Origin of the sequence: Methylomarinum sp. Ch1-1 (assembly GCF_030717995.2) — a bacterium.
Lineage (GTDB): Bacteria > Pseudomonadota > Gammaproteobacteria > Methylococcales > Methylomonadaceae > Methylomarinum > Methylomarinum roseum.
This window is the reverse complement of the sequence record NZ_CP157743.1, coordinates 3,860,318-3,917,988: the sequence shown is the minus strand read 5'-3', so window position 1 is coordinate 3,917,988 and position 57,671 is coordinate 3,860,318. Positions and strand designations below refer to the sequence as shown.

The following is a 57,671-nucleotide window of genomic DNA, read 5'->3' as shown; positions in this document are numbered from 1 at the left end:
ATTGCAGACCGCCGTCTGTGCCATCTGGGTAATCAGCGCCTGGGAATAGCGCAGCAACAAATTATTCAATGCGCCGGTACGGCGTCCCCCGGAGCGGTCGAACTCCTTCAGCAGCAAATGCTTCCGCAGTCGGTAGCTGTGGCCTGCGCTTTGCACGACGGCCCGATTAGGCATGGTTTCGCCACCCATGAAGAGGGCGACGCCGAGCATGCCATCGTTACCGACCACGGCGATTTCGGCTGACGCGCCATTTTCCAAGACATAAAGCAACGATACGATGTTGGTTGTCGGGAAATAGGCGTGACTCAAAATGTCGCTGGACTCGTAAATGACTTCTCCGAGCGGTAGCGCGACCTCTTCTAGATGAGGGGCAAGGCGTTCGTAAACGGCTGCGGGCAGTAAGTTGAGAAGGAGGTTTTGTCTGTTAGCATCCTGACTCGTCATCGGCAATCTCAGAATTTGTAGGTTAAGTTCGAACGGTTCAATCGTTGCGATCAACGAAAAATTCCTGGTTAAACGTATGGGATACAGTCAATAAATTGTAGCACATGATGTTTGGTTCAGGGGAAGTCCGTGCGTTACCCCGGCAAGCCGGTCTTAGAAAACTGTGAGGGACGGCGCCTTGCAGCTTACCAATCCCTATAGGGCAGCGACTGCGGTTTTATGTGCGTTACCGTACCGACGATGCTAAATATTGCTGTTAAATTATTTTCCAGATAGCGAAGAGATGAGCGGGGTGCTTAACCACAAAACGGGTTTCTTGCCAGATGATATCGGCTTAATCGAACTGTAATTATTCAGCGTAGTTTTATAAGAGGGAGTAGGTTATTGATTTATCGGGCTGTCTGCAACAGGACGTTGCAGTCAGAGCTTACAGGGAAGTATTCACGCGTCCCGAGAAATCAATGACCTACTGCCTAAAACCCGAAAGATACTGAATAGTTACATCGAACTTAAACCGGCGCCAGCCCGACAGTCCCTATCAATAACAACGGGAATTCCATGAAAACCAAAGGCTTGGGCGGCGGTCAACCAAACCGCGGATAAGGTTTGGGATGACCTCAGGTCCGGCATAGCCAATGCGGCTTCCAAATTCAAGTGAGCCAATGACGAGGGAGTGTCCGGGAGCCGGGCTCGGGGTGACGCCGGCATCGGTGTATTTGATCCTCGTCGGATCCTGGGCTCATGCACCAGAATCTTACGTGAGGCGCTATCCAAGAATCTTTATCCTAACAGGAGTCTGTCATGTCAATCGGTACAATCTTACTCGTCATTCTTATCCTGATCCTCGTTGGCGTTATTCCTGTCTGGCCGTATAGCCGGGGATGGGGGTATGGGCCCAGCGGCGGACTCGGGGCAATACTGATCATCTTACTGATCCTGGTCTTATTGGGCGTAATCTAGCCGCGAAGGGCTTTTCCGCTATGCGGGTCAACTACCGGGCGCTGAGAGACCAGGGCTACCTCATTAAATGAATGAGTGGCAAAAAATACGCCTAAAGTAAGTTAAACGTTTAGGGCGGGTTAAATACCCCACCCCGCGTGCACGGCCAATTTTGCCCCGGTGGCGGTTTTTGGCGGCTTGCTTCGCGAAGCCGCCCTACGATGCGGTAGGGTGTGCTGACGATAGGAAGCGCACCGGTTTTTGATGCGCTTCACGCTGTTCAACATCCGAAGGCAAGACGGTGCTTTGCGTAGGAGCGCCGCCCTCGGCGCGAAAAGAGCCATTCGGCCCGAGGACGGGCCTCCTACGGGCAGACTTTGGCGGAGCCGCGGCGCAAGTAGTCCGCATATCGCTATGCGAAATGCGGGTCAACGAGGTCCTGAACGATTCAGCCGTGACTAGCGTAAGTTAAACGTTTGGGGCGGGTTAAATAACCCGCCCCGCCCAGCCCCTAAAGCAATATGAGGTTATCGCTTTAGTGAGTCGATCAATCACAAAGTAGGCGCTCGCGTATTTTTATTTGAGCTTGGAGAAGTAAACCATGGCTAGGCGACGAGATCAAAGGCGACGTGTTAGGCTCGATCATCCGGGAGGTGACGAAGCGCCCATCCGTTTCGAGTTGTTTAGCACCGAACGACTGGAACAGCATGCGGTGAGTTTGGCGAAAGCGCAAAAAATCAGTGACCGTAATAAAGGGAAGCAACTGATCCCTAGGGTGCGCGAGAATTCCTGGGTGTTGCTGGAAGCTTACCAAGCCGTCGCCAAGGAGGTCCGTGGGCAACACTCCATCACGCCGGCGGCCGAATGGCTCCTGGATAATTTTCATGTGATCGAAGAGCAGGTCGCTGACATTCAAATCGATTTGCCGGAATCCTATTATCGGGAACTGCCCAAGTTGGCAGAGGGCGTACTGGCTGGTTATCCTCGCATCTACGGCATCGCCTGGGCCTTGGTGGCCCATACTGACAGTCGCTTCGACCCGGGGTTGCTGACGCATTTCGTACGGGCCTATCAAAACGTTCAACCTCTGACGCTGGGCGAATTATGGGCGATACCGATTACGCTGCGGGTATTGCTGGTCGAGAATCTGCGCCGTTTGGCGGTTCGCATCATGCGCTCCCAAAACGGCCGTCGGTTGGCGGATGAGTATGTCGATCAGGTCGAGCAGCACGCCGCTCAAAGCGATAAGGCGGAATTGCCGCTTCCTGTGCCGGAATTGCCCGCCGCCGAATTGCGTCAAGCCTACGCGGTTCAAATTCTGCAGCGTTCGCACGATCCTCATTCGGGCACCGCGTTGTCCCTCGATTTCCTGAATGACTGGTTGGACGAGCAAGGCGTCAGTCTCGATGAAATCGTGCACCGGGAACACGCCGGCCAGATCGCAGATAACTGGACGGTCCGTAACATCATCATCAGCATGCGCGCCATCACCGCGTTCGAATGGCCTCGGTTCGTCGAGGAGGCGAGCCTGGTGGATGCCTGTCTGCGCACTCACGAAGGTTACGCGGCAATGGATTTTCTGACCCGCGATCGTTACCGCCACGCCATTGAAGATCTCGCCAAGCGCTCGCCGTATTCGGAGGTGGAGATCGCCCGCAGGGTGATCGCCAAGGTTCAGGGCGCCAAAGAACAATTCCCCAGCGACGAACGCTTGCAGGAACCGGGCTACTACTTGATCAGTGCCGGCCGTTACGCGTTCGAACCGGAAGTCGGCTTTCGACCTTCGTTCAAGCAATGGCTGCTGCGCGCCTATATCGCTCACACTGAATTCGCTTATGTGGGCAGTCTCGGCCTGGCGACACTGTTGCTGATGACACTGCTTTCGAGTGTCTGTATCGCCGCCGGGCTCAGCGGCTTTCAGCTGTTCCTGCTGATGCTGCTCGGCGCGTTTCCGGCATCGGATATCGCCGTCGGCCTGCTGAACCGGCTCATCATTGCCGGCTTTCCGCCATTCCATCTGCCAAGGCTCGACCTGAAGGATGGTGGTGTGCCACAGAGTTTGAGCACCTATGTCGTCGTCCCGACGCTATTCACCAGTGAGTCCGGGGTTAAGGAACAGGTCGAGCAGATGGAAATACGCTATCTGTCCAATCCGGATGGTGAGGTGCGCTTTGCCTTGTTGTCCGACTGGCGAGATGCGGAGCAGGAAACCCTGCCCAACGATGAGCAGTTATTGAATATAGCGACTAGCGCAGTCGCCGCACTCAATGCCAAGTATGGCGAACAGCGCTTTTTTGTGTTCCACCGTAAACGCTTGTGGAATCCCGGCGAAGGCAAGTGGATGGGGTGGGAACGCAAGCGCGGCAAGCTGCATGAGTTCAATCGCCTATTGCGGGGCGCTGTCGATACATCTTTCCTGCCGATTGACGGCAAGCCTGCCGTGGCTCCCCCCGGCGTTTGTTATGTCATTACCCTCGATGCCGACACCAAGTTGCCGATGGGTATCGTCGCTCAATTGGTAGGGGTGGCCGCCCATCCATTGAATCGGCCGGTGTTCGACTCCAAATCCCAGCGTGTCGTGAATGGCTACGGTATTCTCCAGCCACGCGTGACGTCCACTCTGCCGCAGCGACAGGAGCGTTCGCTATTTCACCGGATGTTTGCCGGCGCTTCCGGCACCGACGCCTACGCCAGCTCGGTATCCGAACTTTATCAGGATCTGTTCGCACTCGGCACTTACAGCGGCAAAGGTCTGTATCACGTCGACAGCTTCGAAGCTGCGCTGGCCGGACGAGTGCCGGACAATACTCAGCTCAGTCATGATTTATTCGAGAGCGTCTACGTGCGTTGCGCGTTGGTAAACGATCTCGAGTTTTTCGAGGAATTCCCATCCCACACCGAGGTCGCCGCATCACGGGAGCACCGTTGGGCACGGGGTGATTGGCAACTGTTACCTTGGATATTCGGAACCCGCGGCAAGGATCTCCCGATGATCGGGCGCTGGAAGATGCTCGACAATTTGCGCCGATCCCTATCGGCTCCGGCTGCCTTTTTTATGTTGGTCGCATCTTGGACTATCCCGCATGCACCGCAGGCTTTTCTAGTCGGATTTGTGTTGGCGGCAATAGGCTTACCCGCGATTATGGCGAGCATGGGTATCTTCATCTGGCCCCGGCCGGGCATCTCGCTGGGCACCCATCTGCGAGCGGCGGTTGAAAATGTGCTTTGGGCGCTAGGCAACAGTCTGGTGGCGCTGACTTTACTCGCCCAACATGCCTGGATGATGCTGGACGCCATCGGCAGTACATTAGTGAGGCTGTTTATTACTCGGCGCCAATTGTTGAGGTGGGTCACCGCCCTGCAGGCAAAGGAAACGGCCGGTCATGCGCTAACGAGCCTGATCCGACCCTTAAGCCACTCGTCAATAGTGGTGATTGGCGCCGGCGGCATAGTTTTGTTTCTCAATCCGGCCGGAATCATGTTCGCGGCACCGTTTCTGCTGTTATGGTGGTTGGCGCCGGTTATTGCTCGCGGGCTGAGTCTCCCGCCCGGACTCGATCGGGCCGAGTCCCTGCAGCCCGAGGATACCGTGCAATTGCGCTTGACCGGTCGGCGTATTTGGCGTTTTTTCACCACTTTCGTAACGGCGGAGGAAAACCATCTGCCGCCGGATAATTTTCAGGAAACCCCTGATCCCGTCATTGCTCATCGCAGCTCGCCGACCAATTTCGGCCTCTACTTGCTGTCCGTGGCGGCCGCCCGGGATTTCGGCTGGCTCGGACTGATCGACACCGTCGACCGGCTCGAAGCCACGCTGACGACACTCAACGCGCTGCCGCGTCTACACGGCCATTTTTATAATTGGTACGATACCCGCGATCTGCACATGCTGGAACCCCGGTATGTATCGACCGTGGACAGCGGCAATCTGGCGGCGCATCTATTGGCGCTGGCCGAGGTCTGTCGGGAAACGCTGAGACGGCCGCTTGCGTTGGCCACCGCGCAGACCGGTCTGACGGATACGTGTCGACTGTTCATGGCGGCTCTCGCCGAAATCACTGATGACCGGCGTACGCATACGGTTACTCTGAAAGAGCTGCGTCAGCAAGGAACCGTGCTCGAAGAACTGCTGGCAAGCCATCCAGCCGATCTGGCCGGTTGGAGTCACCTGTGGCGGCAGTTGACACTGGTCGCCGATACTCAGCTAGACCTGGCGCGCGCCTATGCCGACGAACGCGGCGATGCGGACGACAGTGAAGTGCTGGCATGGGCGACCTTGTTGCGCGATGATATTCGTTCTCACGCACGCGATGTGGAAAGTCTGGTTCCCTGGATCAATTTCGCGGGCCCTCTTCCTGCGGGGCTTAGGAAACAGCTGACCCTGGATCTCCGCCTGAGTGACTTCTCCGGCTGTTACGCTTTGGCTTTGGCTGAGTTCGAGGTAATGCCGGAGGGAATCCTGGCGCTCGATGAGAAAAATGCGCTGGCGGTGCTGCTGCGGCGCGCCGGAGAGCAAGCGGATCAACTCACGAAACGGCTGGAGGGCATGACGGCCCAGTTGGAAACTTTGTTCCAAGAGATGGATTTTCGTTTTCTCTATGACCCGGATTGTCACATGTTCTCGCTCGGTTACCGTGTGACGGAGGGAGCCCTCGATACCAGCTATTACGATCTGCTGGCTTCCGAGGCGCGCCTTTCCAGCTTCATCGCGATCGCCAAGCGCGATGTGCCGAGCGCCCATTGGCTTCATCTTGGCCGCCGGGTGACACGCGCCGCGCATGGCGCCGTGTTGCTGTCATGGTCGGGATCGATGTTCGAATATCTGATGCCTTCCCTGGTGACCTTTACCCCACGTTACAGTCTGCTGGATCAGACCTGCCGCTTGGTGGTGCAGCGGCAGATCGAATATGGCCAGGAACGGGGCGTGCCGTGGGGCATTTCGGAGTCGGCTTTCAATGGCCGCGACCTGTTCCTCACCTATCAGTATGCCGCTTTCGGCGTGCCCGGCCTCGGGATGAAGCGGGGACTCGGCGAAGAATTGGTGGTTGCCCCCTATGCAACGGCCTTAGCGGCGATGTACCTGCCGCATGCCGCAGTGGAAAATTTCGCGCGTTTGCAAAAGGAAGGGGCTCTGGGTCGCTTTGGCTTCTACGAGGCGCTCGATTATACTCCGATCCGGCTTGCGGAAGGCCAGCGGGTGGCGGTGGTGCGTTGCTATATGGCCCACCACCAGGGTATGTCGCTGGTGGCTTTCACTAATGCGGTGCATGACGGTGCGATGCGGCATCGCTTCCATCGCGCGCCGTTGATCCAGGCGGCCGATTTGTTGCTGCAGGAACGCATCCCACGCGGTGCGGAGTCCAGCACCCTACCGTTGCTGCAGGCCCTCGCCGAAGTCAAGGAAACCGTGCAACCACCGGTTCGGCGCGTGCCTTCGCCGATGTCGTCGGCGCCTTCCACGCACCTATTGTCCAACGGCCGTTACTCGGTAATGATCACCGCCGCCGGATCGGGTTACAGTCTTTGGCGTAATTTGGCGGTAACCCGTTGGCGCGAAGACGTGACAAAGGATGCTTGGGGCAGTTATCTTTATCTGCGCGATGTCGCAAGCAACCAGGTGTGGTCTGCTGGCTACCAGCCGACGGCGAAGCCTCCCGACGGCTATGAAGTGCTCTTTGTCGAAGACCGTGCGCGCATCACTCGTACCGACGGTGACTTGGTCAGTACGTTGGAGATTGTCGTCTCTCCCGAGGATGATGCGGAAATCCGCCGCCTGAGTTTGACCAATAATGGCATGCGCACACGCGAAATCGAAATCACCTCCTATGCGGAGGTGGTACTTGCAGCTATGCCTGCAGACATCTCGCATCCGGCCTTTTCCAATCTATTCGTCCACACCGAGTTTCTGTCCCATAGCCATGCACTGATTGCGCAGCGACGCCAGCGTGCGGCCAGCGGCCCTAACCTTTGGGCGGTTCATGTGCTGGCCGAACGCCAGACCGGCGACGGGCTCCAATACGAAACCGATCGGGCCCGCTTTGTCGGGCGCGGACAAACCCTGCGGGAACCGATTGCGGTGATGGATGGCCGCCCGCTGACCAATACGGTGGGCGCGGTTCTCGATCCGATATTCAGTCTCCGCACGCGAGTGAGCATCGCCGCGGGTGCAACCGTACACGTGACTTTCACCACGCTGGTCGCCGCCTCGCGTCAAGCGGCGGAGGAACTGGCCGACAAATACCACAACGTGTCTGTATGGGACCGCGTGTCCGCCTTGGCCTGGACTCACGCCCATGTGCAGTTGCATTATTTGCGCACCAAACCGGATGAGGCTCAGCTATTTCAGGATCTGGCTAACCATTTGATCTATGCCGATTCCTCGCTGCGGCCACCCAATAAGTTAATGCGGATGAATACCTTGAACGTCACCGAGCTGTGGCGGTTTGGTATCTCGGGCGATCGACCCATTGTCTTGTTGAGGGTCACCGAGCCCGAAGACCGCGCCATCGTTGAACAGTTGCTTCGCGCCCACGAATATTGGTGCATCAAGGGGCTTGCCGTCGACTTGGTGATCTTGAACGAAAAGGAGTTGTCTTACGCCGACGATCTGCAGACTCTGCTGGAGGGTATGGTGCGGGAAAATCAGGCGCATTCTGGCCATCATGAGCATAATGGCCAGGCCGGGATTTTTGTGCTGCGGATCGACCAGATTTCGTCGGAACAACGAAGGTTGCTGCAAACGGCCGCGCGCGCGGAGCTGGTCAGCAGTCGGGGTACCTTGGCCGAACAACTGTTGCGCCGCCGCCGACCGGGGGGGGATTTCATCGCGCCTAAAGCGTTGTCCGCTCCCGACGCCGATTCACCCGCATTGGCGCTACCTTCGCTAGAATGCTTCAACGGACTCGGCGGTTTTGCCGAAAACGGAAGCGAATACGTGATCGTGCTCGATCAGGGCCAGTGGACTCCGGCCCCCTGGGTCAATGTGATCGCCAATGCCGAGTTCGGCTTTATGGTTTCGGAGTTGGGCAGCGGTTGCACCTGGTCCGGTAACAGCCGCGAAAATCAGTTGACGCCCTGGTCGAACGACCCGGTCAGCGATCCACCTGGAGAAGTGTTCTATTTGCGTGACGATGAGACGAACGAATTATGGAGCCCGACCGTTCTGCCGATCCGGGTCGACAATGCCAGTTACCTGATTCGCCACGGGCAAGGCTATAGCCGTTTCGAGCATGCGTCCCACGGGATTCATAGTGAGCTGCTGCAATTCGTCAGTCCGGACGATCCGGTCAAGATCTCGGTTTTGACGCTGACGAACGTTTCCGGGCGAGCCCGTAAGCTGACAGTCGCGGCTTACGTAGAATGGGTGCTAGGCGCTTCGCGGTCAGTGACCGCTGCGCATGTCATCACCGAACATGACCCGGAAACGGGAGCCCTGTTTGCTTATAATTCATGGGATGCGGAATTCGGCCAGCGTATCGCCTTCGCCGATCTCGGCGGGCTGCAGAGCGGATGGACTGCCGATCGGGTCGAATTCATCGGCCGCAACGGCTGCCTAGATGCACCTGCGGGCTTGCTGGCTGTCAAGGCGCTGAAAAATCGGGCAGGTGCCGGACTGGATCCTTGCGCGGCAATGGAGTCGGAGATCGAACTCGAGTCTAACGGGCGCGCCGAGATCGTCTTTCTGCTGGGGCAGGGCAATGACCGCGGCCATGCTCGTGAGTTGGTCCGGCGCTATCGAGCGACCGATATGGCGTCAATCTTTATCCAAGTGAAGCAGTCGTGGGAACAAGTGCTAGGCAAGGTTCAGGTGAAAACGCCGGACCAGGAACTCGATCTACTGTTAAACCGTTGGTTGCTGTATCAATCCCTGAGTTGCCGCTTATGGGCCAGAGCCGCTTTTTATCAGGTGGGCGGGGCATTTGGTTTTCGCGATCAACTGCAGGATTGCATGGCCTTGGCGGTCGCCCGGCCCGACCTGACCCGCGCTCATCTTCTGCGCGCTGCTGCGCGCCAGTTCAACGAGGGCGATGTGCAACATTGGTGGCATCCACCGACCGGGCGCGGCGTGCGGACCCGTTTTTCCGACGATCGAATCTGGCTGCCTTATGCCGTATCTCATTATATCAAGGTGAGCGGCGATTTCGAGGTACTGGACGAGAGGGTTCCGTTTCTGGAAGGGCCCATGCTGGAGCCGGAGCAGGATGACGCTTATTACCAGCCGACCGAGTCACTGCAACAAGCCAGCCTGTTCGAGCACTGCGCACGGACGCTCGATTTGAGCCTGGCAACAGGTTCGCACGGGTTGCCGCTGATGGGTAGCGGCGACTGGAATGACGGCATGAATCGGGTCGGCAACCAGGGTAAGGGCGAGAGCGTTTGGCTGGCGTGGTTTCTGATTGCTACGCTGTCCGAATTCGCCAGCGTGGCGGAGAGGAGGGGGGCGTGGGAACGGGCCAGCCGCTGGCGCGCACACGCCAGCCAACTGAAGGCTGCGGTGGAAGCTGAAGGATGGGACGGAGCGTGGTATCGGCGCGCTTATTATGATGACGGTACGCCTCTCGGCTCCGCCGTCAATTCCGAGTGCCGCATCGATTCGATCGCGCAGAGCTGGGGTGTTATGTCCGGCGCCGCCGAGACCGAAAGAGCGCGGCGAGCGATGGCTTCGGTCCGTGAATACCTGGTTCGCTATGGCGATGACCTGATATTGCTGTTTACCCCGCCCTTCGACAACACCGAGCGGGATCCGGGATATATCAAAAGCTATCCGCCTGGCATAAGGGAAAACGGTGGGCAATATACCCACGCAGCCATCTGGTCAGTCATTGCCTTTGCCATGCTCGGTGAAGGTGATCAGGCGGCGGAATTGCTGCGCATACTGAATCCGGTCAAGCGCACGAGCACCCGGACCGGCGTTTATGCCTATAAAGTCGAACCGTATGTGCTGGCGGCGGACATCTATGCCGAGCCACCCCACGTCCGACGAGGCGGTTGGACCTGGTATACGGGAGCCGCGGGGTGGTTTTATCGTGCTGGCATGGAATGGATATTAGGATTAAACGTCCGCGCCGACAAGTTGGTTTTTGATCCCTGTATTCCCAAGAGTTGGAGCGGTTACAGCATTGTTTATCAGCACGAAACGACCCGCTATGAAATCTCGGTTGAAAATCCGAATGGGGTGGCGCGTGGTATCGCCATGATAGAGCTGGACGGAGTACGCCAGACAAACGGTAATAGCATTACTTTACAGGAGGACAAGCAGTTGCATCAGGTGCGGGTGGTGCTGGGTTAATCATTTGGCATGATTTCTTGTTCCGTGCGCCGCCGCGATTCAATCTTGGGTATGGAAATATACATCAATCATTTTTTTGGAGAAAACTATGGATTTAATTTCACTTGTGGTAGTACTTATCGTCGTCGGTTTGCTGTTGTGGCTGGTCAACAGCTATATCCCCATGGATGCGCGCATCAAGCAGATTCTGAACGTCGTAGTGATTATCGTGGTGGTTTTGTGGCTTCTGAGTGCTTTTGGCGTGTTGAGTGGAATTCCGAGGTTTAATATCGGAAATCCGTAGCCTTGATCTCAGTCGGAGGGCTTTCATAAGGTTTCATTTCGGAAGCCCTCTTTGGCCAGTGTTTGGTCGGCGGCAGCGCTGCCGGCTATGAAATGCAAATGCCGTCAATGGACGGCCCCTTACGGAGAAGCAATCATGCTTGAAACGCTAGCAATCCTCTTGATTATCCTTTGGCTGCTTGGTTTGGTCTCGTCGTACACGCTGGGAGGATTCATTCACATTCTGTTGGTCATTGCCGTCATCGTGATTGTGCTTCGCATCATTCGAGGTCGAAGGCCCATGTAGTAGAAGTCATAGAATGACAAGAGGCAGCAAAGTATTTGGATCGAGTAAGTGAATGCGATTTCACAATCCCGCTATTATCAATTGCATAGAACCTTGATGATGCCGGAATTTCCTCATGGTGGATTGGTTTTCGCCGTTAGCTGACGAAAAGTGGTCATAGGAAGGTCTCTATGGCTTCCTTCAATTCTGGGCGGGGCGGGTTATTCATCCCGCCCAGAACGTATTGGTTTTTTAGTTTGGCATAGGATTGAAAGATTCAGGCCGGGGATTTAGCAACGGCGAGTTGCCAGCAATTCCCAATTTAGATAACAAAGAGGGCTTGGGGGGTGTTTGGCGAGGATGTCGGCAGCAAGGATGCTGCCGTCAAGCCCCCAGGGATGGGTTTACCCAGCACCTAAATTTCCATGGCTACTGGACTATATTTTACATTCCAGCATAATTTAGGTGCTGGGTGAACGGCGTTCCTCGATAGACACCCCCCATGCCCTAAACACCGCTAAAACGTTCAAACTGATGGGAATTGCTGGCGAGTTGCGCTTAGCTTGATGCGTATGGGTAATAAACCCCTGTTCTGCCTGGGGCTCTTCAAGAGGCTACCGAGGACGTTCTAAAACCACCCTAAATGCTTCTATACTGTGGCTGAGAAAACCATAGGCCGAACCCCAGAGATAGAGTCGGAAACGACGGTAGAGCGTTTCGCCCCATCGGCGGATGATTTCATCTCGGGAGAGTTCCAGTTTCTCGGCCCAGGCCTTGCAGGTGAGGAAGTAGCTGTGGCGATCGTTGTGGACTGTCAGCACCTCGAGCGGCGTTTTTGCCACCGCCGTCAGAAAATCATGCAGGCAAAAATAGGCATGATCCGCCGGAAACACATACTGGGCAATGAAAGAAGGCTTGGCATACTTTTCCCGGAAAGCGCTGGCATCGAGATACCCCCGCCCCCCGGGTTTCAACAGTCTCTGGAACTGCCGCAGTACGGCGGGATAATCGGGAAGGTGTTCCATCACCCCCAGAATGACAATTGCATCGTAGGGTTCGGGCGAGACGTAATCGAAATAGTCCTGGTTCAACACTCGACAGGGCAGTTGGCGTCGATGAATCAAATCCGTCAGAAATCTCTCCGATTCGTGAGAAATGGTCAGGGAGGTGACCTGAATGCCGCGCTGCCCGGCGTGTTCCATGAAGCTGCCCCAGCCGCCACCGACATCCAAAACGCGATCTCCCGGCTTCAATCGACAGGACTCGATGGCGAAATCCAGTTTGCGGCGCTGCGCCGTTTCCAGAGTTTCGTCGTCGCTTTCGAACACAGCCTGGGAATAACAGCGGGTCGGGTCCAGAAACTTGAGATAAAACTCGCTGGGAAAATCATAGTGGGCCGCGATGGCCTGGCGGTCGGTCGGAACCCGCCCCATGAACCACGGCTCGATCCGCCGCCACAGCGTATGGAGCGGATGACTGTCGCGCAACGCTCGTCGGAGGCTGACAAATCCCAGCATATCGCCCACAACATCTAAGCTGCCGTTCATATACGCCTCACAGATTCTCAATTCATCGAGTTGGTGCAACGCTTTTAAGCCGTTGCGATCGTTCACTAAAACTTTGACCGCCGGTTCGTCATTTCCAAAGCGATAAGTTTGACCTCCCCATAAGCGTATTTCTAATGGGATTTTGAGCTGATAGTCGGATATTTTCTTCTGAATCAGCCGATAGAAGCCGTCGTGGGTCGGCGCCCCGAATTTTTCCACAGGTTGGTTCATCAATTATTACCTCCTAAGCGCCTAACAGAAAGTTCGATGGTAAATAGCTGCTTTCATTCCGGCAGGGAGTGCCGAAATCTAGTGCTCATATGAGTACGGCTGGGTCACCCGTTGAACGATTCATCGGTTTAGCCGCTAGCTCTTCTTGCTGGCAAAAAGCAGGAGTCCGCCGCCTGCCGCTATCGCCATCACACCTGCCCAGACGGGCACATTGACCGTCTGTTTGTCTTTAATGGATAACTCGAATGGACCTATCTTGGTTTCCTGGGTTTCCCGGGTATAGCTGAAACCGCCATACACCAGTCCTAAGATCCCGGCTATGATCAGCACGATTGCCATGATTTTGACTGTGCTCATTTTACTAGAGTCATAAAATGAAACTAACGCTCAATCAAGCGAGTCCTCAAATTCTTTGACACGCTTTTCGGCCTCGTCTTGCGCGATCCCGTATTTTTCTTGGATTTTGCCAAGGAGTATATCGCGCTTGCCGGCGATTTGATCGAGTTCATCATCGGTCAAGTCGCCCCATGTCTCCTTAGCCTTACCTTTGAATTGCTTCCAATTACCTTCTATTTGATTCCAGCTCATCTCTGTTGTCCTCTTGTTTAAGGTTTATTGCCGCGCTGTTTCAATCAGCGCTATTGACTTGTATATTCCCTGTCAGGATTAACGTTATAAAGCTGATTCAGCTCTTCGCGTTGTTGGTCCCATTTATTAGAACTATCCGGCCAGTGGTTTTTATCAAATCCCCGAGCCCCTTTTGTTGGAATGATTTAGAAACCGTGGGCTAATTTTAACCATAACAACAGATGACGTCCGTACGCTATCGAACATAAGATCGCAATCAGTGATACACAATAGGGTAATGCAGCAGCTCACCGAGGGGTATATATACTTCGCACGGCCACATTTGCGGTTTTCTAACTTGCTCTGTTGTCCGATAGCTGCGTTGCGAAAACAGTTACATAGCTTGCTATGCGCCTGTTTTCGCGCCTTGCTCTCGAACAAAATAGCCTCGTCATAAAATCCGCAAACATGACCGCGCAAAAGTATATCTGCCTTAACCTGAACCGTTGAGGTATTAACGCCGCTATCGGATAAAAGGGTTGACCGGAAAATCTCACAGTGGCCGCTCTATGTCTATGTGCGCTGCCGCACCGACCGAATTCAATGTTGAGTGTATTGTTTTTTATTGAGCGATGGGAAACATCATTCACTGCTTCATTTATGGCTATCCGGTCATGGCTCAATAATTGTCAGGAGGCAATCATGAATAAAGATCAAATCAAAGGCCGAGTCGAAGAGGCTAAAGGTAAAGTCAAGGAAGCTGCCGGCGTGATACTGGACGGCAAAGGTATGGAGTTAGAAGGGAAAGTTCAAAAAAACGTCGGCAAGGCGCAAGGAGGATTGAGTGATCTCAAGGAAGATATCAAGGGAGACGACTAAAACAAGCACTAACACTACTGAGCTGTGTAGCCGAGTCTGCATTGGCTGGCCTGCTACACAATTGCAATGAGATACCCTCAAACTCTTAATTACAGGAAATGAATATGAAACTTACCAACATCAATCCCACCGGTTTATGGGCAGGTATCGTTTTGAGCGTCTGTTCGTTTGGCGCTTACGCTGCGGAAAGCCACATGGAGCAAGCGCTCAAGCACGCTGAGGCCGCTGTTAAAGCCGCCGATGGCAAGGCTATCGCCGAACATGCGGAGGTGGCGAAAACCCATGCGAAAGCCGCCGATGAACATCTGGATGCAGGAATCACAAGCCTGGAAGGGGCCATCGAGCACGGCAAGATGGGGCATGCCGACTTAGCCAAGAAAGCCGCAGAAGAAGCCGTAACGCATCTGAAAGCTGCACAATAGCAGACCCTAGGGTTCGATATTGCATAGAGTGGCGGGTGAATAACCCGCCGCTTTTATGCCTGCTAACTGCGGCAGAGTCGTCGGCCATTAAGAATACTCCGCAATGAGCTGACAGCATCTTTCGACAACGGCAGCAGCGTATTAGCCGGTCACAAAACTTTCCGGTTCCTAAGACGCTCAATGGCGGCGTTTGGACGACAGACAACGATGATATTGTCCCGGCTTTGCCACTGCCGTCGATCAGCCCTAATAGACGCCCAGATCGCGGCGACACTTTCATTCCCGCAGGAGCTCGGAATTCCATTCGAGACAGAATTAAAGGAGAAACCATGAGCAAACAAACTCGTGCCAGTCACCCGCTCTACAATCTGTTACCCACGGAAATCGAAGGATTCGATGCCCTGGCGGAACTGGCCCTGGATGTGTTCTGGTCGTGGAACCATGCCACCGACCAGATATGGCGGCAGCTTGATCCTACGCTGTGGAAACTTACGCAGAACCCTTGGGTGGTCCTGCAGACGGTCGCGCGCGACCGGATCGAGCGCGTGTTGGCTGATCCCGTTTTTCGTAAGAACGTTGATGAGCTGGTGCAGAATAGGCGGCAATCTATCGAGACGCCCGCGTGGTTTCAGCGCAATCATTCGCAGGGTTCCCTGACCTGTGTCGCTTATTTCAGCATGGAGTTTATGTTGAGCGAGGCTTTGCCCATTTATTCGGGCGGGCTCGGCAATGTCGCCGGTGATCAACTCAAAGCCGCCAGTGACCTGGGTGTGCCGGTGGTTGGTGTGGGCTTGCTCTACCAGCAAGGTTATTTCCGCCAAGTGCTTGATACGAATGGCAGGCAACAGGCTCTATATCCGTATAACGACCCTGGACAATTGCCGATCACGCCATTGCGCCAAGCGAATGGCGAGTGGTTGCGCTTGGAGATAGACTTGCCGGGTTATTCGGTCTGGTTGCGCGCCTGGCAAGTCCAGGTTGGCAGAGTGAAGCTTTATCTGCTGGACAGCAATGACGCAGCAAACTTTCCGGCGCATCGCGGCATTACCAGCGAGCTGTATGGCGGTGGGCCGGAGTTGCGCCTCAAGCAGGAGCTACTGCTTGGGATAGGTGGATGGAGACTGCTTGCCGCACTTGGCATACAGCCGGAAGTCTGTCACCTGAATGAAGGACATGCGGCCTTCGCCGTGTTGGAACGCGCTCGCAGTTACATGCAGGAGACCGCGCAATCCTTCGAAGTCGCACTTGCCGTAACCCGTGCTGGGAACCTTTTCACTACGCACACGGCAGTGGCCGCCGGTTTTGACCGTTTCGATCCGGCCCTCATCAAGCAATACCTCGGTGCTTATGCCGAGCAAAATCTTGGCATGACAGTCCATGATTTGCTAGCCCTGGGGCGTCAGAATCCGAACGACTCATCGGAACTTTTCAATATGGCCTATCTGGCAATCCGAGGCAGCGGGGCGGTCAATGGCGTGAGTCGCTTGCATGGAAAAGTCAGTCGGCAGCTGTTTGAACCGCTGTTTCCAAACTGGCCGGCGGATGAATTTCCGGTCGGCTACGTAACCAACGGGGTGCATATGCCATCCTGGGATTCGGCAGAGGCCGACGATCTTTGGACGGAAGTCTGTGGCAAGAATCGTTGGTTGGGTGCAACAGAAACCCTGGAACAAGACATTCGCAAAGTCTCCCACGCCAAGCTATGGCGATTTCGCACCGCCGCCAGCCGGTCGTTCGTCGACTACGTCCGTGAACGATTTTCCGGGCAACTGGCCATTGCCGGCGCGCCACCCGAGAGGGTTGAGGGAGCGAAGCATCTGTTTGATTGCAATACCTTGACGCTGGGTTTTGCACGCCGCTTCGCGACCTACAAAAGACCGAATCTGCTGCTCCACGATCCGGAACGGCTACTGCGCCTATTGACCAATCCGCAACGCCCTGTACAACTCGTCATGGCGGGTAAAGCCCATCCGGAGGACCAGGCCGGCCAAGCCCTAATCCAACAATGGATGCATTTCATCCGGCGCCCCGAGGTATATCCGCATGTAATATTCCTCAGCGACTACGACATGCATTTGACCGAGCAGTTGGTGCAGGGCGTGGATGTTTGGCTCAACACGCCGCGCCGTCCCTGGGAAGCGTGTGGAACCAGCGGCATGAAGGTGCTGGTCAATGGCGGCATCAATCTATCGGAATTGGACGGTTGGTGGGCGGAAGCCTACACACCGGAAGTGGGGTGGGCATTGGGGGATGGCCAGGAGCACGGTGACGATCCGGCTCGGGATGCGCAAGATGCCGAAGCCCTTTATGACCTGCTGGAATATGAGGTGATTCCCGAATTCTATACGCGCGACGAACAAGGCATTCCCACGGCCTGGGTGGCGCGCATGCGGGAAAGTATGGCGCGGTTGACACCCCACTTCTCCACCAATCGGGCGGTCAGCGAATACACGGAGCAATACTACCTCCCGGTGGCCTCGGCTTACCTTGCGCGGGCTGCCGATAAAGGCGCAATCGGCACAGAGATGGTTAATTGGCAGCGAGATCTGGCGCAAAAGTGGAGCGCTCTTCACTTTGGCGAAGTGAAGCTTGAAACTGATGGTGAGCAGCATGTATTTGAGGTTCAAGTGTATTTCGACGACCTAGACCCGGCTTCACTGCGAGTCGAGCTTTATGCCAACGGCGTTGACGGTACGCCGCCTGAACGCGTGGAGATGGCGCAGGTGCGGCAGCTGGTGGGGGCCATCAATGGCTACGCCTATCGGGCACACGTGCCCGCGGGCCGCCCGGCGACGGACTATACCGCTCGCGTGATTCCACAGCGCAACGACGTGGCGGTTCCGCTGGAAGCGGCTCATATTTTATGGCAGCGATGATTCGAGTGGGAAAAGTTCGGAACACTGCATTCCTGTCGTTGCCGGATAGTCACTAAATTGTTTATTTGAGGAGTACTGTTATGTTGGTGACTTTTTCGAATAACTTCCAGGCTCTGCACTATCGTTCCCGCGCTCTGCGTGGGAATGAAGACTGAACCGCTCTGCGGTTCGGGACGCTGGAGCGTCCCTGACAGGGTTCCCACGCAGAGCATGGGAACCATATCGGGAAGTTATTCTTAGCTTAATCCTAAGTGGCGGGATGTGGCTTTGGCTTTGGCCTGTGACCGGCGTGTTGCTGGTAATTTTGCTGGTCGTCGCTATTCTCAAACTGACCGAAAAATAAGTCGGGGCTCGGAGTCATTTCGACGCGAACTGTAAATCATTAAAGGAGAACACCTATGCTGATTAAATGTGCTACGCAAAAAACTGTCAGTGACACTGCGACTGCCTTGCAGGCCGCCGTCCAGGCGAATCACTTCGGTGTCATGCAAGTTCACAACCTGAAAGAGACCATGAATAAGAAAGGCGTGGAGTTTGCCCACGAATGCCTGATCTTTGAGGTGTGCCAACCGCAACAAGCGAAGAAAGTGCTGAATGAAAACATGAGTGTCTCCACCGCACTGCCTTGCCGCATTTCTGTTTATGAGGAGGACGGTAAGACCATGTTGGCGACATTGAAACCCAGCACGCTGCTGGCGATGTTCAACACGCCGCAACTGGCAGAAGTGGCGCAGGAAGTGGAAGACACCATCGTTAAAATCATGAACGAGACGGCATCGGCTTGATCGGCTGAGCCCTGAACGTTCTGCGGGATTGGTTCCAAGTCTCCACTATTGCCGGCAGAAAGCTATGTCGAAGCCCGCTCAAAGTATTGTGGAGGGCGGTTAATCAGGGCTTGGAAGCAATCATAAACAATGCCAGGAGACCGTTATGAAGCATCATGAACACGCGACTGAAAATAATCCTGAAACCAAAATGTCGCATGCAGGAGGCGATCATCACGATCACCATGCGCACATGGCGGCCGATTTTCAGAAACGCTTCTGGATCTCGCTGGTCCTGACCCTGCCGATTTTGCTGCTCTCGCCGATGCTGCAAAAGCTGGTGGGACTGCGGGAAGTCATTGGTTTTTCCGGCGACCTTTATGTGTTGTTTGGCTTTGCCTCGGCGGTGTTTTGGTATGGCGGATGGCCGTTTCTGAAGGGATTGCTCAAGGAACTGAAATCCCGCCAGCCCGGCATGATGACGCTGGTCGCCGTCGCCATTACCACCGCCTATCTATATAGCAGCGCGGTGGTGTTTGGCCTGACCGGCAAGATGTTCTTCTGGGAGCTGGCCACCCTGGTCGACATTATGCTGGTGGGGCACTGGATCGAGATGAAGTCGGTGATGGGCGCATCAAAGGCGCTGGAGGCACTGGCTAAATTGATGCCCTCCGACGCCCACAAGCTCCTGCCGGATGGCAGTGTAAAAGACGTGCCTCTGGGCGAGTTAGTGGTAAATGACAAGGTGCTGATCAAACCGGGCGAGAAAGTTCCCGCGGACGGTGTCATTGTCGAGGGTGAGAGTTCGGTCAATGAAGCCATGCTCACCGGGGAATCAAATCCCGTCAGCAAAAAAACCAGCGATAAGGTCATCGGCGGCGCCATCAACGGCGAAGGTTCATTGACCATAGAAGTCAAGGGCACCGGTAAGGATTCGTTTCTATCGCAGGTCATCGACCTGGTCAAACAGGCGCAAGAAAGCAAATCCAAAACCCAAAACCTGGCCGATACTGCCGCGATGTGGCTGACCCTGATTGCGCTCGGCAGCGGCGGCATTACCTTTTTCATCTGGCTGGTTCTGATGAGTACGGAATTTGCCTTTGCCATTGAGCGTGCCGTCACGGTGATGGTGATTACCTGTCCGCACGCGCTCGGCCTGGCCGTGCCATTGGTCGTGGCCGTTTCTACCGCGCTGGCCGCAAGCAACGGCCTGCTGATTCGCAATCGCAGCGCTTTCGAAGCTGCCCGGAAGTTGCAAGCCATTATTTTTGACAAGACCGGCACGTTGACCGAAGGCCGATTCGGCGTGACCGACACCCTGGTGTTTGCGCAGGGCATCGATGCACAAACGCTGCGCAAGTATGCGGCTTCCGTGGACGCAAATTCAGAACATCCTATCGCCAAGGCTATTGCCGAATCTTCAGAGCAAAAGTCGCCGGTCGAAAACTTTAAAAGCATCCCAGGCAAAGGTGCGGAAGGCCGAGTCGAGGGCAAAGACATCAAAGTGGTCAGCCCCGGCTACCTTCAAGAACAAGCTATCAGCATGAACGACGAGCGGGTCGAGCCATTGCAGGCCCAGGGCAAGACGGTCGTGTTTGTTCTGGTTGACGGGCAGTTGCAAGGCGCGATGGCTCTGGCAGACATCATCCGCCCCGAGGCCAAGCAAGCCATAGCTGCACTCAAGGCTTTGGGCATCCGCTGCATGATGCTCACCGGCGATAACAAAGCAACGGCCAAGTGGGTGTCGGACCAGATCGGACTAGATGAATACTTTGCCGAAGTTCTGCCCCAGGACAAAGCCGCCAAAGTGAAACAGGTCCAATCCCGAGGCATTTTGGTTGCCATGACTGGCGACGGCGTGAACGATGCTCCGGCGCTGGCCCAGGCTGATGTGGGCATCGCCATCGGCGCCGGTTCGGATGTAGCGGTGGAAACCGCCGACGTGATTCTGGTGCGCAGCAATCCGCTGGATGTCGTGGCCATCGTGCAGCTTTCCCGCGCCACCTATGGCAAGATGATTCAAAACCTGGTCTGGGCCACGGGCTACAACGTCGTGGCCATTCCGCTGGCGGCCGGCGCGCTTTACGCATGGGGCGTGTTGCTCTCGCCCGCGCTGGGTGCAGTGCTGATGGCGGCGAGCACGGTAATCGTAGCCATCAACGCGCGATTGTTGAAAATAAACCAGTAACCCTGAACACAATATTAAGTTTCGGAAAACGAGTCACAGAGAAAACAAAGGGGCTACACAACATGTTAAAAAAATGTGCTTTTACAGCCTGCCCGTTCGGAGACCTGTCACATAGCAATGGAGAAATTGTCAATGAAAGCTAATGCGTGTGCAAAAGATTTTCCTGTCGTTTGCGTGGGTGGTTCGGCCGGCGGCCTCGACGCCTATAGACAATTACTACAGAGTCTGCCGCCCGATTTGGGTATTGCGATTGTCATTGTCAATCACCTGAGAACCGTATCCACCCTGCTGCACGAAATTCTCCCGCGGTACACCCAGATGCCGGTTGAACTGATCAAGGAGAAATTAGATATCGTACCCAACCATGTGTTCATCATTCCGGAAAAGCGTGATTTGCATATTCTTGATGGAGAATTCCATTTAAAACCGATCTCAAAACCGCGAGGATGGCCGGACGTGATTACGGTATTTCTTCGTTCTCTGGCAGAAAATTGGGACGGTAAATTGATCGCTATCATTGTCTCTGGCTATGATGGAGATGGTGCCGCAGCGCTGTCCCAGATAAAACAAGCCGGGGGTATTACCATCGCACAGAAACTGGATACCGCCAAACAACCTGATATGCCTGAGAGCGCAATTGCAAGCGGGTATATCGATTTTGTGCTTTCACCTGCGGATATTGCTGAAGAAATTGTTAGAATTTCGCAAACGGCTGCAATGGTTTAGGTAAGGTTGCCTAACATGAATCCACCGCCCGCCCTCGCCGAACAACCGCCAAAAACCCAAGCCTGGCACAGGCTGTCCGTCGAGGAAACGCTGGCACAGCTCGATTCCTCAGCGACAGGACTGTCGGCACAAGAAGCGGCCCTTCGACTTACCGCCAACGGCCCGAACGTGCTGAAGGAAGGCAAGCGCATCAGCCCGCTACAGATTTTCCTCGACCAGTTCAAGAGCCTGATCATCTGGATACTGATTGTGGCGGGTGTCGTCTCTGGCCTGCTGGGCGAAATGATGGATGCCGGCGCCATCCTCGCCATTGTCGCCCTCAACGCCGTCATCGGCTTCTACCAAGAGTTCAACGCCGAGAAGTCCATCGCGGCGCTCAAGAAAATGACCGCGCCCCAGGCCAAGGTGTGGCGCGATGGAAAAGTCATGTCGATTCCAGCCTCCGGAATCGTTACCGGCGACATTCTGGCATTGGAAGCCGGCGACCTGATCGCCGCCGATGCCCGGCTGCTGGAGGCCGCCTCGCTCAGATGCATCGAAGCGACGCTGACCGGCGAATCGTTAGCGCAAACCAAACATTCCGAGACTTTGGAACAGATCGACGTCCCGCTGGCCGACCGCGACAATATGGTGTTCATGGGTACCAGCGTCGCGGCGGGTACCGGTCTTGCCGTGGTTGTCGCCACGGCGATGCAGACCGAGTTGGGCCGTATCGCCGGTTTGATTGCAGAAGCGGGTGAGGAGGAACAGACCCCGCTGGAGAAAAAGCTTGAGTCGTTCGGACAGATACTGGTCTGGACGGCGCTGGGCGTTGTCGCGCTATTGTTCGGCCTAGGCTTGCTGCGCGGCACGGAGCTGTTCGAGTTATTCATGACCTCGGTGAGCCTTGCCGTGGCAGCGGTGCCGGAAGGGTTGCCGGCCGTGGTCACGGTGGCGCTGTCGCTTGGCGTGGTGCGCATGTCCCGCCGCCATGCGCTGATGCGCAAATTGTCCGCCGTCGAGACCCTGGGTTCGACTAGCGTGATCTGCACCGACAAGACCGGCACCTTGACGGTGGGCCAAATGACCGTGCGCGCGCTTTTCGTGGCCGGGCAGCGTTATCAGGTCAGCGGCGAAGGTTACGGGCCGGAAGGCGAAGTGCTGATCGACGGCAAGCAGATCGACGTGGAACACGAGGCGCCATTGCTTGAACTGGCGACGGTCATACTCGGGTGTAATAACGCTCATCTTTCCCAGGAAAAAGGCAGCTGGCAAGTCGTGGGCGACCCCACCGAAGGTGCGTTATTAGTGGGCGGGACTAAAGCGGGCGGCGACCGGGAACGCATCGAGCGAGAGATGCCCAAACAGCATGAAATACCGTTCGATTCCGATCGTAAACTGAGCACGGTGGTCCGCAAACTGCCGGATGGCCAATGTCGCGCCTTCATCAATGGCGCGCCGGATGTGCTGTTGCAGCGCTGTACAAAACTCTATACCAGCGCCGGTGTCCGTCCACTGACGGACCAGGATCGTCAAGCCATTGTGGCGCAAAATACCGCGATGGCCCAGCAAGCCCTGCGCGTGCTCGGTTCGGCTTATCGCGATCTGGACAACGACTCATCCGCCGAGCTCGTCGCCGACGCCGTTGAACAGGATCTGGTGTTCGTGGGCCTGTCGGGCATGGTTGATCCGCCGCGCCAGGAAGCCAAGGATGCCGTCGGCAAATGTCGCGCAGCCGGCATCCGCGTGGTGATGATTACCGGAGATCATCCGCACACCGCGACCGCGATTGCTCGGGAAATCGGCATTGCCACCGACGATAACACAGCGGTCGCGGGTATCGAATTGGACAAGCTGTCTGATGAAGAGCTGCAGCAGCGTATAGCCGAAATCGCCGTGTACGCCCGCGTCACCGCCGAACACAAATTGCGCATCATCCGCGCCTGGAAAGCCAACGATGCGGTGGTGGCGATGACCGGCGACGGCGTCAACGATGCGCCGGCCATCAAGGGCGCCGACATCGGCATCGCCATGGGCAAAGCCGGCACGGAAGTCACCAAACAGGCGGCGGACATGATCATCACCGATGACAACTTCGCTTCCATCGTCGCCGCCGTCGAAGAGGGGCGCGGCATCTACGACAATATCCGTAAGACCCTGCAATACCTGCTGGCGGGCAACACCGGCGAGCTGTTACTGATGACGGTTTGCGTGGTCGTGGGTCTGCCGACGCCCCTGCTGCCCATACACCTGCTGTGGATCAATCTGGTCACCGATGGCTTGCCCGCCCTATGCCTGGCCACCGACCCCATCGATCCCGACGTAATGCAGCGCCAACCGCGCGCCCGTTCCGAGCGCATTACCACCGCTAACTTTCTCCGCACCATGGGTTTTACGGGCTTGCTTACGGCCAGTGTGGCATTCGCGGTTTACTTCTATATCCTGAAGACGGAAACCACGGAAATCGCACGGACCTATGCTTTCGCCGTGCTGGTCTTCGCCGAGCTGTTGCGAGCCTTTGGCGCCCGTAGCGAAACCAAACCGGTCTGGCGTATTTCCCTTTTCACCAACCTCAACCTGGTCGTGGTGATCGCCGTTTCGTTCGGTCTGCAAGTGCTGAGTCAGCATAACGAAATGCTGGGCCGCTTCCTGAAGACTTCATACCTGCCGTTTACCGACTGTCTCCTGCTTTTCGCGCTGGGCGCCATCCCCTTATTTATTCTGGAACTGGTGAAACTGGTGCGGCGCCGCTGGCGGCAAAACGATCCTCCGATTCGGCGAAATCCTTAAACCCTAACAGAAAGGCATCTTAGAGTGAAAACGAAACTATACCATTGGTGGCAGCAGATACGGTCTAGCTTCTGGTTTGTACCGGCAGTGCTTGTTCTGGATGCCGTGGCGCTTGCCATCGTCCTGATTACAGCGGACACGCTGGTCGATCCGCAAATTGTCAAGAGGTGGCCGCTGTTCTTCGGCGCCGGTGCGGCCGGTGCCCGCGGTCTGTTGACGACCGTTGCCAGTTCGATGATCACGGTGGCCGGAGTGGTGTTTTCAATTACCATTGTTGCCCTCGCGCTGACATCCAGTCAGTACACGTCCCGGGTTCTTCGGAACTTTATGCGCGACCGTATTAACCAATGGGTGCTCGGCGTGTTCGTCGGCATCTTCGCGTATTGCCTTGTGGTGCTCAGAACCATCCGAGGGGGGGACGAGGGAACGTTCGTCCCTGCGCTGGCGGTGCTGGCCGGCTTGATCCTCGCGTTCGTCGGGATTGCCTTTTTAATCCACTTCATTCACCACATTTCGATGTCTATCCAAGCGTCGAGCATTCTTGCCGCGGTTGCACAGGATGCTATCGTCGCCGTGGATCATCTATTTCCCCAGGAACTGGGTGAAAACACCGATGGAGCGGCGGACGAAGAGGGCGATGGAGACATGGCTATGTTTCTTGCAGAGCGGACTTGGTCTGCTATTCCTGCGCAACAGACCGGTTACATCGAAACTATCGACCGGAATGCGCTTCTGACACTGGCTCGGGACAGAGGAACCATTCTTCGGATGGAGCGCGGCATAGGCGAGTTTGCCATCGAGGGCGCACCGCTAGTCTCCGCGTCTGGCTCGGACGGAGTGGACGACGACATGACGGCCAAGCTGAACGCGGCCTACCTCATCGGTCGACAGCGCTCGGTGGAACAGGACGCCGTTTTTGGCATTCGGCAAATAGTGGATATTGCCTTGAAAGCACTGTCACCCGGCATCAACGACACTACAACGGCGGTGATGTGCGTGGATTACCTGACGGCGATCTTGGCAAGGCTCTCGGCTCGGCGTATTGCCAGCTCATTCATTCTGGATCAGGGGAAACTGCGCGTGATTGCCCGATGCCCGAGTTTCGATAGTCTGCTGGCCGAAGCTTTTGACCAAATTCGGCAGAATGCCGAAGGTAATGTCGCGGTTCTGACACACCTGCTGCAATCGCTGGAAATCATAGCCGGCCAGACCACTACCACGCGGCGCCGGCAAGCATTGAGTAAACAAGCGGATTTGATGACCACTACGGCCCGGGGATCCATCAATTCAGCGCACGATAGAGCAGAGATCGAAGCCTCCTTAGCTCGCCTAGCCCACATTCTGAAAGACCCGTTTCAGGAACACGCTTCCCCGTAAGGTAATTTTCAGCCATGTAGGCCGGAATAAGCGGGAGCATTTCCGGCAAACCTTAAATCGCCAGAAATGAAATGGCTTTGATTGAGGCGCATCCGGAACTCAAGCGTGGTTTTGAATTACTGACCGGTATCAAGGGCATTGCCCAAGCCATCGCCATTGCCTTTGGAAAAGGGGACTGGAAAAGGGGACAGATTTATTTTTTGGCGCCTCAGCGATAAGTGGAAAAGGGGACAGATTTATTTTTTGGCGCCTCAGCGATAAGGGGATATTCTTCTTCGAAATTTACTCCCGATGACAGATGATCCAGCGGCTTACCCATAGTCAAGTTTTCAGCGCCATTGCAGGACGAAACAGTAGAACCATGAGCCAATTCTGAGTGCGTGGGAAAAGGGGACACGTGGGAAAAGGGGACAGATTTATTTTTGGAGAAAATCAGGCCGATAAATAAATCTGTCCCCATTTTCTTTTTCATTTTCCTATGTCCCCATTTTCCTAAAAAATAGCCCAAGTGTTTGACGAATTCAGTGATTATGGGGCAATTGCGGCGTAAATGTGTCCAAATTATTGAAATACCATATGATATTTGCAGTCCCATTTTGAATGACTTAAGCTTTCGTAAGACATGTAATTCTCCTCTTTTTATGGACCGCCAAGCCCTGAGGAGAAATTTACATGTCTTTTTAAAACTGAATCTTAAGGCAGAGCCTTGATAGTGTCACTGGTCAAACCAGTGGCTTACCTATCAACGAGTTATTTGTAACCATATCCTAAGCCGTGAAAGCGCTTGGCAAAAAAACGAGAAACGCTAAAAATGGCCGAGCTCAGAAAACGTGGCAGTAGTAGATGGATCAGCGAAGGGATTCAGGCTCTTAAGTCTACAGCATTGACGTCAGAGTCTGAATCCTTCTATACCCTGTTAAGGCGTCACACGATAAAACTGGCCGAGGGCCTGGCCTTGTTCTTCCCATTTCTCGGAATTTTCCGGCCAATGTTTCTGATCGAAACCCGGTGCATTTTTTAGGGTTTCCTTATCCAGATCTAGGACGTAATGCTCTTTATCACTTGCCCAATGCAGGGCCCTCCAGGGAATGGCAAACAGCTTGTCACCCACGCCGAATACACCACCGAAGGAAACAACGGCATAGACCACTTGGCCACTTTCTGGGTCGAGCACCAAGTCAATGATGTCGCCGAGGCTGTCTCCAATAGTGTTTTTCACCTGGGTGCCGGTAATCTTGCTGGCCCTGCTCACTTGTTGCATGGCCTTGTTGGCCTCATGGGCGCGGAGGTCCGTTGCCTTTTTGCTGTCTTGCCTGATTTCGGTCTGCATTTCCTTGACTTCTTGTTGTTTTTTGAGAAGCTCTTGTTTTTTCTCCTGGATGTCATCAGCCGCCCAGATTGGACTTGTTGCCGCACTCAGAAAAGACACGGCTAGGATGGGAATTATTTTTTTCATACTATCCTCCAACGGGTTAAAAAGATTCGGTAAATTTAGGGTTTGAATCTGGAGACTCTGTGGTGTTTCCCAAACCCAACCAAACTTTAACCCACGCATCAGTTGTCGTCGGTACGCTATCGAACATAATGTGGCTCTTGGTGAATTGACGAGGCAACTTAACCGAAACCGTTTCTCGAGCTAGAAAAACGGCGAAAATGCCTAACTCACTAGTTCGTGGGCTATGTGCGCTGCCGCATCGACCCTGTCTATTTTTGTGCGTACCGTTTCATTTGAGCGATAGAAAATACCTTTTCTCGCTTTGGGTATGGCCAATGGGTCATGGCTAACACACCAGGAGAAGCATATGAACAAAGATCAAGTAAAAGGCCGTATTGAAGAAGCCAAAGGAAAAGTCAAGGAAGCCGCCGGCGTCATACTGGATGACAAGGAGATGGAGATCGAAGGCAATGTCCAAAAGAACGTCGGCAAAGTTCGCAAGGGCTTTGGTGATCTCAAGGAAAATATCAAGGATATTTCGGACGAAGATTAACAAAGCTCGTAGATACTCTCTTAAAACACAAGTCATCTTTTGCAAAAAACCTTAAAAACTCAGTTAGCGGAATCGGCAGGCATCGAATAAAAACGAGCTCCATCAAATTCCTTATTGGTTTTCAACATGCCATGGATGGCGTGCAACAATTTTCGCATCACGGCACAGAGCGCTTGTAGCTTCTTGAGCCCGTTGTTTTCAATTAAGAGCAGAAGTAAAGGGGTCACCCATTAGCCAGCCGGTGTCAATAAGCCAAAAAATTCCTCGGGCAAATATTGGATTTTTTCGGTATCGTTTTAATAAAACTTTGTTATTGAACCTGTGGTCGTCGTGGTCGCGAGGCCCGAGAGTGTGGATAAACGGTGGGCAACACGGACGTTGTCCACGGCTTATCCACACGGCTTTAGCTCGAGCCGTTCCGAAGGACGCGTCCACACGTCCATAGGTTTTTTCAATACCGTTATCCTGATTACCCGTCCCCGATGCTACGCTTTTTCAGGCAGCATCCCTATAACGCCATCAGTTGCATCGCATTCGCACCCTTTATTTCTCTTCTCAGGTGTCGGATGAATCATCCGCACCGGTCACCCATCTGGATCAAGGTCGTTGATGTCGGCGTAGTCAACCGATTCATTCAACATCCCTGGCGCCTTAGCGCCCCACAAAAACCTTGGTTCCGAACCGTGTCCAAAATGTTTATCACAGATCTCATGGTTCTGTTTGTTCAACAGTCCAACCCAGTGTGGTTCGCGGTTCGGACGAATGATGTCAATCGATGGCGGACTGCGGCATCCAATCAGAGTCTCATGGTTTCACCAACCCCAATACCTGGCTTACCGCAGCCGCCGAACTCAACTGGCAAACAACCGTGTCGCATCAAACCGTGTTTGATCTCTTAGCATGTAATAAGCTGCTCTGGCCAGTTTATGCGCCACCGACCGAATGGCTACAATACCATTGGTACGGCGCTGTTTGCGTTCGTAAAACCGTTTCGCCAAAGGCTCGTAGCGAACCGCAAAATGCGCCGCTTCGGAGAACGCCCAGGACAAGTATTTATTGCCGCTTTTCGCATTGCCTACGCCCATTGCTGGTTTTCTCACTTTTAACGCAACGACAATAAGACGCATAGTGGCCTACTTGTTTAAATCGGGTGATATCGCCGGTTTCCAGTAGGATCGTTGTCCCCAGAATCGGTCCGACGCCGGTCATACTGGTCAGAATGTCGTACTCAGCTTTTGGTTTGATCTGTGCCATCACTTTTTGCTCCAATTGGCCGATTTCCTGAGCAATCGCATGGTAAACCCGTAAATGACTGTCCAAGGCTAACTCGTTGATAGGTAAGCCACTGGTTTGACCAGTGAGACTATCAAGGCTCTGCCTTAAGATTCAGTTTTAAATGACATGTAAATTTCTCCTCAGGGCTTGGCGGTCCATAAAAAGAGGAGAATTACATGTCTTACGAAAGCTTAAGTCATTCAAAATGGGACTGCAAATATCATATGGTATTTGTACCCAAGTATCGTAAAAAAGTGTTGTATGGGAAGATTCGGAAATTTTTAGGTCCAGTGTTTCATGAATTAGCGCAACAGCGACGAAGCAAAATTCTGGAAGGGTATATGGTTCAAGGTCACGTGCATATGTTGATTCAGATTCCACCCAAATATTCGGTGGCTGAAGTAGTAGGCTACATCAAAAGAGTGCGATAGCTGTGGCCCGACAATTTTCAGGCAGGAAGACAAACTTTAATGGCGAAAGTTTTTGGGCAAGAGGATATGCGGTTTCGACAGTTGGTTTTGAAGAAGGGCAAATACGCAAGTACATTCGAAATCAAGAACAATTGGAAGGAAAGGGCACTGATGAAAACGGTGAGTTTTAATTGGGCTAACCAACTTTGACACTGGCAGCCCTTGGGGCTGCTAACAACCGTCAAGCCCCCCCGCTTTGCGGGGGCGATATGACTGCGTGGCCTCATCAGGCAGCTCTAAGGTCACGTCCGGTTTCTTCAACTGATTGCAACTCACCCGCATACCGGTACTTCGCCAGATCTGGCGAAGTACACAGATCAATTGACGACTACCGGTTCTGACCAGTTGCATACGTCGTCGTAACAAATCCCGAATCGCTCGTTGTTCACGCGGATAAATGTAACCGGTTTTCAATAACCCTAAGCGCATTAAATGGGCTAGCCAGAAAGCGTCATTAACGATCATCTGTGTACTTTAAGCCTTCATATTGCTTGATCCCGGCCGGGTTAACTAGCTCAACCCGGAAGCCTGCTGCCTGTAAACCATCCACTAACCAATACCAGTTAAACGTCGATTCAACGGCAATAGCCACTAGCCGGTCCTGGTAGGGCGCCAATAGCGACAAGGTTAGAGATACATCATTACCGATACGCCGCTCTTCAAGTCGTTGGTCGTTCTCGTCAATCACGACCACAACGTGGTTGTTTGAATGCAAATCGATTCCGCAGTAAAATGCCATGTCAGTCTCCTCTTGTTTTTCCTCAAACGCCAGTGTAACGCACCGGCGCTGGAGGAGGCTGGCTAGAGGATTATCAGAGCCCTTAAAACATTTACTTCTTAAAACACATCACCCATCAATACTTTGCTAATATTTTCCCAGCTTTAGGCTTTGATTCCTACTCAGGCTTCGCCATAAGCCAGGCAGAAAAAAACCGCGAATAAAAAGACGCCATGCCACCATGCGGGTGATACGAGCAATGTCCTTCACTGGGCGGAAATGACTGAGCCGGGCATTTTCGGGATACGTCGTCTGAACCGGCACAAAGGCGCATAGAAATCCGTGCCGAGCGGCTTCAATGATGATTTCGCTTTCGAAAACGAAGCTCTGTTCACGGCTGGGTTTGAACCGGCAGTGCCTGAAAAGTTGGGCTCTTCCGGATTTCCCGTGGGAGACCACAACATATAGTATGTTAGAAGACCGCAACCGGAGCCTCTTGTAAAATACCAGAACGACACGACTTTTTTTTGAATGCCAATGAATCAACCGCAGATACAAATACCGTTAGACTTGCCCAATGTTAGCGTCGAAAAATACGAACAAACCGATAAGGGTCTGGTGATCACTGTTGTCAGTACCCGTGATACGGCGGTATGTCGTCACTGCGGACGGACGATCGACAAATTTCACGGTTACGACAAAGCGATTACGCTACGGCATCTGCCGATTTTTGACCGACCGGTCTGGATTCGCATCCGGCCGAAGCGTTTTCAATGTCCCTACTGTGACAAAGGGCCAACGACAACGCAACGTTGCGAGTGGTACGATCCCAAGAGTCCGCATACCAAAGCCTATGAGAATTGGATTTTACGCGAGTTGGTCAATAGCACGCTCAGTGACGTCAGCCTGAAACGGCATCTCAGCATCGGTTGTATTGAAGGCATCCTCGATCGGCATATTCAGCGCCAAGTGGACTGGTCGACAGTGCCCGATTTAGAGTTGATTGGAATTGATGAAATTGCCTTGAAGAAAGGCCATAAGGATTTTGTCGTCATCGTGTCCGGACTGACGGCGCAACGTGAAAAGTATCTCTTGGCGGTGTTACCGGATCGCAAAAAAGAAACCGTCAAGGCCTTTTTAAAGACACTGCCGCCTCGGCAATGCCAAAGCATCCGTCGTGTCTGCATCGATATGAACGAAGGTTACTGTAATGCCGCTCAAGAAACCCTACCCAACGCTCAGGTTGTGGTAGACCGCTTTCATGTCGCCAAACATTATCGTGACTGTGCCGATAAAGCGCGCAAAGCCGAAATGAAGCAACTGAAACAAACCTTACCGGAATCGGAGTATGCTCAACTGAAAGGCGCCATGTGGGCGTTTCGAAAGCCTTGGAATCGCTTGACCGAAGAACAGCAAATCGTTTTATTGTCGTTATTCCGGCAGGCACCGGTACTGAAAGAGGTCTATGTTCAACGTGAAGTCCTAACCGGTCTCTTTGAACAGAACCTGACCAAAGCGCAGGCCGAACAGGCGTTAACGCAGTGGCTGGACAGAATTACGGAATTGGGATTGGATTGTTTCACGTCTTTTGTCACCACACTAAACAACTGGCGTGATCACATCACCAACTATTTTATTCGGCGTGAAACCAGCGGGTTTGTTGAAGGGTTGAATAATAAAATCAAAGTGATCAAGCGCCGCTGCTACGGTATTTATAACCTGAGCCGATTGTTTCAGCATATTTGGCTCGATGTGCAGGGACGCCGGACCTTGTTTGCGGAACACTAGATATTGGGGTTACCACGGGAAATCCTAGAGAGCCAAAAGTTGCGCCGGATACACCCGGAATCCCGACTGACTATCTTCAACTGTCTGGCCCGAAGCCCAGGCGATCCAGAATGGAAAAGGGGACAGATTTATTTTTTTGCGCCTCAGCGATAAGGGAATATTCTACTTCGAAATTTACTCCCGATGACAGATGATCCAGCGGCTTACCCATAGTCAAGTTTTCAGCGCCATTGCAGGACGAAACAGTAGAACCATGAGCCAATTCTGAGTGGGAAAAGGGGACGGGAAAAGGGGACGGATTTATTTTTGGAGAAAATCAGGCCAATAAATAAATCTGTCCCCATTTTCCTGTTCATTTTCCTGTTGCAGGAGCAAATATCTGTCAGATTCCGCATTGGCTCTGCATTACCGTCAGCCCCCTTGGGAAGCAATACCGCGTTTCTTTGGGCACCCTTGCCTTCGCCTACATTTTCCCTTCTCACAGGGCAATGGCTGGACTTTCACTAACTTGCTGACTACCATGCCTGTCGCACCGCTAATGCGCGGGCTGTTTTTATTAAACCACTACATCCTAATATTTTCCCAGCTTTAGGCTTTGATTCCTACTCAGGCTTCGCCATAAGCCAGGCAGAAAAAAACCGCGAATAAAAAGACGCCATGCCACCATGCGGGTGATACGAGCAATGTCCTTCACTGGGCGGAAATGACTGAGCCGGGCATTTTCGGGATACGTCGTCTGAACCGGCACAAAGGCGCATAGAAATCCGTGCCGAGCGGCTTCAATGATGATTTCGCTTTCGAAAACGAAGCTCCGTTCACGGCTGGGTTTGAACCGGCAGTGCCTGAAAAGTTGCGCCGGATACACCCGGAATCCCGACTGACTATCTTCAACTGTCTGGCCCGAAGCCCAGGCGATCCAGAAGTTGGCGAAACGGTTGGCGCGGTAGCGGGCAATTGGTATCACCTCACGGTTCCACAGGCGCGAGCCGATCACCAGTCGGTCTGGGTGAGCATCCGCTGCCATTAATAACCTTGGAATATCGGCCGGATCGTGCTGACCGTCTGCATCCATTGTCACGACGCCCTTTGCACCGAGTTGTAATGCCGTTTGCATGCCATTGAACAAACTCGCCGCCTTGCCCAGATTCTCGGGATGATGCAGTAGCGTTACCGGCAAATCCGAGACTTGTTCCGACGTGCCATCGCTGGAGCCGTCGTCAACTACAATTACCCTGCCGAGATGCCGTAGGGCAGCCAGTACCACCTTACGGATGGTGGCAGCTTCATTGTAGGCAGGAATCACCAATGCGTATTCGTCTCGTTCGTTCATGCCATCTACCCAATTCACTCAGTCGGCATTATGCGCAAATGTCGTCATGCCGGCATCCAGAGCCATGGAAAGTATCCTTAGTTAGCCAAGATCCTATTCGTCCGACTGCCAGAAATCATAAAAATTGAACCAGTTATAAGGTGCCAGTTTGCAGTAATGTTCTAAGCGGTTGGCATAGCGCTGCATGATGTCATGGACGGCAGCCGCACGCCGGTATCGTCCGACGTGCGGCGGATCGGCCAGATGTTCGAATCTGATCTCGTAGCGCCCATTGCCTAGGTGCAGGCAAAAGAACAAAACTAGCGGGATGTCGAGAATGCGCGATAAAAGGGCTGGCGCCTCGGGGAACCAAGCCTGTTCGCCAAAAAATTCGCAGCGAATCCGTTTGCTGGCGCGCACACTGCGGTCTCCAAGTAGTGCGATAATGCCACCTTGACGCGCATGCTGGTCGAGTCCAACCAAGGATTCCGTCCCGCTGCCCATGTAGATTATATCTTTGAACAGCGACGGGTTCAGTTTCCGGTACATCTCGGTAATGCGAGGCGTACCCTCTCCGTAAACCAGAGCCTTGATACGATATCCGCTCCCTAGAACTCCCACCGCCCGAGCAATCTCGAAGCTGCCGAGATGGGCGCCTACCAGCAGGCAACCGCGCCCCGAGCGCACGTAACTATCCAATATCTCCACACCGTTCATACTGATGTCGAGTTGCTGGTCTTGCCCGGCAAAGATGTAGAGCCTATCCAATAGCGTGTTGGCGAAGGTATGGTAATGTCGAAATACCTCGGTCCAGCCGCATTCACGGCCCAAAACACGCCGCAGATAGGCACGGGAGGCGGCGCGGGTACGGAATGAGAATATAACGAAATAGGCTGTGATCGGGTATAGCAGCAGGCAGGATAGCCATCGCCCGAGCCGCAGGGAGATCCAGTTGATGGTATTTAACCAGAACAGATTGCTCCGCTCCGGCAATTCTAGCCAGGCCTGTTTCATAGTGTCGCAATCTCGAAAATGTTAACGGCCGACCAGCATCCGAGAGTCGCGTAAGTTAATAGGGGCATATCGTTCACGCGGTAGCCGGCCTGTTGCTTCATGAATTTTGATTTGAATTGGGTACACATTGGTCGGACGATGCGGAGCGGTGGAAACGCAGCCAAATTCAGTGAACCGCCGCCAGTCCTACATAGCACAGATCTGCCGGGTCTGTCGCCTACCACCCCGCATTTAGTTGCTAACTCGTGAATCAGGAACACGGTGCTTAGCGGCCTCTCACTATGGTGCACCATTCGCCGACAACGTTGAGCAAGTTTCTCGCCGAGTGATCTACCGAAGTGACCTCTTTGATGTTGCCATTTTCCTTTGCCGCACGGACACTGGCGTCGCCGCGCGCCAGCAAGCCCAGAATGGATTCCGCGCAGGCTTTTCCCTCCTTCAAGGTACCGGCGGGGGTGGAGGATTCACTGGTCGCTATGTCGCCCCATATAACCTCGGTTCCCAAAACACCTTTGATCGGCGAATCGACGATCATGCACCCATTGAGAACGACTACAAGTCCCATCATGCCAAGTGCCAGGAATGTTCTCATGGGCACTCGCTTTTGCCCTGTGGCTCGGTCGAGTGTATTGCTTCGATCGACTTTCCAATTCACCCCTACTTGCTCTTTTGGCGCTACCGATTGGTCTTTAATTTGATCCCAAGTCATTGCCGTTCTCCAAAAAATTAGATATTTAATGAGTTTAATTGCCCATTGTTATTGAATGGTTCGTAGACAAGGTTTGGGCGCATTACTTTTCTCCTTGGAAGAAGAAAAAGATACTAGCGTCCACCCTTGTCTGCTCTTGTTTGCCATGACCGTATAAATACCGACTGCTACTTTCAGAAAAAGACTCAGATCGTTTAACACGGTAAGGAGTAGGGTGTGGCCTTTTTGCTATCTCGGCTTTCACCGTGGCAGCGCCGGCATTACGTTTCCTTCATGCCAGCCAATACCGCCTCACGCAAAGTTGAAGATCATCTTGCCGAGGGCATCTACTCAGGTAGCAAACTACAGTAGTGTCTTTCGTCAGTCTGTACGCTATCGCACAGACTGACGAAAGCCTGTTCTGTGAGCGTGAGGCACCGATTGAGCCAAGCCCTATCGGTGTCGAGGTCCGGCACTATTAAAAAGAGCAGTTAGCGCGCGTCGTAGGCCGTTCGTGCTGAGCAAAGTCGAAGCATGGACGGCCTACAACATAATCACCCGCAGGGTGTTTGAAAAATCCCGCTCGCCCTTCGACAAGCTCAGGACGAACGGGATTTTTCGATGCTTAACTGCTCTTTTTATTAAACGTCGATGATGATTTTCAACGGTTTCCGGGTTATGTTGTGTGCGGGGCTTTATGTGATGGCCTAAAAAATGAGCGAGGAAGATACTGAATTGAACGAAACTTTTAAAACCAGGGTAACCCTGAAGGCGATTATTTGGCTTGTTCCCGTGCTTGCCAGCCTTATGACAGGTTGCATGACCGGGTTTGATGCCAGCTATCCGCGTGGACAAGCCTCGACGGAAAGTGCCGAGTTTATGCTTAGCTTTGATGATGGGCCGCTGCCCGATAAAACCGAGCGAGTGCTGGCTATCTTGGCCACACTCAAGGCCATTGATGGCACACCGATAAAAGCCGGTTTTTTTTTGTTGGCCGATGCGCCCGATGAATTTTGGCAACGGCGGATTTATTACGCACCCTACGAATTTTGGACCGACAAGGGCAGTATCGCAAAATACCCGGATATTGCCCGACGAATCAAGCTGGCCGGGCATGTTATCGGTAATCATTCGACGCATCACGCATGGTTCCGATGGCCTTGGCTGGATACGCCGGAGGCCGTGCTTGGCGAATTTACCGAGTGGGAAGCCATTTCTAAACGGGTTTTAGGCGAATCAAACATACGGCTATTTCGACCGCCATATTTTATTCTCAACACATCTGTGCGTGAAACAGCAGTCCGATTAGGTTATCAGATCGTTATGGGGGAGTCGGTAGGCGATACAATACCGGGTATGACGGTCGAAGGGATTAAGCAAAAGACTCAAACCATTCTGGCCGCATGGAGCAAGCCTTACCCCTGCGTATTAATATTCCACGATAGCCGTCCCACCACCTACCAACATCTCGACGAAATTGTCAGCTATCTGCAGCAACTGGGTTTCCGGCTTGTACATTTTGATCCCAAGCGCTTGTGAGATGAACGGGCCATTTTTCCTTAATCAATGTGCGCTGCGCTGACGTGTCAAACCGCTTTGAAACATTGGCTTGCCACGAAGCCGATTAAACAGATTGGCAACCCTAAACGTCGCGTAGTCAAAACCAATGTGCGTTAACGAACAGACAGGCTTACTGGTTAAAGCCATAGTAATCTCCTAGATAGCGACCCAGGGATGATCCTGCTGTTCGCTGTTGAACTCAGCGAATGATCAATATTCCGGGAATTGGTCCGGTCATGGTCGGAGGCCCTTTGGTTAAGCTACATCATCGGCGCACTTGAAATATCGGTTATTACCGGCGGTCTCACCGCTCTCGGCGGCGCGCTTGCCAGCATTGGTATTCCGAATGACAGTGTCATTCGCTACGAAACCGCACTGAAGGCCGACAAATTTATTCTCATTGTTCACGGAACCCTGCAGGAAGTGGCAAAGGCCAAGGATATTCTGATGCAAAACAGTGCCGAAGAGGCCAATGTGCATGAAGTGACTGCCGACTAAGGATCTGGTTAGCAATAACTTCCCGAGTTCAGCCTAAATGGATACCCCATTCAAAACACCGTCGTTCCGGAGGGTGTCGTAAAAGGTAGGATGGGTAGAATGCAATGAAACCCGTCATTTTGATTTTTACGACGGCATCGTTAAATCGTTATAAGACGCCGATACCGGATGGGATAATCCAATCGGCGGAGGAAAAAACAGATGGATACACCCTCAGCAATCACCTGCTTATGTATCGATATCGGCGGTGTTTTACTGACCAACGGTTGGGATCATCTGACCCGCAAACAGGCTGCGAGTCACTTCAAACTGGATTGGGCGGAGATGGAGGAGCGGCATCAGCTGAATTTCGCCACTTACGAAGAGGGTAAGTTGAGCCTAGACCGCTATCTGACCGGATCATTTTTCATGAGCAGCGATCCTTCTCAGTGGATCAGTTCCGGGCATTCATGTTCGCACAGTCACATCCCTTTCCCGACATGATCGAATTGCTTCGCACACTCAAGGCAAAGTACGGTTTGAAGATCGTTGTCGTCAGCAACGAGGCGCGGGAACTCAATGCCTATCGTATCCAACAGTTCAAGCTTAGTGACTGGGTTGATGCGTTTATCTCGTCTTGTTTTGTGCATTTGCGTAAGCCCGATGAGGTCATTTTTCAGCTGGCGCTAGACATCGTCCAGCAGCCTGCTCGGCAAGTAGTCTTTATAGACAACACGCCGATGTTTGTCCGGATCGCGGAAGAGTTGGGCATGAACGGCATTCATCACACCGATTACACCTTTACCTGCGCGCAATTGGCTGCCTTCGGCTTGAGCACCTCAGCCATGGCGCTAACTCCGCGTGACAGCGGTACGCAATCGTCCCTCAATTAGGATCATTAGTCATGAAAACCGCCACACTTGCCCCCGAACAGCTCTCCACGATAGATGCTTACTGGCGTGCTGCCAACTATCTGTCGGTCGGCCAAATCTATCTGTTCGATAATCCGCTATTGAAGCGGCCGCTGACGCTGGCGGATGTCAAACATATGCTGCTGGGCCATTGGGGCACGACTCCCGGCCAGAATTTTATTTATGCGCATTTGAACAGGGTCATCAAAAAATATGACCTCGACATGATTTACGTGTCCGGCCCCGGCCACGGCGGCCCGGCCGTGGTAGCCAATACTTATCTTGAAGGCACCTACAGCGAGATTTATCCTCACATCAGTCAGGACGAAGCAGGACTACAGAAGCTATTTCTACAGTTTTCGTTTCCCGGTGGCATACCCAGCCATGCCTCGCCGGAATGTCCCGGATCGATCCACGAGGGTGGTGAACTGGGCTATTCGCTCAGCCATTCCTTCGGTGCGGTGTTCGACAATCCCGATCTGATTGTCGCCTGCGTGGTGGGCGATGGCGAGGCGGAAACGGGGCCACTGGCCACAGCTTGGCATTCCAACAAATTTCTCAATCCGGTCAACGATGGTGTAGTGCTGCCTATTCTGCATCTCAACGGCTATAAAATCTCCAACCCAACGCTGCTGGCCCGTATTTCTCGAGAGGAATTGGAACAGTTTCTGCGCGGTTGCGGCTGGATGCCATACTTTGTCGAGGGATTCGAACCTGAAGCCATGCATCAAGCCATGGCCGCAACCCTCGACACGGTGGTGGAGCAGATCAAGCATATCCACCACGACGCCCGAGTCAACGGCAATCTGACGCGGCCACGCTGGCCGATGATCGTGCTGGTGTCACCTAAAGGCTGGACGGGACCGAAGAAGGTTGATGGTGTGCAGGTCGAAGGCACCTTCCACGCCCACCAGGTGCCGCTGCATCCGAATGCCAAACCTGAACATCTAAAACTGTTGGAGGACTGGCTTAAAAGCTACCGGCCCGAAGAACTGTTCGATGAACGGGGCCGCCTGAAACCGGAAATCGCCGAACTGGCGCCCAAGAGCGCACGCCGCATGGGCGCGAATCCGCACGCCAATGGCGGCAAATTGCTGCGCGATCTGCTGATGCCGGATTTTCGAGACTATGCGCAGAATGTCAGGCAGCCGGGAATTCTTGGCATTGGCGATGTGCATGTGCTCGGGCCTTTCCTGCGCGACGTGGCAAAGCTGAACAGCGAGCAAGCCAACTTTCGGGTGTTCGGTCCTGACGAGACACTGTCCAACGGTCTGGAAGCGCTGTTTGAGGTAACCAAACGCCAATGGGATGCCGCGACAGTGCCGAACGACGAATTTCTTGCACCCAGCGGACGCGTGTTGGACTCAATGCTCAGCGAGCATCAATGCGAAGGTTGGCTGGAGGGCTATTTGCTGACCGGGCGGCATGGGGTGTTCAATTGTTATGAGGCCTTCATTCATATCATCGATTCGATGTTCAACCAGCACGCCAAATGGCTGAAGGTGACTTCGCAACTGCCCTGGCGACGGAAGATCGCCTCGCTGAACTATCTGCTGGCCTCGCACGTTTGGCGGCAGGATCACAATGGCTTTACTCATCAAGATCCCGGTTTCATCGACCATGTCGTCAACAAAAAGGCTGAGGTCGTTCGGGTCTACCTGCCGCCGGATGCGAATTGTCTATTGTCGGTCATGGATCATTGTCTGCGCAGCCGCCATTACGTCAACGTGGTCATCGCGGGCAAACACCCGGCACCGCAATGGCTGACGATGGCTGCCGCCGTCAAGCACTGCGCCGCAGGTATCGGCATCTGGCATTGGGCCGGTAACGACTTTGACGGTGCGCCGGATGTGGTCATGGCTTGCTGCGGCGACGTGCCAACGCTGGAGACACTCGCCGCCGTTTCCATCCTGCGCCAGTATCTGCCGGATCTGAAAATCCGGGTGGTCAACGTCGTCGACCTGATGAAGCTGCAACCCCAAAGCGAACACCCGCACGGTTTAAGCGACACGGATTTCGATGCATTGTTTACCACCGATAAACCGGTCATCTTCGCCTTCCATGCCTACCCGTGGCTGGTTCACCGGCTGACCTATCGACGCACTAATCACCACAACATTCACGTGCGTGGCTACAAGGAAGAAGGCACTATCACCACGCCCTTCGACATGACGGTGCTGAACGATCTGGATCGCTTCCATTTGGCGATGGATGCCGTCAACCGCCTGCCGCAGACCGGCAACGAGGGTATCAGCCTGAAGCAGCTTTTGCAGAATAAACTGTTAGAACACCGACAGTACATCAATCAATATGGCCAGGACCTGCCGGAAATCCGCAACTGGCAGTGGAAGGAGTAAACATACTATGGCGCTACGTTTAATTGAGATGGTATTACCGGAGTCGGACGGCGAGGAAGTTCTGGAGCTACTTAAGGAGCACAAGCTGCTCGAACACCGGCAGATCCGCTTATCTGACGAGGAAGTGCTGGTACGGATTTTGTTGGAAGCGGAACAAAGCGAAACGGTACTGGATTTGTTGGAGAAACGCTACGCCGATGCGGAGGGCAACCGGGTAGTGATTCTGGCTGTCGAAGCGACATTGCCGCGCCCCGAGCCTGAGTCGGCAGCCACGCCAGAACAACCGTCGACCGAGGAAAAACAGCCTGAACGGATCAGCCGGGAGGAGTTATTTGAGGACATCAAAAACGGCGCGTCGTGTTCACGGGTCTATCTCACGATGGTGGTATTGTCCACCATCGTGGCCGCCGTTGGTCTATACCACAACAGCGTTACGATCATCATCGGAGCCATGGTAATTGCGCCGCATCTAGGACCGAACGTGGCGCTGGCGCTGGCGACGACGCTGGGCGATTTGACACTGGCCCGGGACGCGTTCAAGACGAACCTGCGCAGCAATTCCCAGTTTGAGCATTTTTGCTGTGTTTAGGGCATGGGATGTGTCTGTCGAGGAGCGCCGTTCACCCAGCACCTAAATTATGCTGGAATGTAAAATATAGTCCAGTAGCCATGGAATTTAGGTGCTGGGTAAACCCATCCCTGGGGGCTTGACGGCAGCATCCTTGCTGCCGACATCCTCGCCAAACACACCCCATGCCCTTTTTGAACGCCAAAGTGGGAATTGCTGGAAAGAAACCAACTGAGAATAGTTTATGACTCGGTGTGCCCGACCCGTTTATGTCCATGTCACAGGTAAGGCAAACACAAGGCAAGAAGATGAACATTAATGTCAAAGACTTCCAGGTGCCGGAAGGCGAAAAGGTCAAACTCGACCAGTGGCCGACGCGGGTGGAACCTGTTTACAAATCCAAGAAGAAGTACCACAAAATTCTCGAAGAACACGTAGATGAGCTAAGCACGCTGCAACGTCTTCACTACGCCTCCAACCGATATGCCGTATTACTGATTTTTCAGGCGATGGACGCCGCCGGCAAGGACGGCGCCATCCGGCATGTCATGTCCGGGGTCAATCCACAAGGTTGCCAGGTGTTCAGCTTTAAACATCCGAGCGCTACGGAACTGGATCACGATTTTTTGTGGCGCACCTCCCAGTGTTTGCCGGAACGCGGCCGCATCGGCATCTTTAACCGATCCTATTATGAGGAGGTGTTGATCGCTCGTGTGCATCCGGAAATCCTGTGCAGCCAAGGCTTGCCGGATGAAGTGCTGAATAAAAAAACCATCTGGAAGGAGCGATACCGTTCTATCGTCGACTTGGAGAATCATCTTTATCGCAACGGCACCCGCATCATCAAGTTTTTCCTTCACCTATCCGAGGAAGAGCAGCGCAAGCGCTTTCTGGATCGCATCGACGAGCCGGAAAAAAACTGGAAATTCAGTGTTGCCGACATAGAGGAAAGGGGCTTCTGGAAACAGTACATGCAAGCCTACGAGGCTTGCCTGAGTGCAACGAGTACCAAAAACGCGCCCTGGTATGTGGTGCCAGCCGACGACAAGAGGAACACCCGGCTGATTATTTCCCAGATTGTTCTCGATACTTTTAAGGCGCTGAACATGAGCTACCCCGAAACCTCCTCAAAGCGCCAGCAGGAATTGCAGGTTATCCGCAAGCTGCTTGAGAAGCAAGGTTGAGAAAGTGGCTGACGATCTAAATGATAAATTCAGCCACTTACAACACGCCTTTTATGTCATTCATTATCACCCAAGCCTGGCTCTCCGCCGGTCAAGTCATAACCTAAATGGTTTCAAAGGAGTCCAAAATGCCTATACAGCTCATCGAAGAAAACGGCGGCAAGCTGCTGGTCGTACACGTCAGCGGCAAGCTGGTAAAAGCGGATTACGAACATTTTGTGCCGGAGTTCGAGCGGCTCGTCTCGCAACACGGGAAGTTGCGGCTACTGTTCGATATGACCGATTTCCACGGCTGGGAAGCCAGTGCGGCTTGGGAGGACTTCAAGTTCGGCATCGAACACTTTGCCGACATAGACCGGCTGGCGATGGTCGGAGACCGGCAGTGGCAGCACTGCATGGCGATTTTCTGCAAGCCGTTCACAAAAGCGATGGTCCGATACTTCGAACAGGCCGACGCCGCCGAAGCGCAAAAGTGGTTGAACGACGCGTAATGTCAGGGCGTTGCCCCTGAAAAGCACGATTCAAGTCCGTCATGGAAAATACATGAGCATTACAACCAGTATGCGGCAATTAACAAAACCGGCAGCACAGCAACACGTGAAGGAATCCCCTTATGAAACCAAATACCGACCAGCCCAAGGCTAAAGAACAAAAGCCTGATGCAAAGGAAGACCTGAAATCCTTGCCCATGCCGGAACTACAGGCAAAATTGGGGGCGTCGCCGAATGGCCTGAGTCAGGCCGAGGCGCAGAAACGCTTGATCGAATATGGGCCAAATGAGATTGAAGAAAAGAAATCCAATGCCTTTCTGAAATTCCTCAGTTATTTTTGGGGCCCAATCCCGTGGATGATCGAAGCGGCCGTGATCCTTTCAGCGGTAGCTCAACATTGGCCGGACTTTGGCATCATCCTGCTTCTGCTTATGGCCAACGCCGTGGTCGGATTTTGGGAAGAACACCAGGCGGGCAACGCCATCGCCGCGCTGAAGGCCAAGCTGGCAGTCAAGACGCAGGTGAAACGTGATGGGGAATGGACAAACCCGGAAGCGCGCGATTTGGTGCCGGGCGACATCATCCATCTGCGTCTGGGCGACATCGTGCCGGCGGATGCCCGCTTGCTGGAGGGTGATCCCATAGAAGTGGATCAGTCTGCGCTGACAGGTGAATCTTTGCCCGTCAACCACCAATGCGGCGAGGCAGTGTTCTCGGGTTCGATCATTCGCACGGGTGAAATCGATGCGCTGGTGTACGCCACGGGTAAGGACACTTACTTCGGCAAAACCGCGCAACTGGTGCAGGGAGCGCAGACAGCCAGCCATTTCCAACGCGCCGTGTTGAAAATCGGCAATTACCTGATTATCCTCGCGGTGACTCTGATAGCGGTGATTATTACTGTCGCGCTGTTCCGTGGCGATCCTATTCTCACAACCTTGCAGTTCGCCTTAGTGCTGACCGTGGCCGCGATTCCGGTGGCGATGCCGACAGTGCTGTCTGTGACCATGGCGGTCGGCGCGCGCCTGCTGGCCAAAGAAGAGGCGATTGTGACTCGGTTGGCGGCCATCGAGGAATTGGCGGGCGTGGATATACTGTGCGCGGATAAGACCGGCACCTTGACCCAGAACAAACTGACGCTGGGCGATCCATTCAGCGTGAACGGCATCCCTGCCGACCAAGTCATCCTCAACGCCGCGCTGGCGTCACGGGCGGACAACCAGGATACCATCGACCTGGCTGTGCTGGGCGGACTGAACAACGATCTGTCCGCCTTGCAGGATTATCAGGTGCTTCATTTCCAGCCGTTCGACCCGGTGCATAAGCGCACCGAAGCCACGGTCAAGGGCACGGACGGAAAGGAGTTTAAGGTGACCAAGGGTGCGCCGCAAGTGATCCTGGAGTTGGCTTCCAACGCCGGTGAGGTCAAGTCCGCCGCCGTCGACAAGGCCGTCAACGAGTTCGCGGCGCGCGGCTTTCGTTCCTTGGGCGTGGCTCGGGCTGATCAGGAAGGCCAATGGCAGTTTCTCGGCGTGTTGCCCCTGTTCGACCCGCCACGGGAAGAAGCCAGGGCAACCATCGCGACCGCGCGCGAGATGGGCGTGAAGGTCAAGATGGTGACGGGCGATGCACTGGCCATTGCCCAGGAAACCGCCAAGAAACTAGGGCTGGGGGCCAATATCCTCGATGCCGGCGGTTTCGGCGACACCAAGCATCACGAGACGGAGCAGTTGGCGGAGTCCATCGAGAAAGCTGATGGTTTCGCTCAGGTGTTCCCCGAACACAAGTTCCACATTATTGATGTCCTGAAAAAACGTGGTCATATCGTCGGCATGACGGGCGATGGGGTGAACGACGCCCCCGCGCTGAAGAAGGCCGACTGCGGCATCGCCGTTTCCGGTGCAACGGACGCGGCGCGCGCGGCGGCCTCCATCGTGCTGATGACGACGGGTTTGTCGGTGATCATCGACGCGATCAAGGAGAGCCGGAAAATCTTCCAGCGCATGAACAGCTACGCGATCTACCGCATCGCCGAGACACTGCGCGTACTGTTATTCATGACCTTGGCGATCCTGATCTTTAACTTTTATCCATTGACGGCGGTGATGATCGTGATGCTGGCCTTGCTCAACGATGGCGCCATTCTATCCATTGCCTATGACAACGTGCATTACAAAGACAAGCCCGAGGCCTGGAACATGCACATGGTGCTGGGCGTGTCTACGGTGTTGGGCATCATCGGCCCCGTCGCTGCGTTTGGTTTGTTTTACCTCGGCGAACGTGTCTATCACCTGGATCGTGAGCACATCCAAACCCTGATGTATTTGATGCTGTCCGTGGCGGGACATTTGACGATTTTCCTGACACGCACACGCGGTCCGTTCTGGTCGATACGCCCCGCGCCGATTTTGCTACTGGCGGTGTGCGGCACACAACTGGTGGCGACCTTGATCGCGGTGTATGGGGTGTTTATGACGCCGCTCGGCTGGGGTTGGGCAGCGTTCGTCTGGGGCTATGCGCTGGTATGGTTCCTGGTGAATGACGGCGTGAAAATACTGGCCTATCGGGTGTTCGATCCGACTGCCGCCCCCCTGTTGGACAAGAAAGCTGTCGTTGTGACGCCGCAGCAGATCGCTGATCGAGCCTATGAACTCTACGAGCAGCGCGGCCGCAGCGAAGGCCGCGCGGATCAGGACTGGCTCCAGGCGGAGCGGGAGATTCGGAAAGGATAGGGGTGATAGGCGAAGATCGTCTATGTGCATTTATCCGATGGTCGGTATGTCGTTGTCCATCGCCCTTCTTTTATAGCCGAAAAGATCGGGCCATACCGGTGCTGAGCGAAGACGACGATTGCTCGTTCTTAATCACTCTTTTGATCAACGATTTTGCACAGAGGTTATGCCGCGTGGCGTCTCACAGCAATGTTTAAAAAAATACCGAAAGGATATCCGTGATTCGAAGAAATCGCTGCCGAAAAAACGTAAGCTGTAACAAAAATGGCCGGAAAACGATGGATATACCTTGAAAAGGTAAGCTATCTAAAATGGAATGACAATTTGTGTTGCCGCCAATCCGATAAGATTCTTGCAGCTGATTTAAATATTATTCTTGTTGTAAGCAATTCTAGGATACCATCAGTGATGGAACAAAATGTGGTGGCAGAAAAAAAGAATAAAGGTCGACAGATTAATGAAGGAACTCCCCATCCCTCGGAACTGATTGATTGGCTGACAAAGCCCATTATACGATTCTTGCGGATAGAGGCGACTGCGGGCACAGTTCTTCTGCTGTTTACCATTGCCGCGTTGGTTTTATCCAACTCAGCGTGGGCTCATCTGTTCCTGGAAGCCTGAGAAACGCCTGCGGGTATTAAGATCGGTGCGTTCGAATTCACCCGTTCGCTGCGCGAATGGATCAACGACGCCTTAATGACTTTGTTCTTTTTTCTGGTCGCCCTATATGAATTTGGTCGGACACACGGTCGGTGGGGGCGCATGCGTCGCCGCTTAGCCATTGAGAGCCCGTAGGAGGCCCGCCCTCGGGCCGAATGGCTCTTTTCGCGCCGGGGGGCGGTGCTCCTACGCAAAGCACCGTCTTGCCTTCGGATGTTGAACAGCGTGAAGCGCATCAAAAACCGGTGCGCTTCCTATCGTCAGCGCACCCTACCCGCACCCGTAGGGCGGCTTCGCGAAGCAAGCCGCCAAAAACCGCCTCCGGGGCAAAATTGGCCGTGTACGCGGGGCCGGGTTATTTAATTCATGTCGGACTCCTGGTAAAGGAGAGGAGTCCATATCATCAGCAATTCCCAGTTTGAGTATTTTTGCGGGGTTTAGGGCATGGGGTGTGTCTGTCGAGGAGCGCCGTAAACCCATCCCTGGGGGCTTGACGGCGGCATCCTTGCTGCCGACATCCTCGCCAAACACACCCCATGCCCTTTTTGAACTCCAAAGTGATGATATGGACTCCTCTCCACCCTCTAACGGTGTCACAATACACCTACTAACAACTTAAACAGAACAAAGAGGAGTTCGAGATGAATCTTAACGTAGTGGGTTTAGATATTGCAAAACTAGTGTTTCATATGTTCATGATGCAAGACGGCAAAGCAAAGAAAAAGAAATTGAAACGGTCGGAACTGTTGGCCTTTGTGGCTCAGATGCCGGTGAGCGTGATCGCGATGGAAGCCTGCGGCGGCGCTCATCATTGGGCCCGGGCATTTCAGGCCCTGGGCCACGAAGTAGTGCTGTTGAATACTCGCTTCGTGAAGGCATTCGTGGTTGGCAATAAAAACGATTACAACGACGCCGAGGCGATTTACACGGCGGCCTGCCAGCCGAACAAACGCAGCGTGGCGATCAAAGGCATTGAGCAGCAAGACTTAGCCATGCTGCAAGGTGTCCGGCGAGGTAAGGTGGACGAACGCACGGCCTTGGTCAATCAAATGCGCGGTTATCTGGCTGAACGAGGCATCGTGCTGCCGCGTAGCGTGAATCAGTTCAGAAAACAACTGCCCAGTATTCTGGAGGACGGGGAAAATGACCTCAGCACGCTGAGCCGGAAGCTGTTTGCCGAGCAGTATCAAGCGCTGAAAGCCTTGGACGAAGCGATCCGGGCTCTGGACCGGAAATTACGGCAGTATGCCAAAACAATGCCTTAGCCCGACGATTGCTTGACATACCGGGTATCGGTCCTTTGACCGCCATTTTGGCCACGGCTGACGTCGGCGATGGCAAGGGTTATGATTCGAGCCGAGATTACGCGGCCAGCTTGGGCGTGGTGCCAAGGCAGCACAGCAGCGGCGATAAGCAGGTATTACTGGGCATCAGTAAACGCGGCAACCGCCAATTGCGCACATCCTTGATTCACGGGGCAAGAGCGGTGCTGAAATACTGCGGTGACAAGAGCGACCCCTTGAGCCTGTGGCTCAAAGGCTTGATTGAACGGCGAGGCTTCAACAAAGCGGCCGTGGCTTTGGCCAACAAGAACGCCCGGATCATTTGGGCGCTGGCAACGCGTGGCGGCGATTACGTGCCACAAATGGCCTAAGCCGATGAAAACCGGGTTATCCACCCTTTGCCCACAAGCTCCGAGCACGATTGAAGGGCTCTACGCATGTGGACAAAGCGTGGATAACCCTAACAACACTGTAGTAAACGAGTTCAACCAAATTGCGGAGGCAAGACTCTCAAAGTGATGACATTCAACAGGTCAGACCGGCGCTTTTAAAATCCGTTATTCCCGAAGATTCCTTGAAATCGGCAAAGTGATAGAGATAAAAGCGCGCGGATAGCTTCATCAGGGCCCGAAGGTCGATAAATACCTTCATCAAGAGGCCGAATATATGGCGGCAATCTCGATCTCTGTTGGAAACATCATTTTTGAACAATCTTGGCTTGCAATTGGAGAGGAGTCCATATATGGGAATTGCTGCCATATCATCATCCTGCCTGGCGTATTTGTTGTTAATTTGTAACTGCTCGCCTCACTTATCGAACGCGGCAGGGCATGTAGGGTGGATAAGCCTGAAGGGCGCATCCACCAAAGATGCCGACCCGGTGGATGCGCTCCGCTTATCCACCCTACCGAATGGGGGTGAGTAGTTAGTGCGGCCAGGCAAGGTCGTTTATTCCAGCGGGCGAGAATCCCGTCCCAGAAGGCCGGTCAGCCACTGGGTAGAGTCTTTGGGTCGGCGGGGGTAACCCCAAAGATTAAGCACAAAGCAACTCAAGACAACAGGCCGTAAGCGAAAGCTGAAGTGATTGAGCCTCGAAAGCAGAGACAAGAGAGGGATGACGTAGTTAACTATGCGGAAATCAACACAGAGTGAGGCGTCATGACAAGTCTTACTCTGCCTCTCCGGGGTCGAAGAGCATGGCATGTTGGACACCGGGAATAAACGGCAACCTGGGAGAACCTATCAGGCCTCACAAGGAAGCGAGTATGTCGGACAAGCGATCATAAAGTAAGAAAGACAAATGCCTATAGGTAGTCGGATAACGGTGTAGTACCGATGAACGCGGGTAATGCTGCGGGAGGGAAGACCGTTACATTAAGAAACAACGTTAAGGAGACATACCGAACGTGCCCAGAAACGAAGAAACGGTAACCACGAAACTGCAACGTATAGCGGAGAAAGCCCGTAACGAACCGAACTGTCAGTTCACCAGCTTGTTTCATCTGATGACAGTGGAAATGTTATGGGGATGCTTTGACGTGCTGAGGAATCATGCTGCGTCAGGTATTGATGGAGTCACCAAGCAACAGTACGAGAACAACTTACTGGAAAACCTTCAGCAGCTAGTTGGTAAACTGCACCGAATGGCCTACCTACCCCAACCGGTGCAACGGGTTTACATCCCCAAGCCCGGGACTGATAAGTTAAGGCCCTTAGGGATACCGGCGCTGGAAGACAAACTGGTGCAAGCCGGGCTGGTCAAAATCTTACAGGCTATCTATGAGCAAGACTTTATAGACGACTCGTATGGATTCAGGCCGGGTAAAAGCTGTCATGATGCGCTGCGAGCGTTAAGCCAAACAGTCGAAAATCGACCGATAAACCACATTGTGGAAGCCGATATAAAAGGCTTTTTCGATACGGTTGACCAAGAGCAGCTGATGACTTTTCTCGCGCATCGTATCGCCGACAAACGCGTATTGCGCTACATCAAACGCTTCTTGAAAGCGGGTATCGTCGAAGACGGACAGTTTAAAGCCAGTGAAACAGGTACGCCGCAAGGTGGCGTGATATCGCCCTTGCTAGCTAATCTCTATTTGCACTACAGCCTAGACTTGTGGATGACCCGCAAGTTTGCGAAAAGCTGCGGTGGAGTCGCCCGAATGATACGCTATGCGGACGACTTTGTCGTCTGCTTCCAGCAGGAAGCGGATGCCAAACGATTCCGGAACGAGCTAGAAGCACGGCTCGCCCTGTTTGAGCTGACGTTAGCACCGGAGAAAACGCAATGCATTGAATTTGGCCCGTTAGCGGTCAAACGTGCGAGAGCGCGTGGCGAAAAGGCGGCGACCTTTGATTTTCTGGGGTTTACCCATTACTGTTCACGGACGCGAGACGGAAAACGCTTTCGGATGAAGCGGAAGACGATCGGTAAACGCCTAACGGCGAAGCTGAAAGCCTACCGTGCATGGCTTAAGGCAAACCGAAACCTGCCGACCGCCGAAATACTCAAGCGAACCGCCCGCAAACTGCGAGGCCATTACGGCTACTATGGCGTCACCGATAACAGTCGAGGAATAAACCTGTACTTTTATCAAGTGCAACGCATTCTACACAAATGGCTGAATCGGCGAGGTCGGAGAAACTGCTGTAGTTGGGCAAAGTTTGCTCTATTGTTAGCGCGTTTTCCACTGCCGAAACCTAAAATCTTGGTGAATCTATTCTGAATCCGTGAATAGGGTTCTTAATGAGGAGCCGTGTGCGTAAATAGCGCAAGCACGGTTCTGTGAGGGGCTTGGTAACAATTGATGAAATAACAAACTATTTGCAATCACGTAGTAGCCGCGTGCGGCGGGGCGTTCCAGAGAAGCATGGCAAGTACGATGTTATTTGGTCGAAAGAAACCGGTCTACTCAACCGTTAATTTTCTGTTTTGCCACTCATTCATTTAATGAGGTAGCCCCTGAGTGGCCAGGAATATATCGGTGACATGGAAACTGTCCGAGTGCGCCCGGTCGCCCCCTGTGTCAGGGTGGGGGGAGCAGACGATCGAATTCCATTTTAACCACGCGGTAACACTCGCAGACGCGCGCTTCCAATCCCGGCCGATCCAGCACCGTGATACGGCCTCGGCAATAATGAATCAAGCCCGCTTTCTGCAATTTTATGGCGGCCTCGGTGACGCCTTCGCGGCGCACGCCCAGCATATTGGCGATCAGTTCCTGGGTCATGGCTAACTCGTTCGATGAGAGTCGGTCTAGGCTGAGTAGTAGCCAGCGACAAAGTTGCTGATCCACCGAATGATGGCGATTGCAGACCGCCGTCTGTGCCATCTGGGTAATCAGCGCCTGGGAATAGCGCAGCAACAAATTATTCAATGCGCCGGTACGGCGTCCCCCGGAGCGGTCGAACTCCTTCAGCAGCAAATGCTTCCGCAGTCGGTAGCTGTGGCCTGCGCTTTGCACGACGGCCCGATTAGGCATGGTTTCGCCACCCATGAAGAGGGCGACGCCGAGCATGCCATCGTTACCGACCACGGCGATTTCGGCTGACGCGCCATTTTCCAAGACATAAAGCAACGATACGATGTTGGTTGTCGGGAAATAGGCGTGACTCAAAATGTCGCTGGACTCGTAAATGACTTCTCCGAGCGGTAGCGCGACCTCTTCTAGATGAGGGGCAAGGCGTTCGTAAACGGCTGCGGGCAGTAAGTTGAGAAGGAGGTTTTGTCTGTTAGCATCCTGACTCGTCATCGGCAATCTCAGAATTTGTAGGTTAAGTTCGAACGGTTCAATCGTTGCGTTCAACAAAAACTTCCTGGTTAAACGTATGGGATACAGTCAATAAATTGTAGCACATGATGTTTGGTTCAGAAGTCCGTGCGTTACCCCGGCAAGCCGGTCTTAGAAAACTGTGAGGGACGGTGCCTTGCAGCTTACCAATCCCTATAGGGCAGCGACTGCGGTTTTATGTGCGTTACCGTACCGACGATGCTAAATATTGCTGTTAAATTATTTTCCAGATAGCGAAGAGATGAGCGGGGTGCTTAACCACAAAACGGGTTTCTTGCCAGATGATATCGGCTTAATCGAACTTAAACCGGCACCAGCCCGAGAGTCCCTATCAATAACAACGGGAATTCCATGAAGACCAAAGGCTTGGGCGGCGGTCAACCAAACCGCGGATAAGGTTTGGGGTGACCTCAGGTCCGGCATAGCCAATGCGGCTTCCAAATTCAAGTGAGCCAATGACGAGGGAGTGTCCGGGAGCCGGGCTCGGGGTGGCGCCGGCATCGGTGTATTTGATCCTCGTCGGATCCTGGGCTCATGCACCAGAATCTTACGTGAGGCGCTATCCAAGAATCTTTATCCTAACAGGAGTCTGTCATGTCAATCGGTACAATCTTACTCGTCATTCTTATCCTGATCCTCGTTGGCGTTATTCCTGTCTGGCCGTATAGCCGGGGATGGGGGTATGGGCCCAGCGGCGGACTCGGGGCAATACTGATCATCTTACTGATCCTGGTCTTATTGGGCGTAATCTAGCCGCGAAGGGCTTTTCCGCTATGCGGGGCAACTACCGGGCGCTGAGAGACCAGGGCTACCTCATTAAATGAATGAGTGGCAAAACAGAAAATTAACAACAAATACGCCAGGCAGGATGATGATATGGACTCCTCTCCTTTCCCAGGGAGTCCGACATGAATTAAATAACCCGCCCCGCGTACATTGAATGCTTTTAGTCGATCCGCTGCGCGTGATCCAATTCACGGATGTGGGTAGGGTGCGCTGACGATAGGAAGCGCACCGGTTTTTGATGCGCTTCACGCTGTTCAACATCCGAAGGCAAGACCGGTGCTTTGCGTAGGAGCGCCGCCCTCGGCGCGAAAAGAGCCATTCGGCCCGAGGGCGGGCCTCCTACGGGCAGACTTTGGCGGAGCCGCGGCGCAAGTAGTCCGCATATCGCTATGCGAAATGCGGGTCAACGAGGTCCTGAACGATTCAGCCGTGACTAGCGTAAGTTAAACGTTTGGGGCGGGTTAAATAACCCGCCCCGCCCAGCCCCCCCTAAAGCAATATGAGGTTATCGCTTTAGTGAGTCGATCAATCACAAAGTAGGCGCACGCGTATTTTTATTTGAGCTTGGAGAAGTAAACCATGGCTAGGCGACGAGAACAAAGGCGACGTGTTAGGCTCGATCATCCGGGAGGTGACGAAGCGCTCATCCGTTTCGAGTTGTTTAGCAACGAACGGAGGACAAGCAGTTGCATCAGGTGCGGGTGGTGCTGGGTTAATCATTTGGCATGATTTCTTGTTCCGTGCGCCGCCGCGATTCGATCTTGGGTATGGAAGTATACATCAATCATTTTTTTGGAGAAAACTATGGATTTAATTTCACTTGTGGTAGTACTTATCGTCGTCGGTGTGCTGCTGTGGCTGGTCAACAGCTACCTCCCGATGGAGGCGCGCATCAAGAATATTCTGAACATCGTAGTGATCATCGCGGTAGTGCTGTGGCTGCTGCGCGTATTCGGTGTCTTGGGACTGGTCCCGAATGCATTGCTTTCAATAGTGGTGTCCCTGGCCGTTGTCGGTTTGCTGTTGTGGCTGGTCAACAGCTATATCCCCATGGATGCGCGCATCAAGCAGATTCTGAACGTCGTAGTGATTATCGTGGTGGTTTTGTGGCTTCTGAGTGCTTTTGGCGTGTTGAGTGGAATTCCGAGGTTTAATATCGGAAATCCGTAGCCTTGATCTCAGTCGGAGGGCTTTCATAAGGTTTCATTTCGGAAGCCCTCTTTGGCCAGTGTTTGGTCGGCGGCAGCGCTGCCGGTTATGAAATGCAAATGCCGTCAATGGACGGCCCCTTACGGAGAAGCAATCATGCTTGAAACGCTAGCAATCCTCTTGATTATCCTTTGGCTGCTTGGTTTGGTCTCGTCGTACACGCTGGGGGGATTCATTCACATTCTGTTGGTCATTGCCGTCATCGTGATTGTGCTTCGCATCATTCGAGGTCGAAGGCCCATGTAGTAGAAGTCATAGAATGACAAGAGGCAGCAAAGTATTTGGATCGAGTAAGTGAATGCGATTTCACAATCCCGCTATTATCAATTGCATAGAACCTTGATGATGCCGGAATTTCCTCATGATGGATTGGTTTTCGCCGTTAGCTGACGAAAAGTGGTCATAGGAAGGTCTCTATGGCTTCCTTCAATTCTGGGCGGGGCGGGTTATTCATTCCGCTATCGAACATAAGATTGCAATCAGTGATACACAATCGTAAGGTGGATTCGCCGTCAGGCAATCCGCCTGGATACGCACAATGCCAAATTTGTCGCCGGAGGCGGGCTGTGGTGGCTTGCTTCGCGAAGCCACCCTACACGAAGCCGCCCTACGTTGGTGACATGGGCATCGCAGCCGTAGGGTGGATTCGCCGCCAGGCAATCCGCCTGGATATGCACAATGCCAAATTTGTCGCCGGAGGAGGGCTGTGGTGGCTTGCTTCGCGAAGCCACCCTACACGAAGCCGCCCTACGATGCGCTGATTAAACAATTGAGCAAATTCAATACATCGCTCATGCCGGCTTCAAGATGTTGTGCGATTTCCTCCATGCTGATTTCACCCGCGCCTTTACCGGCCGCCCAGTTGGCGACGACAGCCAAGGCGGCGTAATCGATACCCAATTCTCTGGCCAAGGCCGCCTCGGGCATGCCGGTCATGCCGACCAGGTCGCAGCCGTCTCGCTCCATCCTCAGGATTTCGGCGCTGGTTTCCAGTCTTGGGCCCTGGGTGCAGCCGTAGGTGCCTGTGCTGACGATAGAAATTGCCGCACTGTCCGCCGCGCTCAACAGCTGCTGACGTAACGAGGGCGTGTAGGGATGGGTGAAATCGATATGCGTTACTTCATCCAGATCGTCGGCAAAAAAAGTCTGCTCTCTCCCGTAACTGTAATCGATCAACTGGTCGGGAATGGCGATGCGAGCCGGCGCCATATCGGCCGTGATTCCGCCGACCGCGGCGACGGCGACGATTTTCGTCACCCCCAAATCTTTTAGGCCCCAGATATTGGCGCGGTAATTGATCTTATGCGGCGGTATCGTATGAGGGTGGCCGTGCCTGGCCAGAAATATGATTTGTTGGCCGTTCAGTTCACCGGTGACATAATCCGCCGAAGGGTCGCCGTAAGGCGTCGTCAGTGTTTGTCGTCCGGTAATGTTCAGTTCACTGAGTTGCGTCAGGCCGGTGCCGCCGATAATCGCCAGTGTCATGAGGACTCCTTGCAGGCGTAAATGCCCGCCGCATTTCTGAGATAACCCTTGTAATCCATGCCGTAGCCGAATAGATAATGGTCTTCGACTTCCAGGCCGACAAAATCGGCGCTAATCGGCTTTGCTTGTTCCAATTTCTTGTCGATCAGCACCGCGGTGTATATCGAGCTAGCGCCTTGTTGCTGACAAAATTCGAACAATGCCTCCATCGTGTAGCCTTCATCGAGGATGTCGTCGACAATCAGCACCGTGCGGTCTTTTAATGGCGTGGCCGGTTTTAACAACCATTTGATTTCGCCGCCTCTGATTTCGTCTCGGTAGCGACTGGCGTTGATCGCATCGACGGTCAACGGAAAATTTAGCCGAGTCAACAGCTTGCCGGTGGTGACCAGGCCGCCGTTCATCGCGCAAAGCAACACCGGATTGCGATCGCCGAGCATCGTATTGATCTCCGTCGCCATGTTGTCGATGGCTTGTTCCACTTCCTCTTCGCTGTGCAATAGCAAGGCGGTTTGTTGTACTTGTTTGATTTCGTTAAGCATAAGTGATTGGTAATAAGTTCAGTTGTATAAGCCGTCATCCATGATAACTGGATTCCGGCAATCCATGCCGGAATGACGAAGCTCCTAAGACCGTCTGATTTTTTTCTAGGCGCTTAGACATTTAAAAATTGGTAACTGCTCGCCCCACTTATCGAACGCGGCAGGGTATGTAGGGTGGATAAGCCTGAATGGCGCATCCACCTAAGATTCCGACCCGGTGGATGCGCTCCGCTTATCCACCCTACGAATGGGGGTGAGCAGTTACAAAAATTGTTTGATTTGGGCGGAAACTTGTCGCCATTGCGGCGAGGCGAGTAATTGCTCTCGATTCATTGTCGACTTGCCGCGCATATTGTTCAGTCTGGCGTTGCGGGTCGGATCGTTGTTAATCGGCAGGTTTTCCAGAACCTGGTCGGCCGCTTGCGGATTATTGCACACCAATATCATGTCGCAACCCGCTTGTTGGGCCAGGCGGGCGCGCTCCGGAAAATCGCCGACGCTGGCGGCGCCTTCCATGCTTAGGTCATCGCTGAAGACGACGCCGTTGAAATGCAATTCATCGCGTAAGATTTGCTGTATCCAGGTGTGGGAAAAGCCGGCCGGCAAATCATCGACAGCCGGATAAACCACATGGGCCGGCATCACCGCCTCAAGGCCTTCCGCAATCAATTGCCGGAAAGGCAGCAGGTCCTTGGCGCGGATCGTTGCCAGATCGCGTTCATCGATCGGCAAGGCCAGGTGGGAATCCAGCGCGACGGCGCCATGGCCGGGGAAATGTTTGCCGGTCGCCGCCATGCCGGCCTTGCGCATGCCTTTGCGGAAGTCTCCGGCATATTGCGCGGCCAAACGGCTGTCCTGCGAAAATGAGCGGTCGCCAATGATTTCGCTGATGCCGCAATCGATATCCAGCACCGGAGCGAAACTGAAATCCACGCCCACCGCCAATAATTCCATCGCCATTAGCCAGCCGGCCGGCTCGGCCAGTTCCGGTTTATCGGCATAATGACGGGCCGCGGGCAGGCGGGTGAAACCGTTTTGAAAGCGCTGCACCCGACCGCCTTCCTGGTCGACGGCGATTAAAATGTCTCCGTCGCGGCTGTCGCGTATGGCTTTGATCAGTTCGGTGACTTGCTCTGGGGACTCGTAGTTGCGCGAAAACAGGATGACCGCCCCGGTATTGGGATGGCTGATTTTTTCCCGCTCATACGCAGAGAGAGTGACTCCCTCGATATCAAGCATGACCGGGCCTATGGATTGTTGTGATGACATAACGGTTATTTATTTTTTATCAGTGCATATTTTACTGAAGTTTTCGCACTAAAAATTGAAAAAATCATCTGCCGTCGTATTTCATTTACCTGGGCGGCAATTGTGGATGTGCAAGCGATGAAATTTTATCCGATATTCAATAGGGAGGCGATCCATCCCCTAAAACCCTCATCGTTATACACATCTTGTCTCGACATCGCGTTGAGCCTCATGCGCAATGACGTCGGAGTAAAAAAGCTTGAGCTTTTTTAAGCAAAAGCTCAAGCTTTTGCACTCCCAGGAGCATTCCGGCACAGAGCGCAGGCATGCTTGTGAGGACATCCATAAACATTCAATCCCATCAATCTCCAACGGAACGCTCACTCTTTACGCCGATCGGAATACATCTTATCAATCAATCCTGTGACAATATAGAAAGCGCATTGGTTTTTTGACTTATGTATAACGATGAGCCTAAAACCTCGTATAGGTGGAAGGAGGTGGTCTCGGCGCACGTTCATTTAATTGAGCAATCTTTAGCGCCATGTTGCTTTCATTGCTATACTCTGAAATACAAATCAGATAAGGAAATTCGACTCCGTAGACGAAAAACTTCAATAGATCATGAAATTGATTATAAGGTGTGTACTTCCTTGAGGCCCATCGTTTACACAAATTGCGGGATGTTTTAAATTTGTGTAGCTTGGGCTGAATAAAATGAAGCCTCAACACATTGAGGCGCGCCGGAAATATTGGGTTTCGCTATCGCTCAGTCCACCTGCGATATGCTTGCGTATAACGGCAAGTCCTTAAGGATTTAAGTAACTACTTATCCCTATTCGTAGGGTGGATAAGCGGAGCGCATCCACCGGGTCGGCACCTTTGGTGGATGCGCCCTTCAGGCTTATCCACCCTACATGCCCGACGCATTCGATAAGTGGGCGAGCAATTACGGATTTATAGTGGCTTTGTTGCTAAACGAGTCTGCGGCTCCATATCATCGATGTTTGGAAATAAAACAACGCGGTGATCTACGGGCTTTGTTAGGGGGGGGGCGAACCGGAACGATTGTTTTGATTCGCCACAGTGGATGAAAATGCAGGAGCAAAAATCTGAGAACCTGAGAAGCCTAGCGAAACAGGAACGGGTGAAAAGAAAGTGATAATAATATGAACGTCTATAATGAATATATTAAAACGCTTCGTTTATTTTTAAATGTATCCAGATTTAAAATTGCTTGTCTGATCTTAAATATAAATGGCCTGAGGATGCTAGATTTTAGAGAAGATGAAGTTATTAATAATTTGAATGGAGCAACATCGTGAATTTAAAAGGTCGTATACAAAAAAATCTCAAACAACATGCTCAGATAGCCACCACCCAGGAATCTGCAGAGAAATCTTCAACACCGCAGGAGGAAGGCAGGCCGTCCTTGAAATTTGATTTGTTAACGGCCAAGGAATTTGATTTTAAGGAAAGTATTCATGACAGATTAATGGATATATTGGATCTGTCTTTGATCGTGAAAATGCCTGACGAGGATGCGCGTAAGCAGATCAGTGAAATTACCCG

At 53.5% G+C, this 57,671-nt stretch carries 50 protein-coding genes and 1 pseudogene (2 of these 51 running past the window's edge); 34 read left to right on the top strand and 17 right to left on the bottom strand.

Annotation, left to right across the window (positions count from 1 at the left end):
- A protein-coding gene (locus tag Q9L42_RS17870) for a Crp/Fnr family transcriptional regulator (RefSeq protein ID WP_349432768.1) crosses the window boundary here: on the bottom strand, positions 1-444 show its 5' portion. The gene continues 369 nt to the left of window position 1, outside the view; only the first 444 of its 813 coding nucleotides appear in the window; its start codon is at positions 442-444; its stop codon lies off the left edge, out of view.
- A gap of 801 nt (positions 445-1,245) precedes the next feature.
- On the opposite strand from Q9L42_RS17870, the gene Q9L42_RS17865 reads away from it, so the two are divergent.
- The 4 genes from Q9L42_RS17865 (at position 1,246) to Q9L42_RS17850 (ending at position 11,240) form a co-directional block, all read left to right on the top strand.
- The gene (locus Q9L42_RS17865; RefSeq protein WP_432648859.1) at positions 1,246-1,404 is read left to right on the top strand and encodes a DUF3309 family protein; all 159 of its coding nucleotides are present in this window, start codon (positions 1,246-1,248) and stop codon (positions 1,402-1,404) included.
- A 580-nt stretch (positions 1,405-1,984) separates the two neighbouring features.
- A complete protein-coding gene (locus Q9L42_RS17860) occupies positions 1,985-10,672 on the top strand; it encodes a GH36-type glycosyl hydrolase domain-containing protein (RefSeq protein ID WP_349431530.1) in 8,688 nt (2,895 codons plus the stop codon).
- Between the two features lie 88 nt (positions 10,673-10,760).
- On the top strand, positions 10,761-10,955 hold the full coding sequence (locus Q9L42_RS17855; RefSeq protein ID WP_305907071.1) for a Thivi_2564 family membrane protein: 195 nt from the start codon (positions 10,761-10,763) through the stop codon (positions 10,953-10,955).
- An 87-nt stretch (positions 10,956-11,042) separates the two neighbouring features.
- The gene (locus Q9L42_RS17850) at positions 11,043-11,240 is read left to right on the top strand and encodes a lmo0937 family membrane protein (RefSeq protein ID WP_349432766.1); all 198 of its coding nucleotides are present in this window, start codon (positions 11,043-11,045) and stop codon (positions 11,238-11,240) included.
- A 593-nt stretch (positions 11,241-11,833) separates the two neighbouring features.
- Here the strand turns inward: Q9L42_RS17850 and Q9L42_RS17845 are convergent.
- The 3 genes from Q9L42_RS17845 to Q9L42_RS17835 form a co-directional block, all read right to left on the bottom strand.
- The gene (locus Q9L42_RS17845) at positions 11,834-12,997 is read right to left on the bottom strand and encodes a class I SAM-dependent methyltransferase (RefSeq protein WP_305910154.1); all 1,164 of its coding nucleotides are present in this window, start codon (positions 12,995-12,997) and stop codon (positions 11,834-11,836) included.
- Positions 12,998-13,132: 135 nt separating this feature from the next.
- Positions 13,133-13,354 (bottom strand): hypothetical protein, encoded by a 222-nt coding sequence (locus Q9L42_RS17840; protein WP_305907074.1) that lies wholly within the window; start codon positions 13,352-13,354, stop codon positions 13,133-13,135.
- 30 nt (positions 13,355-13,384) lie between these two features.
- Positions 13,385-13,585, bottom strand: coding sequence for a CsbD family protein (locus tag Q9L42_RS17835; protein WP_305907075.1), 201 nt, complete (start codon positions 13,583-13,585; stop codon positions 13,385-13,387).
- Positions 13,586-14,266: 681 nt separating this feature from the next.
- Here Q9L42_RS17835 and Q9L42_RS17830 point away from each other — a divergent pair.
- From Q9L42_RS17830 to Q9L42_RS17790, 9 genes are all read left to right on the top strand, one after another.
- The gene (locus tag Q9L42_RS17830; protein WP_305907076.1) at positions 14,267-14,443 is read left to right on the top strand and encodes a CsbD family protein; all 177 of its coding nucleotides are present in this window, start codon (positions 14,267-14,269) and stop codon (positions 14,441-14,443) included.
- Positions 14,444-14,547: 104 nt separating this feature from the next.
- The gene (gene smbP, locus Q9L42_RS17825) at positions 14,548-14,865 is read left to right on the top strand and encodes a small metal-binding protein SmbP (RefSeq protein WP_305907077.1); all 318 of its coding nucleotides are present in this window, start codon (positions 14,548-14,550) and stop codon (positions 14,863-14,865) included.
- A 329-nt stretch (positions 14,866-15,194) separates the two neighbouring features.
- A complete protein-coding gene (glgP, locus tag Q9L42_RS17820; RefSeq protein ID WP_305907078.1) occupies positions 15,195-17,741 on the top strand; it encodes an alpha-glucan family phosphorylase in 2,547 nt (848 codons plus the stop codon).
- A 398-nt stretch (positions 17,742-18,139) separates the two neighbouring features.
- A complete protein-coding gene (locus Q9L42_RS17815; RefSeq protein WP_305907079.1) occupies positions 18,140-18,526 on the top strand; it encodes a DUF302 domain-containing protein in 387 nt (128 codons plus the stop codon).
- 145 nt (positions 18,527-18,671) lie between these two features.
- Positions 18,672-20,693, top strand: coding sequence for a copper-translocating P-type ATPase (locus Q9L42_RS17810; protein ID WP_305907080.1), 2,022 nt, complete (start codon positions 18,672-18,674; stop codon positions 20,691-20,693).
- 132 nt (positions 20,694-20,825) lie between these two features.
- Positions 20,826-21,419 (top strand): chemotaxis protein CheB, encoded by a 594-nt coding sequence (locus Q9L42_RS17805; RefSeq protein ID WP_305907081.1) that lies wholly within the window; start codon positions 20,826-20,828, stop codon positions 21,417-21,419.
- Between the two features lie 15 nt (positions 21,420-21,434).
- A complete protein-coding gene (locus Q9L42_RS17800) occupies positions 21,435-24,188 on the top strand; it encodes a cation-translocating P-type ATPase (RefSeq protein WP_305907082.1) in 2,754 nt (917 codons plus the stop codon).
- Positions 24,189-24,212: 24 nt separating this feature from the next.
- On the top strand, positions 24,213-25,565 hold the full coding sequence (locus Q9L42_RS17795; protein WP_349431529.1) for a DUF2254 domain-containing protein: 1,353 nt from the start codon (positions 24,213-24,215) through the stop codon (positions 25,563-25,565).
- A gap of 71 nt (positions 25,566-25,636) precedes the next feature.
- Positions 25,637-25,783 carry a hypothetical protein gene (locus tag Q9L42_RS17790; protein ID WP_305907085.1) on the top strand — a complete coding sequence of 49 codons (147 nt, stop codon included), beginning with the start codon at positions 25,637-25,639 and terminating at the stop codon, positions 25,781-25,783.
- Here Q9L42_RS17790 and Q9L42_RS17785 read toward each other — a convergent pair.
- Together Q9L42_RS17785 and Q9L42_RS17780 are read right to left on the bottom strand one after the other, a co-directional pair.
- A complete protein-coding gene (locus Q9L42_RS17785; RefSeq protein WP_305907086.1) occupies positions 25,774-26,037 on the bottom strand; it encodes a hypothetical protein in 264 nt (87 codons plus the stop codon). The two genes, Q9L42_RS17790 and Q9L42_RS17785, sit on opposite strands and share 10 nt — an antisense overlap.
- Before the next feature lie 444 nt (positions 26,038-26,481).
- The gene (locus tag Q9L42_RS17780) at positions 26,482-27,021 is read right to left on the bottom strand and encodes a PRC-barrel domain-containing protein (protein WP_305907087.1); all 540 of its coding nucleotides are present in this window, start codon (positions 27,019-27,021) and stop codon (positions 26,482-26,484) included.
- Between the two features lie 346 nt (positions 27,022-27,367).
- Between Q9L42_RS17780 and Q9L42_RS17775 the strand changes: the two genes are divergently transcribed.
- Positions 27,368-27,553, top strand: a complete 186-nt coding sequence (locus tag Q9L42_RS17775) for a CsbD family protein (RefSeq protein ID WP_305907088.1) — start codon at positions 27,368-27,370, stop codon at positions 27,551-27,553.
- A gap of 851 nt (positions 27,554-28,404) precedes the next feature.
- Here Q9L42_RS17775 and Q9L42_RS17770 read toward each other — a convergent pair.
- Complete coding sequence (locus tag Q9L42_RS17770; RefSeq protein WP_349431528.1) at positions 28,405-28,680, bottom strand: hypothetical protein; 276 nt, start codon at positions 28,678-28,680, stop codon at positions 28,405-28,407.
- Positions 28,607-28,873, bottom strand: a complete 267-nt coding sequence (locus Q9L42_RS17765) for a transposase (RefSeq protein ID WP_305907090.1) — start codon at positions 28,871-28,873, stop codon at positions 28,607-28,609. The genes Q9L42_RS17770 and Q9L42_RS17765 overlap by 74 nt, the downstream gene beginning before the upstream one ends.
- A 131-nt stretch (positions 28,874-29,004) precedes the next feature.
- On the opposite strand from Q9L42_RS17765, the pseudogene tnpA reads away from it, so the two are divergent.
- Positions 29,005-29,429, top strand: a pseudogene (gene tnpA / locus Q9L42_RS17760) (IS200/IS605 family transposase).
- A gap of 323 nt (positions 29,430-29,752) precedes the next feature.
- On the opposite strand, the gene Q9L42_RS17755 reads toward tnpA, so the two are convergent.
- The gene (locus tag Q9L42_RS17755) at positions 29,753-30,037 is read right to left on the bottom strand and encodes an IS110 family transposase (protein WP_305907091.1); all 285 of its coding nucleotides are present in this window, start codon (positions 30,035-30,037) and stop codon (positions 29,753-29,755) included.
- A 516-nt stretch (positions 30,038-30,553) separates the two neighbouring features.
- Between Q9L42_RS17755 and Q9L42_RS17750 the strand changes: the two genes are divergently transcribed.
- Entirely contained in the window at positions 30,554-31,804 is a 1,251-nt protein-coding gene (locus Q9L42_RS17750) for an ISL3 family transposase (protein ID WP_349431527.1), read from the top strand.
- Positions 31,805-32,375: 571 nt separating this feature from the next.
- Here Q9L42_RS17750 and Q9L42_RS17745 read toward each other — a convergent pair.
- From Q9L42_RS17745 to Q9L42_RS17735, 3 genes are all read right to left on the bottom strand, one after another.
- Positions 32,376-33,134, bottom strand: a complete 759-nt coding sequence (locus Q9L42_RS17745; RefSeq protein WP_349431526.1) for a glycosyltransferase family 2 protein — start codon at positions 33,132-33,134, stop codon at positions 32,376-32,378.
- Positions 33,135-33,227: 93 nt separating this feature from the next.
- Positions 33,228-34,127 (bottom strand): lipid A biosynthesis acyltransferase, encoded by a 900-nt coding sequence (locus tag Q9L42_RS17740; protein WP_305907095.1) that lies wholly within the window; start codon positions 34,125-34,127, stop codon positions 33,228-33,230.
- A 265-nt stretch (positions 34,128-34,392) separates the two neighbouring features.
- Complete coding sequence (locus tag Q9L42_RS17735; RefSeq protein ID WP_305907096.1) at positions 34,393-34,836, bottom strand: TRL-like family protein; 444 nt, start codon at positions 34,834-34,836, stop codon at positions 34,393-34,395.
- Between the two features lie 693 nt (positions 34,837-35,529).
- On the opposite strand from Q9L42_RS17735, the gene Q9L42_RS17730 reads away from it, so the two are divergent.
- From Q9L42_RS17730 to Q9L42_RS17675, 13 genes are all read left to right on the top strand, one after another.
- Complete coding sequence (locus tag Q9L42_RS17730; protein ID WP_349431525.1) at positions 35,530-36,354, top strand: polysaccharide deacetylase family protein; 825 nt, start codon at positions 35,530-35,532, stop codon at positions 36,352-36,354.
- 246 nt (positions 36,355-36,600) lie between these two features.
- Positions 36,601-36,873 (top strand): hypothetical protein, encoded by a 273-nt coding sequence (locus tag Q9L42_RS17725; protein WP_305907099.1) that lies wholly within the window; start codon positions 36,601-36,603, stop codon positions 36,871-36,873.
- A 201-nt stretch (positions 36,874-37,074) separates the two neighbouring features.
- A complete protein-coding gene (locus tag Q9L42_RS17720) occupies positions 37,075-37,356 on the top strand; it encodes a hypothetical protein (protein WP_305907100.1) in 282 nt (93 codons plus the stop codon).
- Complete coding sequence (locus tag Q9L42_RS17715; RefSeq protein ID WP_305907101.1) at positions 37,353-37,745, top strand: HAD family hydrolase; 393 nt, start codon at positions 37,353-37,355, stop codon at positions 37,743-37,745. The genes Q9L42_RS17720 and Q9L42_RS17715 overlap by 4 nt, the downstream gene beginning before the upstream one ends.
- Before the next feature lie 11 nt (positions 37,746-37,756).
- A complete protein-coding gene (locus Q9L42_RS17710; RefSeq protein WP_305907102.1) occupies positions 37,757-40,120 on the top strand; it encodes a phosphoketolase family protein in 2,364 nt (787 codons plus the stop codon).
- 7 nt (positions 40,121-40,127) lie between these two features.
- Complete coding sequence (locus Q9L42_RS17705; RefSeq protein WP_349431524.1) at positions 40,128-40,709, top strand: DUF389 domain-containing protein; 582 nt, start codon at positions 40,128-40,130, stop codon at positions 40,707-40,709.
- 287 nt (positions 40,710-40,996) lie between these two features.
- Positions 40,997-41,872, top strand: a complete 876-nt coding sequence (locus Q9L42_RS17700; protein ID WP_349431523.1) for an ADP-polyphosphate phosphotransferase — start codon at positions 40,997-40,999, stop codon at positions 41,870-41,872.
- Positions 41,873-42,000: 128 nt separating this feature from the next.
- Positions 42,001-42,363, top strand: a complete 363-nt coding sequence (locus Q9L42_RS17695) for an STAS/SEC14 domain-containing protein (protein WP_305907104.1) — start codon at positions 42,001-42,003, stop codon at positions 42,361-42,363.
- A 122-nt stretch (positions 42,364-42,485) separates the two neighbouring features.
- Complete coding sequence (locus Q9L42_RS17690; protein WP_305907105.1) at positions 42,486-45,095, top strand: plasma-membrane proton-efflux P-type ATPase; 2,610 nt, start codon at positions 42,486-42,488, stop codon at positions 45,093-45,095.
- A gap of 264 nt (positions 45,096-45,359) precedes the next feature.
- The gene (locus Q9L42_RS17685) at positions 45,360-45,716 is read left to right on the top strand and encodes a hypothetical protein (RefSeq protein ID WP_349431522.1); all 357 of its coding nucleotides are present in this window, start codon (positions 45,360-45,362) and stop codon (positions 45,714-45,716) included.
- A 15-nt stretch (positions 45,717-45,731) separates the two neighbouring features.
- A complete protein-coding gene (locus Q9L42_RS21555) occupies positions 45,732-45,890 on the top strand; it encodes a Na+/H+ antiporter NhaA (RefSeq protein ID WP_432648906.1) in 159 nt (52 codons plus the stop codon).
- Between the two features lie 506 nt (positions 45,891-46,396).
- Positions 46,397-47,020 (top strand): IS110 family transposase, encoded by a 624-nt coding sequence (locus tag Q9L42_RS17680; protein ID WP_349431521.1) that lies wholly within the window; start codon positions 46,397-46,399, stop codon positions 47,018-47,020.
- An 8-nt stretch (positions 47,021-47,028) separates the two neighbouring features.
- Complete coding sequence (locus tag Q9L42_RS17675) at positions 47,029-47,409, top strand: transposase (RefSeq protein WP_349431520.1); 381 nt, start codon at positions 47,029-47,031, stop codon at positions 47,407-47,409.
- Positions 47,410-47,563: 154 nt separating this feature from the next.
- Here Q9L42_RS17675 and Q9L42_RS17670 read toward each other — a convergent pair whose 3' ends face one another.
- A complete protein-coding gene (locus tag Q9L42_RS17670; protein WP_349431519.1) occupies positions 47,564-47,797 on the bottom strand; it encodes a hypothetical protein in 234 nt (77 codons plus the stop codon).
- Positions 47,798-48,444: 647 nt separating this feature from the next.
- Here Q9L42_RS17670 and ltrA point away from each other — a divergent pair.
- Entirely contained in the window at positions 48,445-49,764 is a 1,320-nt protein-coding gene (ltrA, locus tag Q9L42_RS17665) for a group II intron reverse transcriptase/maturase (RefSeq protein WP_305907108.1), read from the top strand.
- Between the two features lie 300 nt (positions 49,765-50,064).
- On the opposite strand, the gene Q9L42_RS17660 is transcribed toward ltrA, so the two are convergent.
- The gene (locus Q9L42_RS17660; protein ID WP_349432767.1) at positions 50,065-50,790 is read right to left on the bottom strand and encodes a Crp/Fnr family transcriptional regulator; all 726 of its coding nucleotides are present in this window, start codon (positions 50,788-50,790) and stop codon (positions 50,065-50,067) included.
- Between the two features lie 633 nt (positions 50,791-51,423).
- On the opposite strand from Q9L42_RS17660, the gene Q9L42_RS17655 reads away from it, so the two are divergent.
- The 3 genes from Q9L42_RS17655 to Q9L42_RS17645 all read left to right on the top strand — a co-directional run bounded on the left by Q9L42_RS17655 (position 51,424) and on the right by Q9L42_RS17645 (position 53,070).
- On the top strand, positions 51,424-51,582 hold the full coding sequence (locus Q9L42_RS17655) for a DUF3309 family protein (protein ID WP_432648859.1): 159 nt from the start codon (positions 51,424-51,426) through the stop codon (positions 51,580-51,582).
- Between the two features lie 837 nt (positions 51,583-52,419).
- Complete coding sequence (locus Q9L42_RS17650; protein ID WP_305907110.1) at positions 52,420-52,785, top strand: Thivi_2564 family membrane protein; 366 nt, start codon at positions 52,420-52,422, stop codon at positions 52,783-52,785.
- Between the two features lie 87 nt (positions 52,786-52,872).
- Positions 52,873-53,070 carry a lmo0937 family membrane protein gene (locus Q9L42_RS17645; protein WP_349432766.1) on the top strand — a complete coding sequence of 66 codons (198 nt, stop codon included), beginning with the start codon at positions 52,873-52,875 and terminating at the stop codon, positions 53,068-53,070.
- Positions 53,071-53,571: 501 nt separating this feature from the next.
- Here the strand turns inward: Q9L42_RS17645 and Q9L42_RS17640 are convergent.
- From Q9L42_RS17640 to nagZ, 3 genes are all read right to left on the bottom strand, one after another.
- Positions 53,572-54,309: an S-methyl-5'-thioinosine phosphorylase gene (locus Q9L42_RS17640; RefSeq protein ID WP_349431518.1), complete on the bottom strand. Its 738-nt coding sequence runs from the start codon at positions 54,307-54,309 to the stop codon at positions 53,572-53,574.
- Complete coding sequence (locus Q9L42_RS17635; protein ID WP_305907112.1) at positions 54,306-54,851, bottom strand: hypoxanthine-guanine phosphoribosyltransferase; 546 nt, start codon at positions 54,849-54,851, stop codon at positions 54,306-54,308. The genes Q9L42_RS17640 and Q9L42_RS17635 overlap by 4 nt, the downstream gene beginning before the upstream one ends.
- Positions 54,852-55,112: 261 nt before the next feature.
- A complete protein-coding gene (gene nagZ, locus Q9L42_RS17630) occupies positions 55,113-56,120 on the bottom strand; it encodes a beta-N-acetylhexosaminidase (protein WP_305907113.1) in 1,008 nt (335 codons plus the stop codon).
- A 1,300-nt stretch (positions 56,121-57,420) separates the two neighbouring features.
- Here nagZ and Q9L42_RS17625 point away from each other — a divergent pair.
- Positions 57,421-57,671, top strand: the 5' end (the start) of a protein-coding gene (locus Q9L42_RS17625) for a CpaF family protein (RefSeq protein WP_349431517.1). It continues 1,156 nt past the right edge of the window; only the first 251 of its 1,407 coding nucleotides appear in the window; its start codon is at positions 57,421-57,423; its stop codon lies off the right edge, out of view.

Bases quoted from the DNA above. Each gene is read 5' to 3' on its own strand.
- Q9L42_RS17785 (WP_305907086.1), bottom strand. From the start codon at position 26,037: ATGAAAAAGAAAATGGGGACAGATTTATTTATCGGCCTGATTTTCTCC.
- Q9L42_RS17850 (WP_349432766.1), top strand. From the start codon at position 11,043: ATGAAATGCAAATGCCGTCAATGGACGGCCCCTTACGGAGAAGCAATC.
- nagZ (WP_305907113.1), bottom strand. From the start codon at position 56,120: ATGTCATCACAACAATCCATAGGCCCGGTCATGCTTGATATCGAGGGA.
- Q9L42_RS17800 (WP_305907082.1), top strand. From the start codon at position 21,435: ATGAATCCACCGCCCGCCCTCGCCGAACAACCGCCAAAAACCCAAGCC.
- Q9L42_RS17720 (WP_305907100.1), top strand. From the start codon at position 37,075: ATGGATACACCCTCAGCAATCACCTGCTTATGTATCGATATCGGCGGT.
- Q9L42_RS17840 (WP_305907074.1), bottom strand. From the start codon at position 13,354: ATGAGCACAGTCAAAATCATGGCAATCGTGCTGATCATAGCCGGGATC.
- smbP (WP_305907077.1), top strand. From the start codon at position 14,548: ATGAAACTTACCAACATCAATCCCACCGGTTTATGGGCAGGTATCGTT.
- Q9L42_RS17680 (WP_349431521.1), top strand. From the start codon at position 46,397: ATGAATCTTAACGTAGTGGGTTTAGATATTGCAAAACTAGTGTTTCAT.
- Q9L42_RS17660 (WP_349432767.1), bottom strand. From the start codon at position 50,790: ATGACGAGTCAGGATGCTAACAGACAAAACCTCCTTCTCAACTTACTG.
- Q9L42_RS17645 (WP_349432766.1), top strand. From the start codon at position 52,873: ATGAAATGCAAATGCCGTCAATGGACGGCCCCTTACGGAGAAGCAATC.
- Q9L42_RS17815 (WP_305907079.1), top strand. From the start codon at position 18,140: ATGCTGATTAAATGTGCTACGCAAAAAACTGTCAGTGACACTGCGACT.
- Q9L42_RS17755 (WP_305907091.1), bottom strand. From the start codon at position 30,037: ATGGCATTTTACTGCGGAATCGATTTGCATTCAAACAACCACGTTGTG.
- Q9L42_RS17775 (WP_305907088.1), top strand. From the start codon at position 27,368: ATGAACAAAGATCAAGTAAAAGGCCGTATTGAAGAAGCCAAAGGAAAA.
- Q9L42_RS17655 (WP_432648859.1), top strand. From the start codon at position 51,424: ATGTCAATCGGTACAATCTTACTCGTCATTCTTATCCTGATCCTCGTT.
- Q9L42_RS17735 (WP_305907096.1), bottom strand. From the start codon at position 34,836: ATGACTTGGGATCAAATTAAAGACCAATCGGTAGCGCCAAAAGAGCAA.
- Q9L42_RS17690 (WP_305907105.1), top strand. From the start codon at position 42,486: ATGAAACCAAATACCGACCAGCCCAAGGCTAAAGAACAAAAGCCTGAT.
- Q9L42_RS17635 (WP_305907112.1), bottom strand. From the start codon at position 54,851: ATGCTTAACGAAATCAAACAAGTACAACAAACCGCCTTGCTATTGCAC.
- Q9L42_RS17640 (WP_349431518.1), bottom strand. From the start codon at position 54,309: ATGACACTGGCGATTATCGGCGGCACCGGCCTGACGCAACTCAGTGAA.
- Q9L42_RS17830 (WP_305907076.1), top strand. From the start codon at position 14,267: ATGAATAAAGATCAAATCAAAGGCCGAGTCGAAGAGGCTAAAGGTAAA.
- Q9L42_RS17790 (WP_305907085.1), top strand. From the start codon at position 25,637: ATGGCTTTGATTGAGGCGCATCCGGAACTCAAGCGTGGTTTTGAATTA.
- Q9L42_RS17835 (WP_305907075.1), bottom strand. From the start codon at position 13,585: ATGAGCTGGAATCAAATAGAAGGTAATTGGAAGCAATTCAAAGGTAAG.
- glgP (WP_305907078.1), top strand. From the start codon at position 15,195: ATGAGCAAACAAACTCGTGCCAGTCACCCGCTCTACAATCTGTTACCC.
- Q9L42_RS17710 (WP_305907102.1), top strand. From the start codon at position 37,757: ATGAAAACCGCCACACTTGCCCCCGAACAGCTCTCCACGATAGATGCT.
- Q9L42_RS17650 (WP_305907110.1), top strand. From the start codon at position 52,420: ATGGATTTAATTTCACTTGTGGTAGTACTTATCGTCGTCGGTGTGCTG.
- Q9L42_RS17715 (WP_305907101.1), top strand. From the start codon at position 37,353: ATGATCGAATTGCTTCGCACACTCAAGGCAAAGTACGGTTTGAAGATC.
- Q9L42_RS17865 (WP_432648859.1), top strand. From the start codon at position 1,246: ATGTCAATCGGTACAATCTTACTCGTCATTCTTATCCTGATCCTCGTT.
- Q9L42_RS17780 (WP_305907087.1), bottom strand. From the start codon at position 27,021: ATGAAAAAAATAATTCCCATCCTAGCCGTGTCTTTTCTGAGTGCGGCA.
- Q9L42_RS17700 (WP_349431523.1), top strand. From the start codon at position 40,997: ATGAACATTAATGTCAAAGACTTCCAGGTGCCGGAAGGCGAAAAGGTC.
- Q9L42_RS17730 (WP_349431525.1), top strand. From the start codon at position 35,530: ATGAGCGAGGAAGATACTGAATTGAACGAAACTTTTAAAACCAGGGTA.
- Q9L42_RS17695 (WP_305907104.1), top strand. From the start codon at position 42,001: ATGCCTATACAGCTCATCGAAGAAAACGGCGGCAAGCTGCTGGTCGTA.
- Q9L42_RS17845 (WP_305910154.1), bottom strand. From the start codon at position 12,997: ATGAACCAACCTGTGGAAAAATTCGGGGCGCCGACCCACGACGGCTTC.
- Q9L42_RS17810 (WP_305907080.1), top strand. From the start codon at position 18,672: ATGAAGCATCATGAACACGCGACTGAAAATAATCCTGAAACCAAAATG.
- Q9L42_RS17860 (WP_349431530.1), top strand. From the start codon at position 1,985: ATGGCTAGGCGACGAGATCAAAGGCGACGTGTTAGGCTCGATCATCCG.
- Q9L42_RS17770 (WP_349431528.1), bottom strand. From the start codon at position 28,680: ATGCGTCTTATTGTCGTTGCGTTAAAAGTGAGAAAACCAGCAATGGGC.
- Q9L42_RS17705 (WP_349431524.1), top strand. From the start codon at position 40,128: ATGGCGCTACGTTTAATTGAGATGGTATTACCGGAGTCGGACGGCGAG.
- Q9L42_RS17855 (WP_305907071.1), top strand. From the start codon at position 10,761: ATGGATTTAATTTCACTTGTGGTAGTACTTATCGTCGTCGGTTTGCTG.
- Q9L42_RS17745 (WP_349431526.1), bottom strand. From the start codon at position 33,134: ATGAACGAACGAGACGAATACGCATTGGTGATTCCTGCCTACAATGAA.
- Q9L42_RS17685 (WP_349431522.1), top strand. From the start codon at position 45,360: ATGGCCGGAAAACGATGGATATACCTTGAAAAGGTAAGCTATCTAAAA.
- Q9L42_RS17740 (WP_305907095.1), bottom strand. From the start codon at position 34,127: ATGAAACAGGCCTGGCTAGAATTGCCGGAGCGGAGCAATCTGTTCTGG.
- Q9L42_RS17750 (WP_349431527.1), top strand. From the start codon at position 30,554: ATGAATCAACCGCAGATACAAATACCGTTAGACTTGCCCAATGTTAGC.
- Q9L42_RS17670 (WP_349431519.1), bottom strand. From the start codon at position 47,797: ATGGCAGCAATTCCCATATATGGACTCCTCTCCAATTGCAAGCCAAGA.
- Q9L42_RS17805 (WP_305907081.1), top strand. From the start codon at position 20,826: ATGAAAGCTAATGCGTGTGCAAAAGATTTTCCTGTCGTTTGCGTGGGT.